Source organism: Desulfolutivibrio sp. (assembly GCF_036584575.1).
Taxonomy (GTDB): domain Bacteria; phylum Desulfobacterota; class Desulfovibrionia; order Desulfovibrionales; family Desulfovibrionaceae; genus Desulfolutivibrio.
Window position 1 is genome coordinate 1 of sequence record NZ_JAZHDB010000037.1, and the last position, 57,671, is coordinate 57,671.

Here is a 57,671-nt window from a genome sequence, read left to right on the forward strand (position 1 = left end):
GCCCCCGCTTCAGTCGCCCCGCCTCCCCATCGGCCCGCCCCTGCGGGCCGGGAACGCCCTGTCCGGGTCGCCCCGCGCGTTACGCCCGCCCGTCCCTGCGGGCCGAAAATTCCCGCAGGGCCTCATGTCGCGCCCCCCCGGGGCCCAGCACGCTTTGGTACAGCACGAACCGGTCCATGCGGCACGTTGGCCATACGGCCCCGGCCAGCTGCTCGGCCACGCCGCGCCAGTCGCCCCGGCCAGGGGCTTGCTTTCTCCGGGCCGGGGCGTCCTTTATCCGGGCCACGGTCAGATGCGGGGTAAAGGCCCGGGGCTGGCGGGGAAAGCCCAGGGCGGCCAGGGCGGCTTCCACGTCTCCGGCCAGTTCCCGGCAGGCCGGGCCCCCGGCGGCCAGCCCCACGGCGACCACCCGGGGCCGGGCCGGATTCGGGAAAAACACGCCGCCCCCGGGCGACAGGTCGAAGGGCGCAAAGGCCACGTCGGCCAGAGCCGCCGCCAGGGCCGGGATGCCCGTGGGGCCTTCCAGGGGAACGTCGCCCAAAAATTTGAGCGTCAGATGCCAGGTCTCGGGGCGAATGGCGGCAAGCCTGGCCGGGGCGGCCCGGTGCAGGGCGGGCAGAAGCCCGGCCAGGGCGGCCTTTATGTTCTCAGGCAGGGGCAGGGCCACGAAGGCCCGCAGGTGCGAGGCAGGGTCCATGTCCATCCCCCGATGCGGGCGCGGACGCGGCCGGTTCGTCAGCGCGAGGCTGCAAGGGGCACGGTGAAATACCGCTCCACGATCTCGTCCACCACCACGTCCGGCTTCTCGGCCAGGATCAGCTCCCGGTCAAAGCGGCGCGGCTCCTTCGCCGTGGAGGGGAACGGCCACTGGTAGACCGACCGGGAGAAGTGTTCGGACAAAAAGGGAATCAGATCCTGGCCGAAGGAATCCCGGAAGATCACGGCCCGGGGCAGGCCGGAGTCCGGCCGCTCGAAGGCGTCGGCGGGGCCTATGTCCCTGGGTCCGGCGAGCCCCGAGGCGTCCGCGGGCACGGCCCGAAAGCCGTCCTTGGGCGCCAGGGAGAACTTGTCCTCCACGAAGCAGTCGCCAAGGCCCAGCATGGCCGCCAGATCGCCGCCCACGCCGGGCGCGGGGATCACCTGGAGGTCCGTCTGGGACGCCGTGCCCAGGCCGGGAAAATATTTCGCCAGCGCCGCCAGGATGTCCCCGGCGGCCGCCCGGGCCCCCACCGGGGTCCAATGGCTGTCCGTGCGGTAATAGGCCTGGGCGGACTTTTTGAGGTCGAGAAGGACCGGCCGCAGATCCGCCACGGCCACCCCCGCCCCGGCCAAGGCGGCGATGAGCTGGTCCGTACGGGTCGCCGGGCTCACCCGGTTGTACCGGGCGGGCAGCTTTTCGGGATAGATGGTCTGCTTGTTGGGGGCCACGACCACCAGATAGGGGATGTCGCGCTGGGCCAGCCAGTCCCGCCGGGCCGTGAATTCCGCCGTCCAGGCCGCCAGCTCCTGCGGGGTGAAAAGCCGCGTGCCCCGGTAATCCTCCACCGTGTTCAGCGTGGGGTTTTCCTTGGCCAAAAAAAGCCAGCCCCCGGGACCGGCCACCACGGAGAGGTCCGCCGTGGAGGAGTCCAGCAGACAATAATTGAGGTAGTTTTCGTATTTGACCAAAAGCTTGCGAAACCCGAAGGCCTTCTCCAGATAGCCGCCGCGCAGGATGTTGAAGGCCCGCAGCACCCCGGCCGGGCCGTGGCCGTCAAAAGGCGAGGCCCCGGGACCGGCCTCCATGACGTTGACCTCGGGGGCCGCATGAAACACGGCGTCGAAGAGGGGCAGGCAGATCAGGCAGGCAAAGACGGCGGTCCCGAGCAGGTGGATGGCCCAGGCGGGCCGGGAGACGGGCAGTACGGTCATGGGCGCTGTTCGCGGATGGCGCGGGGGGCTGACTCACGGAGTTCGTGAGGCGTCCCGGGCCGCATCAAGCTTGTGTGTTTCGCCACGATTCCGGCCATGGCTAGAATTGAAAATAAATAAACGGGTTGTGGGTGCCGCTGGCCAGGGACATGACGCACAGGATGAAAATGGCCGGGGTCGCCGCCAGACTCACCACGGCCTCCAGGCCGTTGTCCAGACCCGCCGTGCGGCGGTTGGCCGCGAGCTTCTCCCGCCAGGCCTTGATCCGGGGAATGATGGGCATGGAGCCCACAACCCCGACGCACAGCGCCAAAATGACCTTGGGGTTCACAAAAAGCCCCACATGCCATTCCAGTCCCGATCCGGTTCCGAATCCGGCCATGGCCTGGATGTAGGCCAGGGCCGTGGACAGGTCGGCGGCCCGGAAAAAGACCCAGCCCACCATGAACACCAGGATGGTGTAGACATGGGCGAGCACCCCGGACCCCTCGTCCAGAAACTTCCCGAACCGCCCCCGCTCGGCCACCAGAAAGGCGCCATGGAAAAGGCCCCAGACGATGAAGCTCCAACTGGCCCCGTGCCACAGGCCGGTCAGAAAAAACACGAGCACCAGATTCAGGCGCACCCGGACGGGACTGCATCGGTTCCCCCCCAGGGGGATGTACAGATAGTCCCGAAACCAGGTGGACAGGGAGATGTGCCAGCGCCGCCAGAACTCGCGCACGGACCGGGAGATGTAAGGATAGTTGAAGTTCTCCATGAATTTGAACCCGAACATGTTGGCCAGCCCGATGGCCATGTCCGAATACCCCGAGAAATCGAAATAAATCTGAAGCGTATAGCACAGGATGCCCAGCCAGGCCACGGGGGCCGTGAGCTGGTCCGGGGGGATGCTGAAGATCTTGTCCGCAGGCATGGCCACCACGTTGGCCAACAGCACCTTCTTGCCGAGTCCGGCCACGAAGCGGTTGATGCCCCTGGAGAAGCGGGCCATGTCCACATGGCGGCTTAGGAGCTGTCCGGCGATGTCCTTGTAGCGGACGATGGGACCGGCCACGAGCTGGGGGAAAAGCGAGATGTACAGGGCCGTATTGGGCAGGGACATCTGGGGCGGGGTCTGCCTGCGGTAGATGTCCATGATGTAGGAGATGCAGTGGAAGGTGAAAAAGGAGATGCCGATGGGCAGGTGCACCTTGCCGATGACGATGGGGTCGATGCCCAGTCCGGCCGTGAAGCCGTTGACGTTGTCCACGATGAAGTTGGTATATTTGAAGATGATCAAAAGGACGATGTTGAAACCGATGGCGCAGGAGATCGGCAGTTTGGACTCGGAACGCTGGTGCTCCCTGTAGACCCAGATGCCGAAAAGGTAGTTGGCCGCAATGGACAAGAGCATGATGGCCACATACTCGCCCTCGCCCCAGGCATAGAAGAACAGGCTGGCCGCCAAAAGCAGCCAGTTGCGGGCCCGGCCGAAAGAAACCAGCAAAAAGTAGCTGGCCAGGACCAGGGGCAGGAAATAAAACAAAAACGCAGCGGAGCTAAATACCATAGGGATTGCGCGTGCAGCCGGTTTTTACGGTTGGAGGGGGCGTGCGGTTCGCCGCGCGCGTCATGCCGGGGTGACCGCTCTTACCCAAGCGGGCCGGTTTTGACAACTCCCGCCTCCCGGCCAGGGCGCGCCCACCTCCCGGCCCGGCAGGCCGTGCGGCCACGCCCCCCCCCGGCAAGGCGACGCCGTGACAACTCTTGCCTTTGGTTTTTTCGGCCAACGGGCTATGCTGTCCAATCGGACGGCGCGCCCGGCCCACGGCAGCCCTTTTTTCCGCCGAACACCGGGGCGGCGGCGCACCGACCCCACATCCGGCTCCACGAGGCGACCCCCATGGACGAGACCCAGCGGCTGCGCGACATCTTGCAACGCCTTCCCCAGGGCACGGTGTGGCGGCCCGTACGCGACGCCTCGGGCGTGCTTTTGGCCGAGGGCTCGGGACTGGGGGAGGACGGCCTTTCGGACTATCTCCCCGGGGTAAGCTTCGCGGGCAAGACCGTGTGCGACCTGGGCTGCAACCTTGGGTATTTTTCCTTCATGGCCGCCCGGGGCGGCGCGGTGAGCGTGACCGGGTTCGACGTGGACCCCCTGGTGGTGGAGGGGGCCGCGCTTCTGGCCGCCATGCAGGGGTATGACAACGTGCGCTTCCAGGTGGCCGACTTCACCGACTCCCGGCCGCAGGCGCGCTACGACCTGGTGCTGGTCATCGACTTCATCGGCCGGGGGACCATCGTCAAGGGCCGCCTGGACGCGGTGCTGGACGCGGCCGCAGACCACTGCCGGGAACGCATGGTCTTCACCCTGCGCCCCATCTATCCCCTGGCCGACCTGACCGGCGGCGATCCTCGCTCCCTGGCCGCCCGCTACGGCGACGAGTTCGTGCATGACGGCCGTTTCCACCTGCTGGACTACGCCGCACGTCGGCTGGCGGACTTCAGCCCGACCCTGCTGACCCCGCCCGGGGATCCGGCCAGGCGCTTCAAGCACGCGGTGCTGTTCACCAAAATATGACGGGCCGCCCGGCGCATGTCCGGTCGGCCCGCTTTTCTCCAGGCGATGGCCGCGCCCCTATTGGGCCGGGGCCGTGGGCGCGTCGATGGACATGTATTTGGTCTTCGAGCCCGAATCCCGGACCATGCCGCCGGGATTGTCCGACAGTTCGTCGGTCTGGGAGCCGCGACCGGTGACCTCAAGGATGTTGGGGCCCTTGTAGATGATGAGGTTGCCCAGCACGTCGCGCACCTTGCGGGCGTCCACCTCAAGCTTGACGAAGGCGTTGCCGGACTCGTCCCAGCCCCAGCCCCGGTTGGGGCTGCTCAGGCCCGGGTTTGGCACGTAGGCCCCGAAGATGGCGGCGCAGACCTTGGAGCGGTTGACGTCCTTGGTCAGGATGAAATTCTCCATGGTGCTTTGGCTTAAGATCTTCTCCCCCACCAAAAGCTTGGCCAGTTCGTCGTGGGCGTTGACCAGGGCCGCCCGCAGGGCCATCAGCGGCGGACGGGCGGCCTCGGTCATGGTCCCGAAGCCGAAGCCCTCCACCGTGACGCCCTTGAAACGCACCAGATCCCCCACCACGTTGACCACGTCGCCCAGCTCAATGTGACCGAAGCACAGGGCGATGTCCTTTTCCTTGTCGTAGATCATCTTGTCGACTTTGATGCCCTTGATGACCGCCGCGGCCTTGGTCTCGGCCTTGTAGCTGGGGTCTTCGGTCAGTCCCAGGCGGCTCTCGCTTTTCACCTTGTAGCCGATGACCGCCTCCACGATGTTGCGCTTGAGGTCCTGCTCGGCCATTTTTTCGCTCATGAGCTGCTTGTTCCCGGCCAGGGCCGCCTGGGCCGCGAACGCCAGGATCACCGCCATGGCCAGAATTCCCGCTTTTTTCATGATATCGCTCCTTGTGCTGCCCGGCCCTAGGGGCCGAAAAAGCCCACGATCCGTTTCCAAACCCGCTGCACCTCTCCCCACACGCCCCCGTCCGCCCCGGGGTTCCCTGCCGCGTCGCCGCCCTGAATCCCTGCCGGGGCAGGGGGCGGGGCAAAGGCCGGGGTCTCCTCCACGCGCCCGTCCCGGATGGTCACCGTTTCCTTGAAAGGGGCGGCCATGGGGATGTTCAAGGTGGCCAACTCCGCCCGGCCAGGGACGGCCACGGGGGCCAGGGCCAGATCGATGGCCTGGGTTCCGGCCGCCCCCTGCACATGCTCGGGCCTGCCCGGGGCCTTGGAGGGGGGTAGCGGCGTCACCCGCACGGCGTCCACAGCCACGAAAAGCTTGGACGGATCCTTGGGGTCCGGTTTGAACCGGGCCTCGAACTCGATGGCCCCGTCCCGGGGAACCTTGCCCTGCTCCTTCAGACGTTCCAGCACCTTGTCCCGCACCTGGCGGCGGCTGGCCGCCCATTCGTCCATCAGCGCCTTGTTGCCGCCCACCACCGCGCCCTGGCCCGGCTGGCCCGGCTGAACGGCAGGGGCCGGTTGCCCGGTCCCCGGGCCGGTCTGGGCTGAAGCCGGAACCGGCAGGCCCATCAGGGCCGACACGGCCAGGACCGAAAGGATTTTTTTCATGGCATGCATGTCGTGTTGCGCCTTTATTGAAGGCTACTGGGCCTGTCCGGCGCCCGTCTGGGTGTTGTCCGGCGTACCTGGGGCCGGGGCCGTGGGCACGTCGAGGTTCATGTACTTGGTCTTGGACCCGGAATCGCGGATCATGCTGGCCGCCCCGGACCCTTCCTGCAAGGGCGTCAGGTCGTCGGTCTGGGAGCCCCTCCCCGTGACCTCCAGGATCTCCGCCCCCTTGTAGATGATGAGGTTGCCCAGGATGTCCTGCACCTTTCGCGGGTCGAGTTCGAGCTTGACGAAGGCGTTGCCGGATTCGTCCCAGCCCCAGCCCCGGTTGGGACTGTTGACGCCGGGGTTGGGGATGTAGGCCCCGAAAATGGCGGCGCAGACCTTGGACCGGTTGATGTCATCGGTCAAAAGGAAGTTTTCCATCTTGCTCTTGCTTAAGATCTTCTCGCCCACCAAAAGGGCAGCCATCTGGTTGTAGGCGTCGAGCGTCGCGGCCCGCAGGGCCATCAGCGGCGGCCGGGCGGCCTCGGTCATGGTCCCGAACCCGAAGCCCTCCACCGTGACGCCCTTAAAGCGCACCAACTCGCCCACCACATTGACCACGTCGCCCAGGTCGATGTGCCCGAAGCACAGGGCGATGTCCTTTTCCTTGTCGTAGATCATCTTGTCGACCTTGATGCCCTTGATCACCGCCGCGGCCTTGGTCTCGACCTTGTAGCTGGGATCTTCGGTCAGCCCCAGGCGGCTTTCGCTTTTGACCTTGTAGCCGATGACCGACTCCATGATGGCCCGCTTCATGTCCTGCTCGGCCATTTTTTCGGTCATAAGCTGCCTGTTTCCGGCCAAAGCCAGGGCGGGCACGAGCCACGCGGCCAAAAAAACGGCCCAGAACAGGGAGAAAGAGGCGTTACGTTTCATGGGTGTCCTCACTTGCCTTGTTCGGCAGGGGGGTCGGCAAAAACCGGCCTGCCCTCTTTCATGGTCACGGTCTCCCGCACGGTCCCGCCCACGGGCACATCCAGCCCTTCCAGCGCAACATGCCGGGAAATGTCCAGCGGGGCGAAGGCCCGGGCCATGTCCCGGGCCGGGTCGTCCGCGTCGGGCGTCCCGGCGTCGGGCGTCCCGGATGACGGAAAAATCTCCAGGGACTCGACGGAAATCCGCAGATGGTCATGACGGTCGGGGTCCGGCGCGGCCTTCGCCGTGAAGGTCACCGTGCCGTCGGCAGGCAACCGGCCCTGGCTGCGCAGGTGGTCGAGCACCTCGTCGCGGATCAGGCGACGCTCTGCGCCCCAGCGCTCCATGAGCGCGGCGTTGCCGCCCGGGGCCTGTGCGCCGTCCTCGGCCCGCAGGGTTGCGTCCGGGAGCGGCCCAAGCAGACATCCCGCCGCCAGCGCCAGGGCGCATGCCCATGTTCTCGCATCCATAGCCGCCTCCGCCCGGGGGAATCCCCGCCGCTGACCGCATGTCGTCCGCCCGTCGTTCGGGGAAGCCGCCCCCCTGCTGCCGTCACGCCCAACCATCGCCGGGCCCGGGCCTCCCTCCCCCGGGGGACGCCGCTTGCAGGCGACGCCTCCCGGAGACGGGGATGCCGAAGCGCGGGTTAGAACTCGCTGGGATCGATGGCCTTGCCGCCGCCCTTGAAGGACTTTTCAATCCTGGGCTGGGGCGCGGGCTTGGCCGGTCCCTTGCCGCAGGAACGCTTGGCCTCGTCATATCCCTGCCTGGCCGGGAGGGAGGCGGGATCGAGCTCCAGGGCCCGGGTGAACATGGCCAGCGCCGCCGGGCAGTTGCCCTCGGCCAGATAGATGTTGCCCAGATAGTAGTAGACCTGGGGATTGGTGGAATACATGGCCCGGCACTGTTCCAGTTCGCGCCTGGCCTGGAAGTAGTCGCCTTTGGTGTAGAAAAGGATGCCCAGGGCCTCCCGGGCGAGCAAAAGACCCGGATTGTAACGCAGGGCGGCGACCAGGGAGTCCTCGGCCCGGCGCATCATGTTCTGCTTCATGTAGCACAGGCCAAGATAATAGTGGGCGTCGGCCATGGACGGCGACATGCTCACGGCGGCCTCGAAAAGCTGGGTGGCCTGCACGAAATCCTCGGCAGTAAAGGCCTGCATGCCCATGTCGTAGTACTGCTGGGCGGTGTAGGCGGGATAGGGTTCCTCCACCTGCTTTTTACATCCCACGGCGAGCATGGACAGGCACATGAGTGCGATGAAAACGTACGCCATGCGGGTTTTCATGGTGCTTTCTCCTTTGATTTTTTACGCGTTGCGCCGAAACTCCGTCCCTACTTCATCTTGTCCAGATCCTGGACGCACTTTTGCACCAAACGCTGGGTCATGGTGTCCAGGGTCACCTGCTTGGCCTCGGAGCGCGAAATGCCCAGAGCCCCGCCGCCGGAAGAGCCCATCTCCATCTTGTCCTCGAAATAGCCCGTGCCCTTTTGTTCGCCGGTGTTGGCGTCGAGAATCTTGTAGCGCATGCCGATGATCCAGATGCCCGTGGCGTCGTGGGCGTGGATGGAGCCCACGGCCGCGCCGGTGGCCACTCCGGCCGCCCAGCTATCGGTGGCCGAGCCCACGGCGGAGCCGGCGATGGCCCCCAGCCAGGCCCCGTCGAAGCTGGTCTTGACCTCGGCCACGGGTTCGGCCTTGAGGATGTCGAAGCGCACCAGCCAGTTGGTGGCCTGAAACTTGCCCTTCTTGAACTTTTTGAGCTGGGTGGCGTCGCCCAGGTTGGCCGCGATCTCCAACTCCTGGAGCATGGGGCCCAGGTCCGAGCGTTCGAGCACCTGAAATTTGGCCTGCCCCAGTTCCAGCTCGGCATAGTCGGCGATGTTGTTGGCCCCGATCTTCTGGGTATAGGTGGCGTTGGCGCTCTTGATTTCGCCGGGGATGACCACCACCACCGGCCCGGGTTTGTCCGAATAGGCGATGGGTTGGTACATGGTCTGGTCGGCGATCTCATTGGCCCGCCTGGACGACGACTTGCAGCCCGAGACCATGACCAACGCCAGCACGACCACCGCCAACACGGAAACTCTGCCCCTCATTTTCCCTACCTCCTCCGGTTTTCCTGGTTTCGAGAATGCTCCCGCCCCATCCGCCTCCCTCTCCCGCGCCGACGCCCGCTCCCGGCGACCCGACCTCCCTCGTCCACCGCACCTGGGTCGCCGCCAGGCGCATGCCCGCCTCACCCTGCCCGGCACGCCGCGCCATGCAGCGCCTTGGGGCTTAGAAATTCTTCACCGCGTCCAGCCCCGTCGTGCCGCCCGGCTGCGGCTCCTCGGAAAGCTTTTTGACGATCTCCGGCGACGCCTCGGCCAGCTTCTGCTTCGTCTCCTCGGACTGAATGATCTCCTTCAAGCGGGCCGGGGCGGCCGTGATCATGCCGGAGGGGGCCACGGTGTTGAGCTTCTCCGTCAGGGCCGCCGCGTCGAGCGACGCGGCATACTTCAGGCGCACCACGTTGCCCTTGGCCGACTCCAGGGAAAAGGCCCCCTGGCCCACCTTCTGATTCAAAGGCTCGATGATGGCGCTGACCAGAAGATCGTTGAAGTTGCCCCGGGAACCGGTGAATTCCACCTCGTAAAGCGACAGCCCGGTCTTGTCGAACTCCCGGAAATCGATGTTGAGCACCGGCCGAAGCCCGATGAACTCCTTGCGCAAAAGCTGCCCCAGGTCGTAGCTGGGCAGACCCGCCACCTCCAACTGGAACATCTTGGACGGGGCCTGCAAGTGCTCTTCGAAAAACTCCCGGGAGAACTCGCCGCCGATCAACCGCCCGATCTCCTCGATGGCCTGGTCCTCGTCGGCCCAACTCTGCTTCTTGGGCACCTGGTTGTTGAAATAGATCTCCTCACCCGTGTGGTTGTCCATGCATTTGACGCTCCAGGAGGTGAGCACGTACTTGGTCACGGTCAGCCCCGAGGCCGGAAGCCTGGCGCTGACGGTCTTGAACTTGGCCTCGCCCATGATGGAGAAGTCCGCCGCCTTGGGGGCCTGGGCCGTCAGCGTGGCCTCCACGGCGTCGCCGTCGGTCTTTTTCTCAAACCGGGCCTTGAGCTGGTCCACGTGTTCATCGGACCACACCCGGTAGCCGAAGCTTTTGATGTGTTCCTTGAGCACGTTTTCGGCGATCTCCGAACGCTCGGTCACCACCTCCGGGCCGCGCTCGGCGTCGCGGATGAAGATGGCCACGGACACCCGCGGGTTGCCGTATTCCTTGAGCAGCGCCACCCGCTCCCCCCGGGACATCTCGGCCAGGGCCTCGGTGATGGGAACCACCGACACCTCGGCCTTCATGAGCATGTGGGCGAACCCGTCCTCGCCGATCCAGGGCTCGGATTCCTTGATGACCCGCTTGATGAGCCCCTGGGAGCGCGACAGCACCCGGTCGCTGATAAGGGTGTAGTTCTCGACCAGGGTGGAGGTCTCCACGTAGGCCCCCACGGCCTTCTCCAGGATCTGGGACTTGGCGTCGCGCCGCAGATCCTCGATCATCAGCGCCTTGTCGCGCTTGTAGGCGTCGGCGTTGGGGTCGGCCAGCCCCTCGGCGGTGATCACGATGAAGGCGTCTTTTTCCTCGGCGGCCGGGGCGGCCTGGATCTCCAGGGGCTTTTTGGCGGCCTTGTTCGCCGCCGCAACCGGGGCGGGCAGGACGCCAAGCCAGGCGCATCCGGCAAAAACGGCCATGATAAGCGCCACCAGGGCCTTTGTTCCGCTCAATCGCTTCATGGGGTCATCCTCGTCGTTATCTGCCCGCACGGGAGCAGTAGTCGGCATACAACTGGGCCACGGCCGGACCCGCGCTGTCCCGGACCAGTTCCAGGGCCACGCCCAACACGTCCTGCCCGGCCCAGGACTCGGCGCTGATGGTCTGGCTCGAGATCACCCGGCCCCGACCGTCGGTAAGGGTGAGCAGGATGGTCACGGCCACTTCGTTGGCGTTGACCATCATGTTCTTGCCGCTTCGGCTGCTGATGATGCCGTTTAAGAAGAACGAGGCCCCCATGCGGCCCGAGGCGGCGATGGCGGCGTCGGGGTCGTTGTTCAAGATGGCCCGCATCTCCGCCGCCGCGATCTGGGAGTTGATCTGGGACTGGGACACGGTGTTGAGTCCCATGGCCGCCAACTGCCGGTTGAATTCCTGGTGCAGCAGGCCGTGGCCGCCGCCGGTTTGCAGCTTTCCGGAATGGCGCTCGGCAATGAGCACGGCGATCTTTTTCCCTCGCAGGCTCTCCCGGCAGGGGGTGGACATGTTGGCGTACATCTGGGCGGCCTTGGCCTGTCCCTCCCGGGCGTCCTTTTGCGCCTCTTCGGAAAAGGAGAAGGCGTGGGCGCTCCCGGCGACGACAACAAGACCCAGGACGAGAAAGAAAGAGATGCTGTTTTTCATGCCGTCTCCTCTGCGCCACGATGAGGCGAACACTCCTCCACGACGCCTGAAAAAGCCTTTTGCACCACTTCTGTACTAGGTGAAGGGGGGTGTGCTGTCAATGCGGACGCGCTCCTGCAAACCATACGCGCAGGCGGCCTCCGCACAACCCTGAGCATGCGCCAGGCGGCCGAAACGCCCGGCCAGCCCGCCCCCCTTTTTGAGAAGCCAGGAACGTGCCAACCGATTTCGCATTTTCCAGACCACACAACAACATGATTTCACACACTATTTATTGAGAACACCGGGTCGTCCCCGGCGCGGCCCTCCGTGCGCCACGGCATATCACGGCTTTGCCGACATTTCATGACGACAACCCGCAGCCCCAGGCCGCCATCTGGCCGGAGGAGGCGGCAAAATCCCCGTCCCTGATGACAACGCCCACGTTTCGGGCTAGTTGTCGCAATGGAGGCATCATGAAGAAAACCATTCCCCTGGCCCAGCGGATCATTGTGGCCCTGGACATGCCCGATGCCCAGGCGGCGATTTCCCTGGCCGAGCGTCTCGGCGAGAAGGTGGACTTCTACAAGGTGGGCCTGGAGCTGTTTCTGGCCGCCGGGTTTACGGCGCCGGACAGGCTGGCCGCCATGGGCCGCAAGGTCATGCTGGATCTCAAATTCCACGACATCCCGGAGACGGTGAAACGCGCCGTGGCCAGGCTCGGCGATCACGACATATCGCTTTTCACGGCCCATGCCGCCCCGGGGGTCATCGACGCGGCGGCGAAGAGCAAGGGTGCGGCCCGGCTTTTGGCCGTGACCGTGCTCACCAGCCACGATCCGGCCCTGGCCCGCAACATGATGTCCGGCGGCGAGGTGGTCGGCGTGGGCAGCCCGGAAGCGGGCGAGGACTGGGTGGGAAATCTGGTGCTGACCAGGGCCCGCGACGCCTTGGAAAACGGCGCGGACGGGGTGGTGTGCTCGGGTCGCGAGGCGGCGCTTCTGCGGCGGGAGTTGGGCGATGATTTTCTGATCGTCACCCCGGGCATCCGGCCGACAGGCGCCACGCAGGACGACCAGCGCCGGGCCGTGACCGCCGCCGAGGCCATCCGGGCCGGGGCGGACCATCTGGTTGTGGGGCGGCCCATCACCCGGGCGGCGGACCCCCTGGCTGCGGCCGAGGCCATTCTGGCCGAAATCGCCATCGCCGGGGGATGCGTCTTCGAGGAGGCCGGGGCGGGGGGGAAATAGGCACGCGCTCAGGGCGCGCGGTCCCAGGCAGCCCGGGACGCGGCCTCAGGCCTTGGCCGAAAACGCGGCCTTGATTTTGTCCACCAGATATTTTTCGAGCTCCCGCCCGTCCTTGCGCAGGCGCATGAGCTCGGATTCGAGCACGCCAAGCTTGGATTCAAGGGCCTGATTTTTTTCCCGCAGGGCCTCGATCTCACCCGCCACCTCCGGCCCGGGCCCGCCCGGAAGGGCCGCCTCCGGGTTCGGCCGCTCCCGCAAAAAGGCCGACAGCACCTTGGCCATCTCCCGCCCGAACACCGCCGCCACCTCCTCCAGGCCGATCCCCGAGGCGGCTGCGGCCACAGGCCCGGTCCTGGCCCCGGCCGGGGAACGGGCCGGGGAGACATTGACCGGGAACCGGTCGGCCAGATCCACCTTGACCTCGTCCACGGACAGGCCCCGCCCCAGCCCCTGGGCAATGGCCCGGAAGATCTCCAGGGCCTCGGGCCGGAAGCGGCGTCCCCGGCCCTCGCCAAGGCACGGCAGATGGTCGCGGAAGCGGTTTTTCCAATAATGCAGGGTGGATTCCGGGACATCCAGCTGGCGGGCCACGGCCGCGATGGAATAGAGGCGATTGTCCGGCACCGGTCGACTCCACGTTGAATTCGATGGGGCTTGGAGGGCGGACGCCACGCGCTGGCCTCGCCTTCAAAGCACTGGAAAACATGCCCTGGCCTTCCGGTCAAGTCGCCGCCCCCGATTCGCGGGCCGACCCGGCCCGTTACCCAAGGGACGCGGGCTGCGTCGCCGGGGGCGTCCCTGTTCGGCGACGGCGGGCTTTTCCGAAGGGATATGCCCGAGCGCACGCCGCGTTGAAGAAAAATTTCCCGGACCCGGCATTATCCGCTTGCCAAGCCTTTGGGGTTCGGCTAGATACCACTGCTCGGGCCGAAGTGGTGGAATTGGTAGACACGCTAGGTTCAGGGTCTAGTGGTCGCAAGGCCGTGGGAGTTCGAGTCTCCCCTTCGGCACCATCTTTTCAGGGGTTGCAGCGAAATGGCTGCAACCCCTTCTTTTTTGCTGCGTCTTCCTGAGGCTCTCAGGATCAGCCCCCCGCTCATTCCCCCGGAACCGCAAGCTCGATCAGGTTGCCGTCGGGATCGCGCACATAGAACGACCGCAGGGGACCGCAGGCCCCCGTGCGGGGCGCCGGCCCGGCCTCGATCGCCACGCCGCAGGCGCGCACATGGGCCATGGCCGCTTCCAGGGGGCCCCGAATCACGAAGCACAGGTCGGCGCTGCCGGGTTCGGGACGCCGGGCATGGGGTGAGAATTCCCCGCCGTGGGGATGCAGATTGATTTTCTGGCGGCCGAAGGCCAGGGCCACGCGACTCCCGTCCGGGCCGAAACCCAGGCGGCGCATGCCCATGACCCGGGTATAGAACGCGCAGGCGCGATCCACGTCGGCCACGGTCAGCACCAGATGATCCAGAGACAGGGCAGTGAATGGCATGGGACGGGACTGCCACGCACCGGAGCCACGGTCAAGACCACCGTTTCACACCCACCGCCATCCGCCCCGGGGCCGCCCGGAGCGGGCAGGCGCCGCCGCCAGAGACCCGGGGGCGCGGTTTGTCCTGGCGGGGTTTATGCCTCCGCCTCTGCGGAAGAGGAATATTTGGGCAACGTGAAGGTGAATATCGTCCCCTGGCCCGGGACCGAGACGACCTGCGCCGTGCCCCCGAGGCGCGTCAGCTGTTCCCTGACGGCGAACAGGCCGACCCCCCGGCCCGAGAGCGGGTCGGCGGTTGGTTGCGTGGTCATGCCGCGTTCAAACACCAGGTCCAAATCCGTCGCATCCCCCGCGGGTTTGACGCCCATCTCCCTGGCCTTGTCCTGCACGGCCCGGACGCCGATGCCCCGGCCGTCGTCCTCCACCACGATCCGCACCCTGTCGCCCAGATCCGTCACCCGGCAGGCCAGGCGTCCGGCCTCGGGCTTGCCGGCGTCCAGGCGGAAATCCGGCGCCTCGATACCGTGGACCACGGCATTGCGAAAGACATGCACCAAGGAAGAGACAAACGGGGCATACGTCTGCGGCGGCACCCGGACGGCATCGCCTTCCACCGTAAAGGGCTGCACGATCTTGCCCGTGCGTTCGGCCAGCTTGCGGGCCGATTCGGGATACGCCGCCAGCATGTGGCGCAGATCCCGCTCCCGCAGGCGGCGCACCTCCTGCAAAAGGACGACATCCTCGGCCGTTAGCCCGATCTCCCCGGCCCGGGCAGCCAGACGGACAGCCAGCCCTTCCAGGCGTTTTACCAGGTCCACGGGCGCCGGGACATGGCGGGCCCGTTCGAAAAACGCCTCGCCCAGAGCCGCCCGGATGATCCCCAGGTCGTCGTCCAGGGCCGATTCGCATCCGCATTCCTCCCAGGCGGCCTTCAGCCGGGCCTGGTCCCACCTCTGCCCCCCTGCGGCCAGCCGTGCGGCCAGGGCGGTCTCCAGCCGATGCAGGGCCTGCGGGGAATGGATGAACTCCAGTTGCAGGAAAAGCCCCTTGAAGGTGTGCACGTGGCGGTAGAGGCCCGGCAGGTCAAAGCCGCCGTCCCCATCGTCCGCATCGTCCGCGTCGTCCGGGCCACGGGGGGGCTCGCCGCGCACCCTGGTCCGGACGAAATGTTCGTAGTCGGCCAGGACGCTTATGAAGTCGTCCTTGTCGCGCACCGCCGCCACGATCATGGCCAGGCGCCTGCGCTCCCGCTCCACCTCGGCCTCCAGGGCGCACTTGTCGGTCACGTCCGTGAGCACGAGCATGATCCGCCCGCCTTCCAGGATCCTGTATTGCGCGTCCACCTGGGTGTCGCAAAGGACGAAATGACTGGGCATGAGCGTCAGGAGCAGGTCGCGCCTGAAATCGTCCTTTTGAGTCAGGATGCGCCTGACGTTTTGCCCGAAGACCTCCCCGGCCTTGGCGTCGCCAGGGTAGAGGAGGGTCGGGATGGGCGACCCGACGGCCGGTCTGCCGAAAAGCCGGTCGCATTCCCTGGACAGCTCCGGCTCGACCAGCCCGTCGGCGGCAAAGGAGAGAAACCCCTGGCCGGAGTTGTCGAGCAGGGTGGAGATCTTGGCATGGGCCCGGGCCAGATTGTCGTTGGCCAGGGTCACGGCCCGGTTCAGGCGCACGAGCTTGCGGTTCCAAAAGATGATGGCCGCCACGGCCACGGCCAGCCCGGCCAGGATCTTCCAGAACAGGTCGTAGTCGAACCCGTGCTCGAAGGTGATGGATATCCAGCGGGAAAAGATGTCGCGGCGTTCGTCCTCGGTCAGCGAGGCCACGGCCATGTCGAAGACCTGGGCCAGGTCGGGGTTTTGCTGGCTGACGCCGACAGCCAGGGACAGGTCGCCCTCCAGCTTGCCCGCGATCTTGATGTCGGCGAAACGGCCTTGGCCGATGGCGTAGCTGACGGCGGCCAGGGTATCCACAAAGGCGAAGATCTCCCCGCTTTGGAGCATCCGCAGCCCGTCCTCCACGCTTGGCGCCCTGACCACCTCCACCTCGGGATAGTCGCGCAGGGCGTCCTCGGTCCAGGCCTGCCCGGCCACCGCCCCGATGCGTTTTCCGGCCAGGGAGGCCATGTCGGGCACGAACATGGTGTCCGTCAGGGTGGCCGCCACCACGGGGAAGGTCAGGTAGGGACGGGTGAACGACATGGACTGCCTGCGTTCGTCCGTGGGGGGGATGGCCGGGATGATGTCGCAGCGGCCCTCGGCCAGGCCGTCCAGGCTCTGTTCCCAGGTCTTCGTGGGAACCAGCCTGAGGTCCACGCCGATGCGCTCGGCCATCAGGCGGACATAGTCGGCGGCCATGCCCTCGAAGTTCCCCCGGTCGTCGATGCGGCCAAAAGGCATCCAGTTGGGATGCACGCACATGCGCACCGCGCCCAACCGGGAGAGCATCTCCTGCTCCGACGGCGTCAGGGGGATGTATTCCTTGTCCATCCGGTCGGCGGCAAGCCATTTTTGCCGCAGTTCGGACATCTGCCGTTCGCCCACCGTGGCCATGGCCTTGGCCAGGATGCGGGCCAGGACGGGCTTGTTTTTGCTCACCCCGAACCGGATGTTGACGGTGGGGAAATGCCTGTTGTCCACCAGGGCCCGGGTCTGCAAATTGAGCAGGAAATGTTTGCGGATCAGGTAGTTTTGCACCGGAAGGCTGTCGATGGCCGCGTCGGCCTCGCCCGTGGCCACCGCCTGCAGACAGCTCAGGGCGTCCGGCAGGGCCTTGAGCTTGATGTCCGGGTAGTTGGCCGCAAGCACTTTCTCCGTGAAAAAACCCTTGGAGACGGCCACGGTGCGTCCCGCCAGACTCTCCAGGGTCGGAGGGGGGCCCTTGCCGTCCCGGGAGGCGATGCCGTGGACCAGGGTGGCGTAGGGGGGGGTGAAATCCGTATAGGCCTCGCGCTCCGGCGTCGAGGCCATGTTCATGAGGACGTCCAGGGTTCCGCCTTGCAGCCTGCGCTCGAACTCGTCCCATTCAGGCCCGATCACGTACCTGACCTTGAGCCCGGCCATCCTGGCCAGCATGTTCAAGTAGTCCACGGAATAGCCCTGGGGCAGGCCGTTGACGTTGAAGTTGAAGGGCGGCCAGTTGGATTCGTTGGAGGCGGTGAAAACGGGATTGTCCCTGACGTAGCGCCGCTCCTCGGCCGTGAGGTTCAGGCGCGCCGCGCCGGTTGCGGAAACGTCGGCCCGCAGCCAGTCATCTTCCATGGCGTGCATGGCCTCTGGCGGCATGGCGGCCTGGGCCTTGGCCAGGATGGAGGCCAAAAGGGGCCAATCCTCGCGGATCAGGGCATAGACCTCGAAGCTGTGTTCGGGAAGGCTCAAGACGCGGATGTCGTCGCGGCCCATCTCCCGGATGGTCCGGGTCAACCCGGCCATGTCGCCAAGCCAGGCCGCCGCCTTGCCGGCGACCACCATGTCCACGGCCTGGCGGGGGGTGTCCGCAACGATCAGGTCCAGGTCCGGATGGCCGTCGCGGGCAAACTCCGCAGCCAACGAGCCCCTGACCACCGCGACAGGGTGTCCCGAAAGCTCTTCCAGACGCTTCCCCTGGCTGGTCGCCAGACAGGCAAAGCCCATGGGGACATGAAACATGGGGCCGGAAAAAAGGGCGAAGGCGGCCTGGCTCGGGGTTATGCCCGAGCCGCCGACCATGTCGATGTCCTTTTTTTCCAGGGCGTCGAACACGGGCTGGATGTCCCGTCCGTCGCCTATGGGCGTGAAACGGAACTCCATGCCGGTGAGCCCGGCCATCTGCCGGTAATAGTCATGAAGGATGCCATCGGCGCGTCCCTTCTCCACGATGGAGAGCGGCGGCCTGTCGGCGTCCGACCACGTGACGACGGGGTGGGCCGCAAGAAACGCCTGCTCTTCAGGGGTAAGATCGAGTTTCTGGGCGCCGACCATCCCGGCCCACAGGGCGACAAACAGGACGCACAACAAGGCCACACGTGTTTTCATGAAAGCCACCGCCGGTTGTCATGTTCGGCACAGCCTGAAAAAGCCGTCCTCTCCTCCACGGGGCGAAACACGCGCCAAGGCCTACCGGGAGAAACACCCCCGGGCCGTTTAGCCACTTCCTTCCGCCAGGCACACCCGGTCCCGGCCCAGGGCCTTGGCCCGATACAGGGCCGCGTCGGCCCGGCTCACCAGGCGCGAGGGCGGCTCCCCGGGCTGCGATTCCGCCACCCCGAAGCTCATGGTCAGCTTCGAGCCTGCGGCGTACTCCCGCGCAACGACTGCCCGGCGCAGCTTTTCAGCCAGCCGTCCGGCCCCGGCCAGATTCGTTTCCGGGCACACCACCAAAAACTCCTCCCCGCCAAACCGCCCCACCACATCCGTGCCCCGCACCGATCCGGACAGCACCCCGGCCACGGCCTGAAGCGCTTCGTCGCCCACGCCGTGGCCGTGCTGATCATTAATGAGCTTGAAATGGTCGATGTCGCTGATGATGACCGAAAAGGCCCGGCCATGCCGATCCCGCCGGGCGGTTTCATCGATCAGGATCCTGTCCAGGGTCAGCCGGTTGGCCAGACCCGTCAGGGGATCGGTGGACGACAGGCGGGCCAGCTCCTTATTTTTGAGAGCCAGTTGGGCGTGGGCCTCGGCCAGCCGGTTCTGGGTCTCCTTGAGTTCGGAGATGTCCACGGCGATGGAATACTTGACCACCCTCCCGTCCGGCCAGCTCATGGCCCGCTCCTGAAGCTGGAACCAGCCGTCGGCGGCGTCGTTGAAATGCTCGAAGACCAGGGTTTTGCCGTTGGGCAGGCCGTCTTTGGTGATCAGCTCCCGGATGCGGCAATAGGAGCAGGGCTTGTCCAGGTCGTAGAGGGTCTTGTGGCAGGGCTTGCCCACATGGTCGCCGAAAAGTTCCCGAAAATGCTTGTTGCTGAAAATAATCTCGTAGGTGGTCACATCCACGGCATAGATGCCGAAGGGGATGAGATCGAAATGGGACTCGAACAGGCTGCTCTCGATCATTGCGGCGGTTCTCCCCCCTCGTCGGCGGCGGCCATGGAGGGCAAGGGAAAGCGCACCGTGACCGTGGTGAACCCGGGCCTCGAGGCGTCGAGGGCGGCACGGCCGCCGTGGGCCGTGACCGCAAGCATGGCCGAATAGGCCCCAAGCCCCGTGCCGTCGCGCTTGCCCGAGGTGACGTATTTCTGGAAAAAGCGCCCCCGGATATCCTCGGGCACCTCTCCGGCGTTGGCGACGGCCACCACGGCCTCATCCCCCTCCCGGCCCAGGGACACCGTGATCTCCCGGTCGGGGGGCGAGGCCTCCACGGCGTTTTTCACCAGGTTGGAGAGCATGCTGTAGCACAACAGCTCCTCGCCCTGGATCACCAGCACGTCGCCATCCGCCGCAGGCCTTCCCTGGAAAAACACCCGCACCGGCCGATCCGAAAAAAAGGCGTCGGCGGTCACATCCTGGGCAGCCTTGCGGGCCACGGCCACCAGGTTCACCTCCACCGGGCGCAGGTGGTAGGTTCCCGTCTCCAGGCGGTACAGGTCGAAGGTCCGGTTGATCATGTTGAGCATGGTGATCCCGGCCTCCTCCATCATACGCGCCAGCTTCACCCCTTCCGGGTTGAGGCCGTAGTCCGGCAAAAGGGGCGGAATGCCGATCAGGGCGTTGAGCGGGGTCTTCAAATCGTGGCGGGCGATGCGGTCCACATGCTCGCGCAGCCGCACGTTTTCCTGCAACAGCTCGTTTTGCCGGGACAGCTCGCGATTTTTCAAGGCCAGCTCGGCATGGGCCTCGGCCAGCCGGTTTTGCACCTCTTTGAGCTCCGTGATGTCCACGGCGATGGAATACTTGACCACCCTCCCGTCGGGCCAGCTCATGCTCTTTTCCTGAAGCTGGTACCAGCGGTCGTCCTTGTCGTTGAAATGCTCAAAAATGTAGGTCTTGCCGCTTGGCAGGCCGTTGCGGTCCACCAGATTGCGTATCTTGCAAAACAGACAGGGCTGGGGGGATTCGTAGATGGCCTCGTGGCACTTGCGCCCGGCCAGGTCTCCCAGCCGGTCCCGGAAGTGGCGGTTGACGAAAATCAGATTCAGGGTGGCCACGTCCACCACATAGATGCCGAAGGGGATGACGTCGAAATGCGTCTCCAGGAGGCTGCTTTCCAGCATGGTCCCGCTCATGCCAGATACTTTCCGGCCACGGCGTCGAGGTGTTCGGCCAGCTTTTCCGCCTTCACGGGTTTGAGGACATAGCCCTTGGCCCCGGCCTCGATGGCGTCCATGACCATCTGCTCCTGGCCGTGGGAGGTGACCATGACGATGACCGCCTTGTCGTCCACGGCCATGATGCGCTTCGTGGCCTCGATGCCGTCCATGTCCGGCATGGTGATGTCCATGGTCACCAGATCGGGCTTCACGCGCAGATAGTCCTCGGCGGCCTGGCGGCCGTTTGAGGCCACATGGACCACCTTGTGCCCCAGATCCTCAATCATCTTGACCATTTTTTTGATGGTCAGATTGGAATCGTCCACCACCATGATCGTCAGAGGTCTCATGGCTTATGCCTCCACATAGTCGAGGGTGTCGTCAAAAAGCTCTCCCGGGCCGATGAGATGGATGTTCAGGCCCCCGAAAGCCGTCGCCAAGCTGGCCGAGGCGAACTTGGCCCCCCGGTGTCGCATGACGCTTTTGGCCTCGGTGATCACGATGGGCGGCGACAGGCCGATGACCCGGCCCTGGGCCGACAGGTCGGCCAGGGCGTTGCCCACGATGATGTTGATGATGTCCCCGGCGGTTTCCTCGACATACGTCTCGCGCTCGTCCTCGGCAATATCCAACTCCTGGCAATAGACCTCGAAGGCCTTGATGATCAGTGATTCGTCGAAACTATAGGCCAGGTAGAGCTTCATGTTGTCCGTGGCGCTCATGATCGCGGTCAGATGCTTGAGGTCGAGTTTTTGCACGTCGTCGAGGTGCTGGGACTGGGCCGTGACCTCGATGCCCAGTTCCTCGCCCAAAAAACCCACCGTGCGCACGGTGAGGGCCTGCAAGAGCCGATGGATGTCCACGGAGGGGGCGCTCATGACTGCTCCTTTCCCTTCTCGGTTGCTGACAGCGGTACACGCACGGTAAACGTCACGCCCCGGCCGGGGCGGCTTTCGATGTCCATGTCTCCGCCAAGCCGCTTGGCCGCCTCCAGCACGGCGGCCAGCCCCACGCCGCGTCCGGCGGCGCCTGCGGCCTCGACGTCGCCGCTGGCGGTGCTTAAGCCCTGGGCCAGCACCAGACGCACCACCTGGCCGTCGTCCATGGCCGCGAGTTCGTCCTTTCCGGCAATCCCCAGGGCGGCGGCCTTGTCCCGCACGGCCATGGGATCGATCCCGGCCCCGTCGTCGGATACCTTTACGCACAGCAGGCCGTCTTTTTTCGCCACGGAGACGGCCACGGTTCCGGCCTCGGGCTTGCCTGCCCGGAGGCGCTCCTTTGGGGGCTCGATGCCGTGGGCCACGGCGTTGCGCACCAGATGCACCATGCGCCGGGCCAGCGGGCCGAACAGGTCCGGGTCCACGGGCACGGCCTCGCCGGACACCGGCGGCACGGTCACCGCCTTGCCCAGGCGTTCGGCCAGTTGGACGGCGGTTCCCAGGGGCACGGCCAGCAGAGTCCGCATATCCACGTAGCGCAGGGTCCGGGCCCGTTCAAGAAGCGCATGCAGACGCGGGTCCGGGGCCGGCAGGGCGGCGGCCAGGCCCTCGGCCAGGCCCTCCAGTTCCCGGGCCGCCTCCTCGCCGATGCACACCGCGTCGCGCCGCTTGAAAAAGTCGTCGCCCAAGGTCTGGCGCAAAAGGGCCAGATCGGCCTCCAGTTCCGCCAGCACCGGGTCCAGGCGCATCACGCCGCAAAGAGCGTCCGCCGTGATCCGCGCCGGGTTAAGGCCCGACAGCCGCGACTCCAGGTCGTGCAAGGCGGCGGACACCCGGCGGCAGCCGAACAGCAAAAACAGCCCCTTGAAAGTATGCACCCGGCGATACAGGCGGCGCAAGGCCTCCTGTGGGGTCTCGGCCGACGCGACCGGGGTCCGGCAGCCGGAGGCGAAGTCCCGGAAGGCGTCCGCCACCTGGAAAAAATCGCGCGGATCACGGGCCACGGCCACCACATTGGCCAGCCGCCCACGTTCCTTCTCCACCTCGCTCTCCAGGCGGCGGGCGTTCGTGACGTCGGTTAAGATCAGCATGAGCCGCCCGGGCCCGGACACCCGGTATTCCACCTCCAGATCGCGGTCCCCCAGATGCACGGCCGCCGGCATCAGCGACAGGTACAGCGACCGCCGGAAATCGTCGTCCTCGGCCAGGATGCGGCCCACGTTTCTGGCGAAATCCCCGGAGGCGCGGGCGTCGCCGGGGAACAAAAGGGACTGGATGGGCTCGCCGGAGGGATCGCGGCCGAACATGTCCAGGCATTCGTGGCTGAAGCGGGGCTGCACCCGGCAATCGATCCCAAACGACAAAAACCCCTGGCCGGAGTTGTCCAGAAGCGCGGACAGCTCCTCCTGGGCCTGACGGATGGTCCGGTTCAGGCGGGTCAGCTTGCGGTTCCACCACACGATGAGCACAATGACCAGGGCCGCGCCCGCCGCCACCCGCCACACCAGGGTGTAATCAAAGCCATGCTCGAAGCGCACGGCCACCCATTTCTTGAAAATGGCGTCCAACTCCCCGGCGGTCAGGCTGCTGACGCCCTTCTGGAAGATGGACAACACCTCCGTCTTTCCCCGGGGTACGGCCAGGGACAATTCCAGATGGTCCTCCAGGCGGCCCGCGATCTTCAGGCCCGTCAGCCGTTCCTTGTCCAGGCGGTAGGCCACGGCCGGAAGCACGTCCACAAAGGCCCCGAGCCCCCCGGAGGCCACCTGGGCCAGGCCTTCGGACTCGGTGGGCATGTCCACCACATCCAGGGACGGATACCTGGAGCGCAGGATGCCCGCCGTGGCATGGCCCCGGACCACGCCCACCCGGTCATGCATCAGGGCCTTCGGCCCGTCCACAAAGGGATGATCGGCGCGGGTGGCCACCACCAGGGGCAACTGAAGATAGGGGCTGGTGAAATCGAGAAAGCGACGGCGCTCCGGCGTTTCCACGGCGGCGGCGATAAAGTCGCAGCCGCCTTTTTCGGCCGTCTCCAAGGTCTGGGACCAGGAGGAGGTGGGAACCAGACGGGTCGTAACGCCAAGCCGCTCGGACAGAAGGGCCAGGACGTCGGCCGCCATGCCCTCGTACCGGCCGGTCTCGCTGATCCGCTCGATGGGCGGCCAGTCCGGGTCCACGCAATAGCGTAGCGACCCCTTGCCTTGGACGTATTCGCGCTCACGGCGGTTCAGGGTCACCCGGGCCGGGGCCGGGCCCGATGTCGTGTTCGCGAGGCCCTGGGCGCCGCCCGCCGCGTCGGCCCGGACCGCCGCCTGCCCCGAGGCGTACAGGGGTAGCCACTTGGCCATGATGGCCGCCTTGTCCCACACCGGAACGGCCTTTAGGGCCTTGTCCAGGATGGAGGCCAGCTCCGGCATGTCATCGCGCACCAGGGTGTAGATGTCGAAGGCGAAGTCCGTCAGGCCCGAGACCTTGAGGTTGCTCAACCCCGCCTTGCGGATGCCGAAGGTGACCACGGCCAGGTTGTCGAGCATGGCCTGGGCCTGTCCCGAGGAGACGGCCAGGAGGGCCTCGGCGGGATCCTCCACCACCAGGAGATCCAGGTCGGGATGGTTGTCCCGGGCGTATTCGTAGGCCGTGGAGCCGCTGGCCACGGCCACCCGCTTGCCGTGCAACTCGAGAAGGGAACCGGCCATGACATCGTCCCGGGAGACGATGGCCAGGGGAAAGCGCAAAAAGGGACCGGCGAACAGGGCGTATTTTTCGCGATCCGCGCTCTTGCCCGTGCCGTCGATCATGTCGATGCGCTTGTCCCGAAGGGCCGCCAAGACCTTCCCGAAGTCCCGGGAATCGCCCTGGGCCTCGAACTTGAAGGCCAACCCGGTCATGGCCGAGACGATTTCGTAAAAGTCGTGGAAGATGCCCTGGTACTTCCCGTTCTCCACCATGGCCAGCGGCTCCCAGATGGAGTCGCTGAAGGTGACGACCGGATGGGCTTCAATGAAAGCCTTTTCCTCGTCGGTCAGACCCAGATCGGGGAGAGCGTCGCGGGCGGCAGCCGGGGACGGGCCAAGAAAAAGGACCGCCAGGATTGCCAGAACCGCCAAAATGGGCCGACGTGGCGCGACGGCGACGAATGAAGCCATGGTGCTCACCAAAACATGGTTGTTGGGCTGGTTTTGCAAGGACATCGGATAGCACCCCTTGGCACGACAGGCAAGCCGGTCGCCCCGCGCCGGAATCGCAACCGGACGGCCTGCCGCCGCCCCACTTGCCAGGCGTTCGTCCAGGCCTTAGGCTCGCCGGATATGAAACGCTACGACGCCCTTTCCCTTTTCTCCGGCGGCCTGGACAGCGTCCTGGCCGCGCGGACCCTCATGGACCAGGGCCTTTCCGTCCTGTGCCTGCACTTCGTGAGCCCTTTTTTCGGCAAGCCCGGGCGTCTTGTCCATTGGCGCGAGGCCTTCGGCCTGGACATCCTGGCCCTGGACGTGGGGCCAGACTACGTGCGCATGCTTTCCGACGGCCCGGCCCACGGCCTGGGCAAGTTCCTCAATCCCTGCATCGACTGCAAGATCTTCATGCTCGACCGGGCCATGGCCCTTTTGCCGGAATACGGGGCCAGGCTTGTGGCCACGGGCGAGGTGGTGGGCCAGCGCCCCATGTCCCAGCGCCTGGACGCCCTGCACGTCATCCGCCGCGACTCCGGGGCCCGGGAGGTGCTGTTGCGGCCGCTGTGCGCCAAGCGCCTGCCCGAGACCCCCATGGAGCAAAGCGGCCTGGTGGACCGGGAACGCCTGCACGCCATGAGCGGCCGAAGCCGCAAGGATCAGCTCGACCTGGCCAGGCGCATGGGCCTGCCCGAGATCCCCACCCCGGCCGGGGGCTGCATGCTCACGGAGATGGAGTCGGTCAGGCGATATTTTCCGATCTTCGTCCACCATCCCGAACCCGGGGCCACGGATTTCGAACTGGCCAACATCGGTCGGCAATACTGGGCGGGCCCCCTGTGGCTGACCATCGGCCGCAACCAGTCCGACAACGCCAGACTGGAGGCGGCCCTGGCCGTAAACGACCTGGTGTTCAAGGTTCGCGACCATCCCGGCCCCCTGGCCCTGGCCCGGCGCCTGCCCGGCGCGGTCTGGGACGAGGCCGCCATCCGCGACGCGGCCGCCTTCGTGGCCTCGTTCTCGCCCAAGGCCCGACTTGCCGGGAAGGAAACGGCCGTCTCCGTCGGCGGCGCGGACATAAGCCCGGTGTGGGCCGTCCCCGCCCGGGAAACCCTGCTGGCCTGGCGCGAACCCGCCTGGGACGAGGCCGCCGGCGACAAGGCCGCGCTTTTCGCCGCCAGACGGCGCACCCGGGAGATGGGCCTCGCCTGACGCCTCCCGGCCCTGACGCCCGTCCCCGGAGAGAGGCCGGATGACCGCTCTCGACCCGCTCTTTCTTCCCACGGATATCCGAAGTCCCCGACCCGTACTGACAATCCGTTGCCAATTCGCCGCCCGTGCCCTACATCCGCGATATGAATACACATGACCTGAAAGGTGTATTCGGTCGAAGATTGCGCCATCTGCGGCAATCCCGCGATCTCACCCAGGCCGCCCTCTCCGAACGTATCGGCATCTCCTTGGACTACCTGTCCAAGATCGAACGTGGGTTGGCCTCCCCTTCTTTTTTCGTCATCGAAAAGCTCTCCCGGCATTTCCAGATCTCCCCGGCCGTCCTGTTCCTCTCCCCGCGCGACTTCGCCGCCGGGGCCGATCAGGAGGACGGCGAGGCCGCCGCCTACCGGGCCCTGGCCTTCATGCATTGCGTTGACCCGATATTCATCGCCAGCACCGAGGCCATCATCGTGGATGCCAACACCGTGGCCGAGCGGGAATTCGGCTGGCAGGCCAGGGAGCTTCTGGGACGCCCCCTGCTGTCGCTGGTGGCCGCCGACTGCCTGGCCTACGTGACCGAGATCGTGTCCCTGTGCGGCAAGGGCACGGACCTGCGCAACGCCAGGGCCTCCCTGCTGGCCCGGGATGGCAAGCACATCCCGGTCATGGTGTCCGTGACCCTTTTGCGTGACAAAAAGAACACCTCGTCCCGCATCGTCTTTGTAGCCAAAACCATGCCGGCGGGGGGTTAGACGCCCCGTTCCGCTCTATGACCTCCGAAAAAAAGCGACGTATCATGGCGTTTTTTTGCACATGCGGACACTGCGGCTGCACCCGGGCGGGGACGGCGATCTTCTGCTGTCCGGTCTGCCAGCTTCTTTTTTGCGAGCACTGCGGACTGGCCCTCTCCGTGAACACCTTCACCTATTGTCCTCGCTGCGCCAGCATGAAGCACCGGGACACCGTGTTGGCCGGACACATCGGTTCGCCCGACGACCCGGCCTGATCCCGCCCGGCTTGCCCCCCGCCCCCGGCAGAGATACACCACGTCCTGGAGGCCGCCATGAAGCTCACGGTCCTTGCCGACAACAATACCCTCATCGACCGCTATTTCCTGGGCGAACCGGGCCTGTCCCTGTTTCTGGAGGCGGACGGCTCACGCATCCTCTTCGACGCGGGTTATTCGGATGTCTTCCTGCGAAACGCCGAGAAGCTGCGCATCGACCTCTCGGACCTCGACCATGTGGCCCTGTCCCATGGGCATCTCGACCACCTGTGGGGCCTGGAGCACCTCCTGCGGCGTCTGACCGAGGACGCCTGCGAGGGCCGTCCCGGGCCGCGTCCCGTGCTCACGGCCCATCCCGACGCCCTGTCCCGGCGGCGCATGGGCCGGGTTCCGGCCATCGGCAACCACTTCTCCCCGGCCGTGCTGGCCGATTTTTTCACCCTGCGGCTGACCAAAGACCCCGTGGCCCTGACCGAGCGCCTGATCTTTCTGGGCGAGATCCCCCGCCACTTCGACTTCGAGTCCGGCCCGGCCCCGGGCGACCGCCTGCGCCACGCCGACCACGAGCTGCCCGCCCCTGGGCAGGCCCCGGCCCCGGGCCTTCCGGACACCCTGGCCGACGATACGGCCCTGGTCTATACCAGCCCCGCCGGACTGGTCATCCTGACCGGCTGCTCCCACGCGGGCGTCTGCAACATCGTGCGCCACGCCCGGCAGGTCTGCGGCGAGACGCGCATCCGGGACATCGTGGGCGGCCTGCACCTGCTTTGCGCTCCGGCCTCCAGGCTTGAGGCCACGGGCCGCTACCTGGCCGAGGCGGCCCCGGCGGCCACCCATCCCTGCCACTGCACGGACCTCGCGGCCAAGATCGCCCTGTCCCGGTTCGTGCCGGTGCTGGAGACCGGATCGGGGCTTGTCCTGGACTATCCGTAAGGCCGCCCGCCGTCCGCGTGTTTGCCTCCGGAGGGCACTTCGTCTAGGGTGTGCCCCGCGCGACGGCCAGTCCCGGCGCCGCGCGTCCATCCCGCACTTTCCCAAGGAGCCACATCATGCGGCGTCCCCATGAACCACGATACGACACAAGTCTTCTGACCGACCACGACATCTATCTCTTCAAGGAAGGCAACCACTTCGATCTGCACGACAAGCTCGGGTCGCACCCCATGACCGTGGACGGAGAACCGGGAACCCTTTTCGCCGTCTGGGCCCCCAACGCCGCCGCCGTGTCCGTGGTGGGCGACTTCAACGGGTGGGATGTCGAAAGCCACCCCCTGGCCGTGCGCCTCGACTCGTCGGGGATCTGGGAGGGTTTTTTGCCGGGCATCGGCCGGGGCGCCCTTTACAAGTACCACATCGTCTCCGCCACCGGCGAATACCGGGGCGACAAGGGCGACCCCTTCGCCCGGTTCTGGGAGACCTCCCCGAAAACCGCCTCCATCGTCTGGGATCTGGACTATGCCTGGGGCGACGGGGACTGGATGGCCGGGCGAGGCGCAAAAAACGCCCTGGACGCCCCCCTCTCCATCTACGAAGTGCATTTGGGCTCGTTTGCCCGGGAGATGGGCGACCGCTACCGCTCCCTGTCCTATCTGGAGCTGGCCGACCGCCTGACCGAGCACGTCCTGGCCTGCGGCTTCACCCACGTGGAGTTTTTGCCGGTCATGGAGCATCCCTTCTTCGGTTCCTGGGGCTACCAGACCCTGGGCTATTTCGCCCCCACCAGCCGTTTCGGCACGCCCCAGGAGTTCATGGCCCTCATCGACCGCCTGCACCAGGCGGGCATCGGGGTCATCCTGGACTGGGTGCCCTCCCATTTCCCCACGGACGGCCACGGCCTGTCCTATTTCGACGGCACCCACCTCTTCGAGCACGCCGATCCCAGGCGCGGCTACCACCCCGACTGGAACTGCTACATCTTCAACACCGGCCGCTACGAGGTGCGGGCCTTCCTCATCTCCAGCGCCATGTTCTGGCTGTCCAAATACCACATCGACGGCCTGCGCGTGGACGCCGTGGCCTCCATGCTCTACCTGGACTATTCGCGCAAAGACGGCGAATGGATCCCCAACATCCACGGCGGCCGGGAAAACCTGGACAACATCACCTTCTTCCAAAAGCTCAACGAGGCCGCCTACACCCGGTTCCCGGACATCCAGACCATGGCTGAGGAATCCACGGCCTGGCCCATGGTGTCGCGTCCGCCCTACATCGGGGGCCTGGGGTTCGGCATGAAGTGGAACATGGGCTGGATGCACGACACCCTGCGCTATTTTTCCCGCGACCCCATCCACCGCAAGTTCCACCACGGCGAACTGACCTTCGGCATCTGGTACGCCTTCACGGAAAATTACATCCTGCCCCTGTCCCACGACGAGGTGGTCTACGGAAAGGGCTCGCTTCTGGGCAAAATGCCCGGCGACGACTGGCAAAAGTTCGCCAACCTGCGGCTTCTGTACGCCCTGATGTACGCCCATCCCGGGAAAAAACTCCTGTTCATGGGCGCGGAAATCGCCCAGTGGAGCGAATGGAACCACGATGCCGAGATCGACTGGCGGCTTCTGGAATACCGCCACCACCGGGGGGTCATGACCTGGGTGCGGGACTTAAACGACCTGTATCGCCGCGAGCCCGCCCTGCATGAACGGGATTTCGAGCCGTCGGGCTTCGAATGGGTCGATTTCCGGGACGCTGAGGCCAGCGTGGTGGCCTTTCTGCGCAAGGGCGCGCGCCCCCAGAACATGGTGCTGGGGGTCTTCAACTTCACCCCCGTGGCCCGGCCCGCCTACCGGGTGGGCGTGCCCATGGGCGGGGTGTGGACCGAGCTGTTAAACAGCGACGCCGATGTCTACGGCGGCTCGGGCCTGGGCAACGCCGGGGCCGTGGCCGCCCAGGACGCGCCCGGGCACGGGCATCCCTACAGCCTGGAGATGGTCCTGCCGCCCCTGTCGGCCGTGCTGCTCACCCCCCAGAACTGGCTCTAGCCCCCTTCCCCGTCACCGCCAACCCCACTACGGAGCTTCCCATGTCCCAAGGCATTCCGGCAGAATTTCCCGGCGTCACCGCCGTGTGCAAGGCCAACATCTATTTCGGCGGCAAGGTCATAAGCCACACCCTGGTGGACGCCGACGGGAAAAAAATCACCCTGGGGCTCATCTTTCCCGGCAGCTATGCCTTCAATACCGGCGCCCCCGAGCGCATGGACATGGTGGCCGGGGCCTGCCGGGTAAAGCTGGCCGGGCGGGAGGGGTTTACCGCCTATCCGGCCGGGACCAGCTTTCTCGTGCCCGGCGATTCGTCGTTCGAGATCGCCGTCGATGACGGGATAGCTGAGTATATCTGCTCCTTCGGCTAAAGCGCGTCCCGTGAGCCAGGTTTTTTCAGCAAAAACACAGGGTGTTTTTTGCTGGTGGCGTGGTCGATGACGGGATCGCCGAGTATATCTGCTCCTTCGGCTAAAGCGCATCCCGTGAGCCAGGTTTTTTCAGCAAAAACACAGGGTGTTTTTGCTGGTGGCGCGGTCGATGACGGGATCGCCGAGTATATCTGCTCCTTCGGCTAGACGTCGCCGCGTTTTTTCCTTGGACTTTCCGGATATTACCCGTAGCCTGTCCCTGAACGGGAGCGACAACGCCTTTCGCCTCGTTCAGGGATGCGTATGCCGCACATGATCTTTCCGGAAACCCCGCCCGCCCGGCCGTATTCGATTCCTCAGGGAACCGCATCGATTTGCCGGACCTCCCGTATACGGACTGTCAGCGCCCCGCCCGGTGTTGCCGCGGGGCGTCATGGCCCCTGAACCCTGGCTCGACGCCCTGCCCCAGAAACGCGCCGAGGCCGCCGACGGCGACCTGTCGGCCCTGTGCGCCACGGCCCACCCCTTCCTGTCCGACGCCGCCGTCAGGCGCCAGATCACCAGGTTAAGCGGCTACCTGACGGGGCTTGCCGAGTCCATGCGCCGCCGGGTCATCGCCTATTCCCTCTACGTCCGCCAGCTCGACGTCATCCAGGCCGCCGCCACCCGGGATTTTTGCCGCGACGGCTGTACACGCCCCCCCGTGGGCTGCTGCAACGCCAACCATTTCGAGATCCTGTCCCTGGCCGACATGATGATCGCCCGCCCCTCCCCGGCGGCCCTGGAGCTCTCCTACGTCATCGGCTCCCTGCAACGCCTGGAGACCTCTTTCGAAGTGGAGCACGGCCGCCGCCTCACCCCCGGGCACTGCGACTGCCTAGCCGGGGATGGCTGCACCCTGCGCCTGTTCAAGTCCCCGCGCTGCGTCCATTACCTGTGCGCCGAACTGGGCCGCGACCTGGCGACCCGCTTCGGGCAGGCGGCGACCCCCTTTTGCGCCGCCATGGGCCAGGTGGCCGTCCAGACCATCACCACCACCGCCGATTTCACCGACCCGGCCATCCTGGACGCGGCCGGGGCGCTTCTCGCCGAAACGCCCCCTGCCCGGGCGTAGGCGCCACGCGTGTCGTTGCTGTCGCCGCACGGGTGTTTTTTTTCTCCCCCCCGCTCGTCTTCGTGCCCGCCGCCGACAACGCACTGATGAAATCCCACATTGGTTTCACCGTGTTGGCCCGCAACGGAAACCCGTCATCGCGTCGCCCGGAATCGATCCTGCGATCTTTTGTTTCTCGACAGCGATATCGGTTTGTGATGTATTCTGCACATTAGTGGAACTCCCCCTCCCCGGCAAAGACGGGAGCCCCGTTTGATCGGCACGGCATCCCGTTGACATGGAAAAGGGAAACATGGTCGAGCCCATGAAAACGAACCCCCGCGTCTCCCCTCCCCGCCTGCTGGCGGCCCTGGCCATCCCCTTCGCCGCCCTGGCCCTGCAATGGCTTTTCTGGGAAGGTATCCGCCCCTACATCTGGTTTCTGTTTTTTCCAGCGGTCTTTTTCAGCTCCTGGGTGGGCGGCCTGCCCGGCGGCCTGGCCTCAACGGTCCTGTCGGCGACCATGGCGGTCGTTTTTTTCATGGAGGCGGACCTCGGGCAGATGCTGAAAAACCCCATGAGCCTTCTGTCCATCGGGGTTTTTTTGTGCATGGGCGTGCTTTTCAGCCTGTCCCACGGCCGGTTGCGCACGGCCAACCGGCTGGCCGCCGAGGCCCTGGAATCCGCCCGCCAGGCCAACGAGAAGCTTCTGGCGGCCAACGCCGACATCACCCGGCTCTACGAAAAGACCCGGGAGATCGACGAACTCAAGACCCGCTTTTTCGCCAACGTCAGCCACGAACTGCGCACCCCCCTGACCCTGATCCTGGCCCCGGTGGACAGCCTCCTAAACGACCCCGGCCTGGCGCCCGCCGCCCGGGCCAGCCTTGAACTCGTCTCCCGCAACGCCCGCCTGCTCTATCATCACGTCAGCGACCTGCTCGATGTGGCCAAGCTCGATTCCGGACGCATGGCCATGCACTATTCCCGGGCCGATCTGGCCCATCTGGTCCGGTTCTCGGCCTCGCTGTTCGAGATGCTGGCCCGGGACCGGCGCGTCCGGTTCGACGTGACCGCCCCCGAGGCCCTGGACGCAACTCTCGACGCCGACAAGACCCAGCGCATCCTGCAAAATCTGCTCTCCAACGCCTTCAAGTTCACCCCGGACGGCGGGCGCATCGGGGTCGCCCTCGCGGCCGTGGACGGACAGGCCGTGATCCGGGTCACGGACAGCGGCCCCGGCGTGGCCCCGCAGATGCGGGAAACCGTGTTCGAGCGCTTCCGGCAGGCCGACGACAGCGCCCGCCGCCGCCACGGCGGCACGGGGCTTGGGCTGGCCATCGTGCGGGAGTTCGCCCTACTGCATAGCGGCTCCGTGGTGCTGGACGAGTCCCCGGAAGGCGGGGCCCGGTTCACCGTGACCCTGCCCCTGGCCGCGCCCGAGGGCACGGTTCTTGGGGACACGCCACACGCCATGGACGATGTTCTGGCCCGGCAGGCCGTGGAGGAACTGCACGCCCCGGCCGCCTGCCCGGTTTCCGTCTCCTCCGGAGCATCCCAGGGCCCGGACGACCCGCGCGGGCTGGTGCTCATCGTGGAGGACAATCCGGACATGAACGCCTTTCTGGCCGCTGCCCTGAAGGACGAATACCGCACGGCCCAGGCCCTCGACGGCCGGGAAGGCTTGGAGAAGGCCCTGGCCCTGCGGCCCGGGCTGATCGTAAGCGACGTCATGATGCCCGGCATGGACGGCGAGGAAATGGTCCGGCGACTGCGCGCCCATCCGGAGACTGCGGACGTGCCGGTGATCATGCTCACGGCCAAGGCCGACGAGGCCCTGCGGACACGGCTTTTGCGAAACATGGTCCAGGACTTCCTGACCAAGCCCTTTTCCACGGCGGAACTGTCGGCCCGGGTGCATGCGCTTCTCAAGGATCGTCAGCGCCAGGAGGAGATGAAAAGGAAAACCCAGGCCCGCTTCGAGGCCACCTTCGAGCAGGCCGCCGTGGGACTGGCCCATGTGGCCCCGGACGGCCGCTGGCTGCGGGTGAACCGCAAGCTGTGCGACATTCTGGGCTACGGGCTGGACGAACTGCGCCGCAAAACCTTCCAGGAGGTCACCCACCCCGACGATCTGGAGGCCGACGTGGCCCATGTGGCCCGGCTGCTGTCTGGAGAAATTCCGTCCTACGCCATGGAGAAGCGGTATGTCCGGGCCGACGGCGGCACGGTGTGGGTCCAGCTCACGGTCTCCCTGGTGCGCGATGACGCCGGTCGACCGGACTATTTCATCTCCGTGGTGGAGGACATCGACCGCCGCAAGGGCGTCGAGACGGCCCTGCGGGAAACCCGGGAACGCTTCACGGTGCTGGTGGAAAACGCCCCTGAGGCCATCTGCATCCTGGAGGACGGCCAGGTGATCTACGCCAACGCGGTCAGCCAGAGCCTCCTGGGCCTGCCCCAGGAACATACCCGCGCGGCCCCCTCCATCCTGGAGTCGGTCGCGCCCGAACACCGGGGCCGGTTCCGGGACTGGATCGCCCTACGGGAGGGCGATGCGGCGGATTCCGCCGCCAACACGGCGTCTCCCGGCGGAGAATTCCGTTTCCTCAAAAAAGGGGGGGGAAGCGTGGACATCGAGGCCTCGGCCGTTCCCCTGTTCCTGAACGGACGGCGGGACGTGCTGCTGTTCGCCCGGAACATCAGCGAACGCAAGCGGGCCTACGAGGAAATCCAAAGCCTGGCCCGGTTCCCCGGCGAAAACCCCAATCCGGTGCTGCGGGTGGCTCCGGACATGACCGTTTTGCACGCCAACAAGGCCAGCGCCGACTTCCTCGACCATTTCCAAAGCGGCCTGGGGCAGCCCTTTCCCACGCCGCACCAGGAGGCCGTGGGTGCGGCCTTCGCCACGGACAGGCCGGTCGTCTTCGAAACGGAGGTGGAAAAGCGGATATTCGCCATGACCGTCCACCCCATCCTGAAAAGCGGTTACGTCAACATCTATGGCATGGACGTCACCGCCCGGAAAAAGGCCGAGGCCCAACTGGTGGCCGCCAAGGAGGCGGCCGAGGCCGCCAACCGGGCCAAGAGCGAGTTTCTGGCCACCATGAGCCACGAGATACGCACGCCCTTAAACGGCGTCCTGGGCATGCTCCAACTGGCCCAGACCACCGCCCTGGACGAGGAGCAGGCCCAATACGTGGCCACGGCCCTGCGCGCCGGGCGGGGCCTGTTGCGCATCCTGGCCGACATCCTGGACATCTCCCAGGTCGAATCGGGACGAATGTCCCTGTCGGCCATGGGATTCGAGGTTCAGGAGGCGCTCCAGCCGGTCGTCAGCGCCTTTGCCCTGGAGGCGGAGAAAAAAGGGGTGGAGCTTTCCTGCGTCGTGGAGCCGTCCACGCCCGATTATTTCTGCGGCGATCCCGGCAGGATACGCCAGGTGCTCTACAATCTGGTGGGCAACGCCCTGAAATACGCCGACGCGGGGACCGTGCGCCTGCGGGTTTTCCCTCTCCCGGAAATCCCGGGCCGGGCGGGAAATCGCCTGTGCTTCGACATCTCCGACACGGGGGTGGGCATCCCTGGCGACAAACAGGCCCGGGTCTTTGAGGCCTTCACCCAGGTCGACGGCTCCTATACCCGCAAATACGGCGGGGCGGGCCTGGGGCTCTCCATCGTCCGCCGGCTGGTGGACCTCATGGGCGGCACGGTGTTTTTATGCAGCCAGGAGGGCGTCGGCACCCGGGTCCGGGTCACCATTCCCGACCAGGGGCAGGCCGAATGCCCCAGGCAGGAGCCCCTCTCCCTAGGGACCGTGGACCGGGGGGCGGGACGCGGATGGCGGATCCTGGTGGTGGAGGACGATCCCGTCAGCCAGTTCGCCGCACGCCGCTACCTGACCAAGCTCGGCTACCAGACGGAATGCGCCGACAACGGCCAACAGGCCCTGGAGGCCCTGCGCGCCGGACGCTTCGACCTGATCCTCATGGACATCCAGATGCCGGTCATGGGGGGCCTGCGCGCCGCGGCCATCATCCGCACCGACGCCACGTTTCGCGACCACGCGGGCATCCCCATCATCGCCATGACCGCCCATGCCATGCTCGGCGACCGGGAGCAGTTCCTGCAGGCGGGCTTAAGCGGCTATGTCTCCAAGCCCGTGGAGCTGTCCGAACTCAAGCAGGCCATCGAACGGGCCATGGACGCCTCCCCAACCACCACCATGCCGCAGTAGGCCGGACGCCCCCCAGACCTGCCCGGTCGAGGATTGATTCCCCCCGGGGCTTGGCGTATCCGTGTCCCCACCCCGGGGCCGGACGCCGCCCCCGGGGCAATCCAGAACAAAGGCTTGCATCCCGTGGGCAACACTCCCCCAAATCCCATCGGCATCTTCGACTCGGGCGTCGGCGGGCTGACCGTGACCCGGGCGGTCATGGAACGCCTGCCCGCAGAGCGCATCGTCTATTTCGGCGACACGGCCCGGGTGCCCTACGGCGTCAAATCGCCCGAGACCGTGAGCCGCTATGCCGCAGAGATCGTGCGGTTTCTGCTCGGAAAGGACGTCAAACTGCTGATCGTGGCCTGCAACACCATGGCCGCCGTGGCCCTGCCGACCATCACCGCCCTGTCCAGCGTGCCGGTCCTTGAGGTCATCGACGCCGGGGCCAGAAGCGCCCTGGCCGCCACCGTAACCGGACGCATCGGCATCATCGCCACCCCCTCCACCGTGCAAAGCGGGGCCTACAAGGCGGCCATCGCCCGGCGCGGCGGCGACGCCTCGCGCACGATATCCCGGGCCTGCCCGCTGTTCGTGCCCCTGGCTGAGGAGGGCTTTCTGGACCATCCGGCCACCCGGCTCATCGCCCGGGAATACCTGGCCCCGGTCCTGGCCGAAGGCCCGGACACGCTCATTTTGGGCTGCACCCACTATCCGCTGTTGCGGCCGCTTTTGCAGGACGAGGCCGGGCCGTCGGTGACGCTGGTGGATTCGGCCACGGCCGTGGCTGCGGACACCCACCGGATTTTGGCCGAGGCCGGGCTTTTGGCCGACGCCCATCACCCGCCGCACCACGACTTCTACGTGACCGACGCCCCCGACCGGCTACGCGGCATCGGCGAGTTGTTTTTGGGCCGCCCCCTGCCGGACGTGCATCTGGTCAGCCTGGGCTGCTGATCGACCCGCCGTCTTTTCGTCCCGGTCGCTTCGACCCTCCGGGCCGCCCGCATGGATCGGCAAGCCCCGCCTCCGGGCCAGGGCGCAGCCGCTCCGACCGTCCCGCCTGTCGTCCAAAAGACATCCTCCGTGCGCCAAGCGGTCACACGGGCGTGGTTCAGTGCCGCCAAACCACCCCGTTCCCGGAGGAAACACCCATGGAAAGACATTTCGACCGTCGCCAGTTTCTGGAGCTTGGCGCGGCGTTTGGCGCGGTGCTGGCCGCCCAGGCCGTGTTCCCCGCCCTGGCCAAGGCCTCGACATCGCAGAAAACCCTGGCCGACTGTCAGGCCATGACCCCGGTGCAGATGGCCGACGCCTCGCCCCATGTGACGGCCTCATGGAAGTATCTGCGCGACGTGGCCGGAACCATCCGCGATCCCCAGGTCCGGACTGCGGTCCTGGCCATCCTGGACAATCCCGCCCCCACCCTGGCCGCCCGCCTGGCCGACGCCAAGGATCGGGCCGCCGTGTGCGCGGAGCTTTCCGCCAAGGGCTACGTCAAGGACGCCACGCCCGACACCCTGCTGCCGCCGCTGGCCGCCGACCCCGCCGCCGCGCTCCAGCCCTTCCGCAGCGCCCCGGGCAGCGGCTACCAGAGCCACCACGCCTATCCCGGCGGGCTGGCCACCCACACGGCCTGCAACATGAAGCTTTCTCTGGCCATCTTCGACGCCTACCGCGACGTCTACGGCTTCGACCTGGACCGCGACGCGGTGGTGGCCTCCCAGATGCTCCACGACCTGCACAAGCCCTGGGTGTTCGCCTGGGGGGAATCGGGCGAGTCGCGGCCGGAAAAGCCCCTGGCCGGAACCGGCGAGCACCATGCCTTAAGCGTGGCCGAATCCATCGTGCGCGGCCTGCCCGCCCCCATGGTGGTGGCCCAGGCCTGCGCCCACAACCATCCCGGGTCGCCCAAGGATGAGGCCGAGGTGGTGGGCTGGATCAAGGCCGCCGCCATCCTGGCCGGGGTCGACCCCGTTCAGAAGGGGCTCTTGGCGACAGGCGGCGAGACCCTGCCCGAGCCCCGGCGCATGGAGGGGTTCGTGTGCCACCTGGGCGACCACGACTGGGTGCTGTCCGTGCCGTCGGCCAAGTGGAGCATCCCGGTGCTCTCAGAAATCGCCCGGGAGCGCTACGGCATGTCCGAGGCGGACCTTACGTCCAAGCCATTTAACAGCTTCCGTAACTACGTCTGCTCCCAGGCCACCTTCATGCGCCTGTATGCGGCCTATTCCACCACGGGAAAAGCCGGGGTGGCGGCCCTGGCCGAGGAACTGGTCAAGCCGGTCTAGGACTGCCCTCTCGCCATAAAAAAAGGTCGGGGTGACAATCTCCCGGCCTTTTTTTATATCTGCGCCCGGCCCATGGGCCGAAATCCCGCAAAACGGACACGTATGGACCTACGGGCCGGAGACCGCATTTCCTCGAAACGCCACAAGGGCGAACTGGTGGTGGCCGTGTCCGGACGCCGCATCCTGGTCTGTCGCAAGGTCAAAAAAGACGGCGCGCCGGGCAATCAGGAGGTCTTGGTGCACCGTGACGACGTGGCGGCGGTCAGGCTGCGGCTGCCCCTCCTCTAGCCGTCGCCGCAAAGGGCCATGTCCACGGCCATGGCCGCATGCAGCGCCGCCGTATCGAAAAGCGGCAACTCCGATTCGGCGGGCGGCAGCAGCATGGCGATCTCCGTGCAGCCCAAAATCACCCCCTGCGCCCCGCGCCCGGCCAACTCCCCCACAACCCGCTCGTATTCCCGGCGGGAAGCCGCAGTGATCCGCCCCTGGCACAGCTCCTCAAAAATCACCCGGTCGATCATGCCCCGATCCTCCGCCTCGGGAATCAGGACCGAGATGCCGTGCTTGCGGGCCAGCCAGCCGGAATAAAAATCCATCTCCATGGTGGCCCGGGTGCCCAAAAGCCCCACCCGGGACAGGCCCGCCGCCGCGACGCCCCGGGCCGCCGCATCGGCGATGTGCACCACCGGGATGGACACAGCCGCCGCCACCGCGTCGTAAACGTTATGCACGGTGTTGCTGCATACAAGCAGAAAATCCGCCCCGGCGCCCGCGATCCGGGCCGCCGCCGGGCACAGCAGGTCCGCCACCCCGTCCCAGTCGCCCGCCGCGAGGCAGGAATTCAGATCGGCGAAATCCACGCTCTCCATGAGGATGCGCGGGGAATGCTGGCCGCCCAGACGGGCCCGCACCCCGGCGTGGATGTCGCGCAGAGCGTTTAAGGTCGATTCGAAACTCATGCCGCCCAAGAGCCCGATGGTCTTCATGTCCTGCCCCCTGTATGGCGCGTCTGCCGCCGCCTGCGGCGGCCTCGCAAAAGAGCGTGGCCCGGCCGGGCCAAACGCCCGGCGCGCCCGGCTTGCCCGCCCCGATTAGCCCGACTGGCCCGTCTGGCGCTGCCCCTTGTGCAGCACAGGTCGCCGCCCGGGTCAAGGGGCGTCGTCCGCAGGGGCCCCGCTGCCCGGGTCTGTTCTCCGCGTCGATTTGGGGGTATGCAGACGGGCATCCGGAACAGCCCAGCACTTCACCCCGGATACGGGAGTCCGCCATGTCCCTATCGTCCGCGCCGCGCCCGGTCCTACGGCGTTTCCACACCATTTCGGCCGCCGTCCTCTGCCTTCTGGTTCTGGCCCTGGGCGCCGCCGCCCGGGCCGAACAGGCCGATTTCGCCCTGACCCTTTTGCACACCAACGACGTGCATGCCCACATCGACGACTTCGACGCCATGGGGCAGGAATGCACGGCCGACAAAGAAGCCCAGGGCAAATGCCTGGGCGGCGCGGCCCGGCTGGCCACGGCCATCGCCCAGGCCCGGGCCGAGGGCGGGAACTCCCTGCTCGTTGACGCGGGCGACTGGTTCCAGGGAACCCTGGCCTACACCCGCTTCAAGGACGAGGCCCTGCGCGAGGTGACCAGCCGCCTGGGCTATCAGGCCATGGCCCCGGGCAACCACGAGTTCGACGACGGCCCGGCCGTGCTGGCCAGCTTTTTGTCCGGCGTCCCCTTCCCCATGCTGGCCTGCAACATGGATGTCGCGGCCGAACCGCTTCTGGCCGGGAAGATCGCGCCGTATGCGGTTCTGGACGTGGGCGGCCGCGCCGTGGGCGTGGTGGGCGTGGCCAACGAGGACACGGCCAGCCTGTCGAGCCCGGGGAAAAATGTGCGTTTCCTGGCGGCCGAAGAGCCCCTGCGGGCGGCCGTGGCCGAACTGGCTGGCCAGGGGGTGAACATCATCATCGCCGTCAGCCATGCCGGGTTCGAGCGGGACAAGGAGCTGGCGGCCGCCGTGGCGGGCCTGGACGTCATCGTGGGCGGCCACAGCCATCTGCTTTTGGCCAACGGCGCGCCCGAGGCCGTGGGCCCATACCCCTTGCGCATCTCCGGCCCGGACGGGGAAACGGCCTGCGTGGTCACGGCGGACTCTTGGGGCAAATACCTGGGGCGGCTCAATCTGCGTTTCGACGCCGCCGGACGGGTGGTGGCGGCCGAGGGCGACCCCCGGCCCATGGACGCGGGCGTGGCCCAAGATCCGGGCATGGCGGCCCTGGTGGCGACCTATGAGGAGCGTCTGGCCCCGTTTCGGGCCACGGTGGTGGGCAGCCTGGAAACGGCCCTGCCCCTGTCCCGGGCCGACTGCCGGGGCGGCGAATGCCTCATCGGCGACATGGCGGCCGATGCCGTGCTGGCGGCGGCCGGACGCCATGAGGCCCGGGCCGCGCTGGTCAACGCCGGTTCCATCCGGGCCGGGCTGCCCGCCGGGGAGGTGACGCTCGGCGCCGTGCTCACGACCTTTCCCTTCGGCAACACCCTGGTGGTGTGCGACCTTCTGGGCGCGGACCTTATGGCCGCGCTGGAACACGGGGTGAGTCTGGCGCACGATCCCTTGGGCTCTGGGACTGGACGGTTTCCCATGGTGGCGGGGCTGCGCTATGCCTTCGATCCGGCCCGGGAGGCGGGGTCGCGCATCCTCTCGGCCCAGATTCAGGGCCCGGACGGAAAATTTTCGCCTGTGGACCCGGCCGCCGCCTATCGCGTGGCCATCAGCGACTACCTGTCGCGCGGCGGCGACGGCTACGGCATGCTGAAAGACCGGGCCAAAAACGTGCTGCTCGACGGCCGGACCATGGACGAGATGGTGGCCGGATACCTGGCGGCGCATTCGCCGCTGAAGGTGGAGCTTGATGGAAGGATCGAGAGGAAGGAGGCCGGAGAATAGGCGCTGGACGGACTGCCAGGCGAATTTTTCTTCGGCCTTCTATTGGGGGCCTCCTGAGCGTTTCGTACCCCAAAATCTGTCCGATGAGAATCCTAGTTATTCAAATGATTGCCGCTCGCTGTTTCATATCATCCCGGTTGGTGCTCGAGACGTCCTTTCTCATACATCCTGACGGGGCGAAGGCCCGGCAAGACCTCGGTCAGGCCTCGATCCCACAGGCATCCGCCCAGCCTCAGGCCTCTGTGCCTGTTCTGGGGACCACGTTCGCCCCCCGAAGGCGGCGCGGTCCTTCACCTGGGTACGGGGGAAAAAACCGCCGAGGAGAATCCTGGTTTGCTCTTTGAGCGTCTTTAGCGTCTTGAACACTTTCATTTTCAGTGTGGGTTTCAAAAGTCGCGCCCAGACAAGGGTGCTCATTCCGTTTGCAAGACTCTTCTTGTATCTGTCCTCTCCGGCCCCGAAGTCGTAAAGCTCATGGTTCTTATTGGCATTGTAGACAATGGCCAGGGTATGGGCGACGAGACCTGGCCGGATTTTGTTGTCTTCGGCATAGTGGAATCCGCACTGATAAAAATAGACGGTTCCATTGTACACATGATTGTAGAGGTATCCGATAAGCTTTTCGCCTGCGGTTATCTTCAGCACTTGAAGCTCATGAAAGGAGAATCTTGACTCCAATAGCTTGTCATTGAACTTGATGACATATGGATTTAGAGAGGAGACGATTCCCTGGGCATCTTTTCTCAATCTGCCCAGATAGTACATTTCCTCAAGCATCTCCCTGGCAGACTCTATCGAATCGGCTTCGTGTACGTGCAACTCTCCAAATTCATTGTAAGATCGCATGGACCTTTTGATCTGGCTTCGCGTATTTTGGGACAGCGTCGCCAGGAAGGAGTCCAGCGTCTTGCCGACTTTTGTCAAATCAACATAGTATGCAGGCTTGTTATAGTCATATATAATGTATTGTTCTCCGTAAACAGCAAAGTCTTTCCCTGGAAAGTCCTGAATTGAGGCTCCCGGAAAGTAAAACTCATCCCACTTGAACGGAAAACTGTTGACTATATCGCGAATCGAAATATCTGTGTCTTTCAGCTTCAGGAAATGATTGTATATTCCACAAATAGAATCCAGATAGAGATCACCGCAGGAATACACGCTCACCAATCGTGTCGGAACCACCCCTTGACGCATTTTTTTTGATGTTGTCACGATGCATGCATAAATGCAATCACCATCCTCAATAATGCGCATCAGATATAAATTCTGCATCGACTCTAGACTTGTGCACCATGTTGCAATCCACCCTGGCGATATATAATATGACGTATCTGACCTTTCACAAAGCTGCTTCCACTGAGATAGCGTACCTTCCAAATCGCTTTGCATATCTGTTAGTTCAACGCACACGTTTGTGCAGGAAAAGATGGACACGGTTACTTCCTCCCAGGCGGATGAAATATTGAACTCGCGTGCTGCTTCATCAACCAAAACCCTGTGCTGCCTGAAAAAGAAAGGTCGCTTGCCATGCTTCAGGAGAGAGTCTGTTATCGTTGCGAAACGGGCGGATTATGGCTGAGGTGGTTGTCTTTTCGACATCTTGTACTTATACGCAACGGACATGAGTTTCCCCTTTATGCTGTCGCTAAAGAGCACATGCGTATTGCATTCGCATCTATCGTGCGCATACTTCTGTTTGTATCCATAAGACAATGGATAGCAATTCATAAGTTTTACATCCGGAAAAGTGTCGATCAGAAGCCGGAGTGTTCTCGCTATGAGTATGATGGATGGACCAAACATGGAATATTCTCTGTCATATGCCGTTCTTAAGCCGTTGTAGACTCCATTTTCAATATATCCGAATTGCCCTGCAATTTTCACCCCGTCAAGTTCAAGAAACGTCATGAGGAACTTCCCGGCAAGACAGCAATTATGAATCAACGACTCGGTGTAGACGAGATTGTCGTTCATATTAATCAAAGCCGTCCCGGTGTCTTTTTTCCATCCCGTATTCTCCATCTCATAGAAGCGTCTCATATGGGGAAGGGCTTCGGAATTCTGGTAATAGACAAGCCTGTTGTCTTTCTTTGCAATTTTTTTTTCCAATCGGTCAAGGTTTTCGCGCGTTTTCTTTGACAGGTACGTCAGGCGATACTTCTCAAATGAATCCTCAATCTCAATAGCATATGTGCGATCATGAATGGTAAAGACCTTCATGTTGTTGCGTGCGAATGCGGATGTGAGCAATCGGGCTTCCGTATCGAAACAATAGATGCTGCTTAACTTGATGACATCCCATTTGCCGTGTTGCTCCGGTAAAAGCCGGACAAGCTCCATGAAAAAAAACTCTTCCTGTCCATCCTGCACAACAGGCTTGCTTATACTGAACGATTCATGGTATAGTGTATTAAATACCCTTGCGCCATACTTTTTTTCCAGCGTGAAGGGATATATCCCCAGACACGTATCCTCCTGCCACAGGGAAAGAAAGGCTGGTGTACGGTCGGCCAGGTAACATGCGTACCAGGCATTGAGCACCAGGTAGTTATTCTGTATACTGGGATTGGCGCAGCCTTGCTCCAGTCTGAGCCATTCCCCGGCAATCTCGGGAAGGCAGGAGTGGAATTCTATACGTGTCGACCCCATTCATCCTCCTGAAACCATGCCTCACGCAACCGTATACGCATAGCAAAAAATACTCACCGGTACACGTCTCTCTGCAAACATGAGACAAAATAACGTCACGCCCTCGCGGAATTTATCGCTCGTGTCGTATTCCAAAAATTAGTAAACTGAAATTTGACAAATATAAAGTCAAAATACTTATTTTTTTTTACACAATATGTCCGTATTTTGTAAAGGATGCAACACATGCAGGATCAAAGGTGAATGTATCGGCACGAACCGCCCATTACGTTTAAAAGGACGACGACGTTCGCCCCTCAGGGAAACCTTTCGTCTACGGCAGGCATTTTTTGCCCGTGCAATCCGTCGTGTTTGAAGCTGCACCGAAGTGTATAATAAAAGATCGATCTTGCACAGGCGTTTTGATCGCGGCGCCGAACTTTTGACGTCTCAGACGTAACCGACTTGCGAACCGTGGACGCAGGCGCATTGCTGCTGGAACGCCCGCCCCGGCCGCACGTGGCGGTCGCGGATTGCACAAGGGGCAACCCGTTTCCGATGACCTCTCGATTTATGCTGGTGAAATTGGAGGAGGCCCTCCCGGAACACCTATCTGCTCCGCGCATGACACCGCGTGGCAAGGCAGTCCGGGTCTCGGACGAACGTCCCCGGCGACCTTACAGGGTATCCACGCTCAGGCTCAGGGCGTCCCAGAATATGCGGAAGGTGCGCCCGTTGACCTCATCGATGTGGGCGCTTCGCAGGTCAAACCCCTGTGCGAACGCCTGTCCCCGGGTCGGACAGGCCACAAGGCCCTGATACATCTCCTGCCAGTCCGTGGCCGAACGCAATCCCCGCCCATACGTCTGCGAGTACTGGTACTCGGTCGCCCAGGCCGGACTGGCTGCCGCGATGTCCAGATAGTGCGTGGTCATGTCCAGCAGTTCGAGGGTTTCCCGGTCGTAGGAATAGACCTGGTAGCCGGGATTGTTGCCCGTAACCGGGGAGATGGACGGCCCCAGGCGCATGGCGGCGACCGGCAGGTCGCCGTTTCGAGGGCGCATCAGGCGAAACTCGTCGCGGTGGACATGCCCGGCAAAACTGGCCTTGATGGTTGCGGCGTACTTCACGATCAATCCGGCCTGGGCGTCGTTCCAGGCCTCGGTCAACATGGGGTCGAAGACGTCCTTGCCCTTTTTCACATACTTGGCCGCGCTGGCCTTGGAGTTGTCCCCGGGAGGGACATGGGCCATGAGCCAGACCTTTTCCCCACGGCGTTCGGCCTGGCGCAGCTCGTTATCCAAAAACTCCAACACCCGCCTCCCGGCGGCCTCACGCCCGGATCGTTTGGTCCAGAAGATGTTGTTAAGCACCATGAGCCTGCCGCCCCCCGGCCCGGGCAGGGGCACGGTGTAGCAGCCGTCGTGCGGATAGGAGTCCAGAAAAGGGACGCGCGCCGCCGGATCTTTGAGCGCCAGCCTCGCCACAAGGGGTGCTGTGGCCGAGAGATAGGGGCTTTTCGGGGCGATCCGGTAGTCCCCTTCGAAGCTGTCGTTGTTGCCCAGGGCGAGGTACAGGGGGGCATCCGGGAACCGCCTTGTCACCTCGGTGAGGACATATTCGGCGGTCTTGGCGATGAAGGCCAGAAGCCCCTCGGGCGTTACGTCGCCGGTCAACCGGGGATAGGTGGTCCAGAAGTCGTGGCACAGCAGGTCGCCCGGGAAGAGCAGAAAGTCCGGCCGGGGCGCCCGGCGGGCCATGTCGTCGAGAAAAGACTGGAAGAGGGCGTCGTTGCTGTCCTGGCCATAGGGACTGCAGACGGCGGCGTCGGACAGGATGCCGCGCCACGCGCTGGCCGGTGCGGCCGCCAGGACCGACACCTTGGCCGGGTCGGCGAAGGGGTCGAAATGGACGTCGGAAAAAAGCAGGAACATCCCGCCGCGCTGCGCCGTTACGGGCGTAAACGACGCCGGATCGCCGTCGGGGCAAACCGCGCCTGCGGGCGAGGCCGAGGCGTCTGACAGGGGGGCCTGCCGTCTCGCGCCCCAGGCCAGGCCGTTGCCGCAAAAAAGCGGCGCGGCCAGGACGGCGGCCCCGGAGACCGCAAAGTGCAGAAATGCCCTGCGCCCGATGACCTGGGCCTTCGCATCGCCATGGCGTAAGGCATGCTTTGGGTCGATCATGCTCCCTCCGTCCGGTTGCGTGTGTCCAACCTTTGGTCCGTAACGTCTGGGCCGTATACGCCAAAAGGCATGGCCCCTCTGGGCAGTGGAGGCCAAAACGCTTTAATGGAATACTTCCGTGGACCATGTCCCTTTGCCATGGCGCGTGCGACGGCCATCACAGACTGCACGGCGGGGATCAGAGTCCTTTTCTTCCCTAAAGCGCGCCTTCCCTGCTCTGACATGTCCTGCGCAAGAACCCTCCTCAAACTTCTTATTCCATAGAAGAAGCCACTTTTTCTGTCAAACCTGGGACGGATGGAGACAGGAGGGCATGGTGTCGCCGTCCCCTTTCCCCTGATTGCCTGCTGCCGGGGAAGATGCTGCCGCTGGCGGCGTGCTCAAAGAGGCTGGCCCCATCGATATGCGAGAAAATCCCGGCAAGGGCCGCCGCTGGCTGGACTGAGGCTCGCGGCGAGGGGTGGGAGGTAATCACCTCACGACCGCCACCCATGCACAAAGAAAGGCCCCATCCATGATGGACGGGGCCAGTAGGTTTAGACTCAATGTTCTTTTTGCGTTTTCGTGCAGTTGTTTCAGCCAATTCTGTAGAGCTGGTGGTTACTCCACCTTAAGTTTGCCAGTTTTTTCGATTTCACCGGCCTGGTTATGCTCTACTTCAGAAGGCCTTCTCCGCTTCTTTATTGCCCAATGGTCTCGCCTCCGTTGAGGTTGCAACCTAAAACCACCTGGGACGCAATTCATATATAGGCCCGGGCCGGAAGGTTGTCCAGGGGTTTCTCAAAATACTTGTCCAGGAGAAAACTCCTTTGCGGCCCAACATCGAAAAGATCTGGCCTGCCTGGCTTTCCCATGAGCACGTCCTCCAAAGCCTGGACCACGAACGTCGCCCGGGAGAAAACGCCCGCCGGTTGCCCGGAAGCCGCCCTCAAGACAGGGAGGCAATCAGGGATTGGGCGGTCGTAAAACGCACTCCGGCGTCGCGCATGGCCTCCAGGGCCCGTTCCGCGTCGCCCTCCCGTCGATCCACCCCGGCCACGGCGTCCGACACCATGGTCACCGTCAGGCCGCAGGCCAGGGCGTCCAGGGCGCAGCTTTTCATGCTGTATTCCGTGGCCACGCCGACCAGAAAGAGGTGGGACACATCGAGGCCGCGCAGGACGCGTTCCGCAACGCCGCCCTGGAAAAGGCTCAGGGCATCCTTGTAGATGACGATGTCGCCCGCCTCCGGGGACAACTCCGCAACGATTCGGGCCCCGGGCGAGCCTGTCAGACAGTGGGGCGCCCAGGCCGAAAACTCCTGCGAATCCTCCGAATGGGCATCGGCGCCATAGACGACCGGGGCCCCGCAGCCGCGAAAAGCGGCCTTGAGTCGGGCAATGGGGCCGATCACCGCCTGCCCCTTTGCGAAGAACAGTTTCCCGGAAGGCAGGAGGAAGTCATTCAACATGTCGATGATGACGAGTGCGCTTTTCATGCTTCACACCTCATATTTTCCCTGCGATTGATGCGCTTGTCCCCCTGTGGCGTCGCTGCCGCCGTTGGCCAGCCGTCGGCCCGCATGGCGCGGACATGGTCCGAACGCGTAGAAAGCCCCGGGCGCGGGCGGGGATGGCGCTCCATTGTCGGCGGTGGGAGTGTACCCGCCTTCCGTGCGTCAGAAAAGGGGATGGGGCAGACGGATGGCAAAGCCCCGGTTTTTCGAAACCGGTGCTTTGCGTCGTCAGCGGCGGCCAAGCCGACGGGCGGAAGGGCCTGGCCCTCCTTGGCGTGCGATGATTTGGCCGCGAACTACCCGTGATTTCTGACGAAACGTTCCGGCATGCCCCAAGGCCAGACCGCATTCGGATTCTGACCCCTGTTCACCGGTTCAACCGAAACCTCCTGTAAAACGTCCTCCTTCCTGGCGCCTACTCCATAAGCAGAAGCAGGAAGGGGGCCGGCGTGACCGTATCGGCCATGATTCTCGCCGCCTCGATGCGATTGTTGTTCATATCCGCCACATAGAGCATGCCCGCCTTGCTCACGGCCAAACCCTGGGGCGCGTTGAATTGTCCGTCATCCCTCCCCGCCTCGCTGCCGGTTGCGCCTCCGCCGTAGACTGTCCAATTCCCCGATGCGTCTCGGACCTGGATGCGGTTGTTTCCCATGTCCGCAATATAGAGGCGGCCCAAACTGTCCACGGCTGCGCCGCTTGGGTATTGAAACTGGCCTGCGGCGGCGCCTTCCGCGCCGGTTGCGGTCCAATTCCCGGCGGCGTCCCGGATCAGGATGCGATTGTTCCCCATGTCGGTGACGTAGAGCATTCCAGTGGCGGCCACTGCCACGCTGCTCGGCATGGAGAATCCCCCGAGGCTGGAGCCTGGGGCGTCGATGGCCGTCCAAACGCCTGAGGTATCGCGAACCTGGATGCGGTTGTTCCCCATGTCGGCGACATAAAGATTGCCGGACCCGTCCGTGGCTATGCCGAGTGGCTGGAGGAATTCTCCGACATTACTTCCCGCTTCGCCCAGGCTCGTCCAGACGCCGGACGTGTTGCGCATCTGGATGCGGGAATTGCCGGAATCGGCCACATAGATGTTGCCCGCAGTGTCCACGGCAACGCCTGCCGGGCCAAGGAATTGTCCGAGGTCGGAGCCTTCGGCGCCGATGGCCGTCCAGACGCTGCTTGGGCCGCGAATCTGGATGCGGCTATTTCCCTGGTCGGCGAGGTAGATGTTGCCCAATACGTCCGCAGCCAGGCCGCATGGATTGAGGAAATAGCCCACCGAGCTGCTTGCGGCGCCCCAGAATATCGGCCAAACGCCTACGGTGGCCATCGTGCCGACAAATACGCTATCGCTGGCGGCATATATCGTGCCGGAGTCGTCCAAGGCCAAGCTGTAGAGATTTATCAAGCTGTCGATGGCGGTGGCCGTCCAGACGCCGGACGTGTCGCGGACCTGGATGCGGCCGTTATAGCTATCCGCCACATAGATGTTTCCTGATCCGTCCACAGCGACGCTCGTCGGCCATCTGAACTCTCCGACCCCCGTACCATAAGAGCCGTACGGCGTCCATGTTCCGGAGACGTCTCTGACCTGGATACGGTTGTTGCTGGAGTCCGCTACGTAGATATTGCCGGATGCGTCCACGGCGACGCCCATTGGAGACGAAAACTGGCCTGCGCCCGTTCCGGAAGATCCATACGACGTCCACGCGCCGGATGTGTTGCGGACCTGGATGCGGTTGTTGCCGCTGTCGGCCACGTAGAGCTGTCCCGAACTGTCCACGGCGACCCCGCAGGGCTGCGAGAACTGGCCGTCGCCGGAGCCGCTGGACCCCAGGGTCGTCCAGCCCCCGGCCCCATCCCCGACCAATATGGAGCTGTTTGCGCTGTCTGCAGAATAAATTGATCCGGCATCATCCACAGCGATCACATTCGTCAGTTTTCCCACAGTTGCGTCCGGACCGGCGATGGTCGTCCAGTTCCCGGCGCTGTCGCGCTTTTCTATTTCGTTATATGTCACATTGAGAATATATATCGTGCCATCGCTCTTGACGACAGTACTTTTCGGCAGTCCCGCCCCGTAGGTGAATTGACTGGTGTCGACTGGCGCAAACCTTGAAAAGACCAGTTGGCTCGCCGCAAAGGCCGCCGTCGCCCACAGGCCGAAAACAAAGACGAAAAGGATGGAAATGGTTTTACGCCTCATAACGCCTCCCGATGTGCTTCTGCGCGACTGCCGCGTGAATACGGTTTCATGCGAATACGCCGGACTGCCGACAATGGTGGCGACTCCCTGGCGCTTTGGGCGAAGCGCCTTCCGAGATGCTCCCCAGCGCATACGGCGGCCGATTTCGTCCGCAATGCGTCCCGAACGCTTGGGGCGGGCGGCGCCAGGTCGACCGGGCCGGGGTTTGAGGAAGAGCGTCCGCCCATGGCCGCCCTCCACGCGTTGAAAAAGAGGCATACGGATCGTAACACTGCGTATTCCGAAATTTTTCCCAAAGTAACCAGAGGCTGTCATGCCGACAGATAACCCGAAACCGTCAGGGGGTCTGTCAAGGATTTCCATGATCTTTGCGTAGCGGAATTCGGGGACACGGGGCCGCGCCGGGCCAGGGGGGAGGGGAAACCGGGATGTCCCGGCAAGACGGCAGGCGGGTTCGCCCGGGCCTCGCGTCAGGCCCGAAACGTCCGGGCAGGCGTGGACGCAGAGCCCTCGCCCGAAACGCCCAGGCGTTTCTTACGCAATACGGGTCTCCCCGTCCGGGCGGCGACACGAAAAAGGCCCGGGGGGCCGTCGGCGCCGTCCGGTCAGCCGTGCCGCCGGATGGCGAACTTGCGCAGCTCGTTCATGCTGGAGAGCCTGAGTTTGCGGATCAGGCGGCCGTAATACGTCTCCACGGTGTTGGCGCTGATGTTGAGCGCCCGGCTTATCTCGGAGCTGGTCTCGCCGCGCCCGAGCCTGCACAGGATCTGCTCCTCCCGCTGGCTCAAGGGGGCGGCCTCTCCCTGCTCCGGGGCCAGCACCCGTCCGGCCAGACTGCGCAGAACCTCGGGGCTGGCGAAGCGGTTCCCGGCCGAGACCGCCGCAAGGGCCTGAAGCAAGACGTCTTCCACCTCGCGCTTGGTGACGTAGCCCATCGCCCCCCGATTAAAGGCCCGCTCGATGGACCTGCTGTCCTCGTGCATGGAATAGATGAGCGTCGGGACGTTGCGGGACGTCAGGTCGTCGATGAGGTCGAGCCCGGACTCCTCGGCCAGGGACAAATCCACCAAAGCCACGTCGGCCCGGGCCTCGTCCAGGCAGGCCAGAAGCTCCGCCCGGCTGCCGGCTACGCCGCACACGCCATGGCCGCTCTGCTCAAGCAGCAGGGAGAGGCCGTTGCGCATGACGGGATGGTCGTCGACCAGAAAGACGCGTATGCTGAATGTTGCGCCTTTATCCATCAAAAACCTCCTGGTTCATCCTGTCCGTCTCGCACAAAAGGGAACAGACCACCATGGTTCCGCCAGCGGCGACGTCCTCTATGGAAAGGGTCGCCCCGATCATCCTGGCCCGATAGGCCATGATGCGCATGCCCAGTCCCCCTGCGGTCAGGGCCGCCGCCTGGCGGCCGACGCCGTCGTCGCGCACGGCGAGGGTCAGCCGCCGATCCGGCCCGCAGCAAAGGGATATGTCGATACGGGCCGGGCGGGCATGCTTGACGGCGTTGGTCACCGCCTCCTGGGCGATGCGATAGAGCTGGACAAGATGTTCATTGCGGCAGTGTGCGCAGGACAACGTCCCGGCATACCGTATCTGCACCCCGCTGGCCTGCTCCATGCGCTGCGCCAGTTCGGCCAGGGAGGCTTCGACCTCACCCGGGGCGTGCTCCACCGGCCACAATCCCCGGGAAAGGGCGTAGGCCTGACTGACCGAGTCCTTAAGCAGCGTGAATATTTCCGCGACCTCCGACGCCACGCCCGGCTCCGCAATGGGACGCCGGGCAAGGACCGCGCAGCGCACCCGGGTTCCGGCCAGTTGCTGGCACAGGCCGTCATGCAGGTCGTGGCTCAAACGGCGGCGCTCCTCCTCGCTGACGTTGACGATCTCCCGCTCCAGCCGGGCGCGCTCGTCGATTTCCGCCCGCAAGTCGGCGGACAGGATCTCCACGGCCGTAAACGCATTGGCGAACCGCTGGGCCAGGGCCAGGGCCTGGAACAACACAAAGGCAAGAAAGCCGAACAGGAGGATGCTCCCCTCGTAAAAGCTGATGATATGTCCGTAAATTTCGCTCAAGGTGGCGGCCGAAAAGGAAAGATATCCCAGTAAAAGCAAACTGGCGCCATCACGACCCCGTCGCACGCAGATGATAAGCATGGTCAGGAAATAGCCATTGAGAATTACGGTGGACAGGGCGAACCAGTACAGCACGGAATAAATGACAAGATCCTGTTGCGTCAGCACAATTAAAACAAAAGTAATGTTACGCAAGTCACACAAATTCTGTACGAAACGCAAAAATTCAACTGGATATAAAGATCTATAGAATCTGTATGCCACAGAAGACATAACAGGATAGCTTATTACTGAAATTTTTTGGATAACTCCTGGATCAGCATTCATGACAAACAAATTTATCAACCAATCTGACGGATCAGATGTCACATAATAACAGATCAACAAGAGACAATTCAGGCTGAAATAGAGGGTGGATGATTCCTTTCTCTTCAGGAAATAGAGAACCAAATGATACGCGGTCATGATCAGCAGGCTGCCGACAAAAAACATTCCCCAGGACCAGATCCGGCTATGCATCCGTTCCAACTGGTCCGGCAGGCCAAGCAGGACCGGATAAAGCAGCCCTCCCCGGCGAAACGCATGGTTGGACACCTGCAGCACCAGATCGATGGGCTTCCCCTGGCTGTCTACCCGGGCCATCACCAGGGAGCGTTGCGGCGTTTCGGCGGCGGAGCTGCGTCCCAGTTCGCCGCTTTGGGCGACAAGCCTGCCGTCGGCCCACAGCCTGTAGGCGGCATGGATGCTGATAAGCCGCAGGGCCAGCCGACGAACCCCGGGCCCCGGCGACAGGCGTAGGCGGAAGGTGGCTTGGCCCTGGCCGGACAAGGGCTGGCCGTGGAGCATCTGGCCTTTCCACGTGCCGGGAAGATTCATGAAACCGGACGGCTGGGGCGGGGCGAGGCCGGGTCTGAAGTCCTCGGGAGAAAGCAGCCGGTCCCAGTAGAACTCCCATTGCCCGTTCAGGGCGACCGGGCCGTCCCGGGCCATGTCCCAGTCGGCAAGATCCAGCACGCCATCCCGGGCAAGGGGCGCGCCCTTGTCGCGTGGGGCGCATCCAAAGCCGAGCAGAAGGAGCAGAAGCGCCAGAGGGACGGCCAGCGACGCCAGCAACGGCCGGACATGTGAACTCATGGGCATGCCCTCAGGAGGCGTCTCCGAACGTGGCCCGAAGAAGAAGCGAAGGGGCGGCAGCCTCGCCAAGGCCCCGCCGTGACCGGCGGTGTCCGGCGGATACTCTCGCGGTACGTTCGCTTCCCGCCTTCTTCCGTCCGGAAGCATAAGGCGGCACGGCTAGACGCCAGCTATTTTTCCCACAACAACAGTTCAATGCGATAGTCGGTGGTTTCTACGTATTTCTCCGGATCAGTACGGAATTGCTCGATGTACTCCTTCAGATATTCCGGATCGGGTGTTACGCCGTAAGGCATCAGCATGGAGGTGCAGGAGCTGATCATGCCTTCCCGGGTCGCGGGCACAACCCATTGCCCCTCGATGAGGCGGCTGATGTGGCTGATGCCCTGATCCTCCAGCCAGTGGCGCATCTCCGGGCCGTTGTTGAAAACCTTTGGCGTGACCTGATAATGCGCAAACAACCCGTTGAGCACGTTGGAGGACATGCGTCCGGCAAAGCCCATAAAAACGGTCCAGCCACGGGCATGGCGGAGCAGCTTGCGTCTGGTCGCGTCGTCGTGGATGGCGGGGGTCATGGAACAGAAGACGACATCGTAGCAGCCATGGTTCTCGAACTCCTCCCAGCCGGAAAGAACGTAGCGGATGTTCGAAAGCCCGTGGCTTTCCGCATCATGCCGCAGGATGTGCAGCATCTGCTCGGAGATGTCCACGGCGGTGACGTGGCTCGCTTCCTTGGCGAGGCGGATGGTGTACATGCCGCAGCCGCAGCCCACATCCAGGACCGTGCGCCCCCGAAAATCCACGCCGTATTCCCGGATGATGCGTACTATCCCCGCCTCGTAATTGTCCTCGCCCGCCTCGTAGCGGGGAAAGGTCTTGGCCTTTTCGTTCCAGAAGTCCTTGCCGTCGTCCGGGGGCATGCCCGCCGCTTTTTCAGGGGTCGTCTCGTTCATTTCAGATCGCTTTCTCCTCGTCGACCGATGCTGCGCCGCCCACCCGCGCCAGCCCTTGTCCGCGAGGACAATGCCGCGAGTCCGGCCGCCCTTCAGCCTCTTGGGCATCTTATGGGAAAGCGTACACCGAACATGCCACAACTGTCACCGCAGAAGATACCGCCCGGCGTGACCTCCGGCAACCGGGCCAACGTTTGGTTCATCGCGGAATTCCGGAAAAGGCGACCCTTCTTTTGCGGACAGAGGCGACGTCATCCCGGCGGCCGTCGCCTCTGCGCGTGACCGCCCTGATCGTGCTGGCGGCCTCAGCAAGGCGGCTGGCGCGCAGCAGCAAAGCCCCAGGGAGTGGGCCGAAAAATGCGCCCACGGCCGCTTTGCCCCGAGCTCTCGCCCCCCTTCCGGCGAAGCCCCTTGCCCGGTGCGGCGCGGGTTGCCCTACCTGCGGGCTGCACTGTTGGAAAACCGGGGAAAGATGTTTACAGTGCCGTTGTCCGTCGCCGTGACGGACACGGTTCGCCTGGTGAACCGGCCCGGGGCGGCGGGGCATGATGTGCGCTCAAACAGCAGCCAGGGGATTATCATGGAATTCAGAGACATCTTCAATACGACGCGTGCGGCCATCGAATCCGGAAACTGGAATCCGTATCTCGGCATCAGCATCAACAACAAATACTTCACTCCGGAAAACATCGCCGTCTTTGCCTCCTGGGGGGCGCAACTCTGTCGTGACGGCTTCGCGCTGCTTGTTGTGGACATCCTGCAGCGGATCAACAACGAGGTGTTCGATAAGGCCAACGTCGAGAAGGCTATCAGCAAGGCCTTCCGGCAATCCGACGTCATCCTGGATTCCTGCCGCCAGGCCCTGGCCACGCTGCCCGCCGCCGACCGGAAAAAGGTCGTCATTCTGGAATGGCCGGACATCATGGACGCGGCCTATTTCCACAATACGCGGATCGTCTTCGACCATTTCCAGAAAAACGAGGCGTTCAGGAACTATATCGTGAATTCCGTATCAGGAAATCTCGGCAGCATCATCCACAGGCTCAATGAAGAAAAGCGCCTCACCCTGTGCAACTACGTCTTGTATGAGCTTTCCGAATTTCTGTGCGGATTCATGCACAAGGGCGTCCACTACGATCTGTGCGTGTATCCGGGCAGCATCGCCACCCTGACCCGGGAACTGCTGCAACAGGATTTTTTTCAGGACATCTATGGGCAGTTCCTTTTCCATGGCCCCCTGGCTCATGCCGAGATGTACGCCTGAGCCGACAAGCCTCATGGAGTAGCCCCCAATTCGACCTGGCACCCTCTTCAACTTAGAAGATAGGTCTAGAGGTATGTCCAGATAAAGTGTTAATGAGTTCCCCAAGGGGAAGCGGGCCCATCCAAGCGTCCGTACCAGAGTCGAAACCTGGACGGCCGGGCGCCATGCGGCGTCTTCCTTGAAGGCCTGTTCCCTTCCAAGGAATCCGAAGCGGAAGAAGATATGTTGCAGCGTGAGTATTGGCCCGCTGGGGGCGGCGGTGTCAGGTGAATACTCTCGCTGTACAAATGAGATTCTTTGGACTGGCTGCACCTCGTCGCGTCTGGTGTGGGTTCGGCCATGGCCTCGCCCAGGGTCATGCACCCGTAGCCCAGGCCGCCGGGCTCCTAGTCGGAGGCAGGTTTCCTGGACAGAGACCATGCGCGCAGGGCCTGATAAACCTCGGTCGGCGACAGGTTGTTCGCCGAGGCGATCTCCTTCATGGTCTGGTCCGTCGACGCCTGGATATGTGTCGCGGCCAGTCCTTTTACAGCCGCTTGGGCGTCCAGGCCGAACTGCTTGCACAGATCGCCAAGTCGCAGCTTGCCCGTACCCTCGGGCGCGCTGTCGGGCAGTACCGGCGGGGTCGCGTCGCTCATGGCGACGTACAGGGCCTTGGGCGTGACGCCGTTGGCATCGGCCATGTCGCGCAGCGTCATCTTCGCGGACTCAGCCTTGAAGCCTTTTTCCCGAAGCGCCGTAAGCGCCTTTTCCGGGTCCATCTTCATGAAGGCGGCGAAGCGCTCCAAGGTGGAAAGCTCGGCGTGGCCGTACGGAGGATTGCCGTAGGTCTCCACATGGGAGTCCTTGATAGCGGCGCCGAGTTCTATAACCTGTCGCATGGGCGGCAGGCCGAAAAGCGTACCGATGGCCACGTACAGGGTGACGGCCAAGGCGGTCAGGTTTGCCGCGTTGACCCCGGTCAGCTCACGGGCCTTGTTTTTCATGTAGGACAGAATCGGCTTCCAGTTGAGCCAGACATGCAGAATCAGGGCGACGAGAAACAAAAAGCCCGTCGTCACATGCAGATCACCCCACTGGGGCTTGTCAAGCCCGAGCAGTTTCCAGTCTGCCCAATAAGCCACCCGGCCCTCGGGTTCGATGTAAAGCACGACGCTCGTCAAAAGGACGAAGACGCCGGAGAAGGCCAAAATCAGGGATACGGTTTTTCGAAGCATGTGGCGTGTTCCTTTGTCGGCGTTGGTTGGCGATACCTCTGATAAATACGCAAATTTTGACAAGGATGTCCATGCCGAAACGTGACGCAACAGAATGTCTGTCCGGCAGTGCTGGGGCGGACAAAGGCACAGGCCTTGGCGCCTCGCTGTGGCTGGAAATGTGCCTACCTCAGCGCCAGTGCTTGTGCTGGAAGAAGATGGGGAGCGACCGCACCAGGGTCGAAACCTGAACGGCCGGACGCCACGGCGTCTTCCATGAAGGCCTGTTCTTTCCAATGAATCCGAGGCCGAGGACGATTTGTTGCAGCGTGATTATTGGCTCAATGGAGGCGGCGGTGTCAGGGTGAATACTATCACTGTACAACTATATGATTATTATGGAAATTATCCATCTAGGCCTCTAATTATTTGACAACGGCACGACAACTACTGTTTTCGACTGATTTGTATCATGACTGATTTTGAGAGGCCCCGAGATTTCCCAACGGAACGGTAATGATACTTTCACAGCTTTATATCCAGCTGTTATATCTTCATAATTTACACAAGACCATGGTCCTTTTGTTCTACTTCTCACATGAATTTCTTCAATAGGATCGTCTGTTCTCCTATAAAAAACACCAAAAAAATTTATCACCATAGGAACTGCAGTGATATCTTCGATATAGGCTTGCCCGGTACAACTCGTGTTTTCAAATAGCAACGTTCGAGACTCTTTTGTCTCAAACCTGTCAGAGTATTGTGTTGGAGCCAACACCGCAAACGATTTACTGTTTGGCTCAAAAATTGTCACCAAATACCCCTTGTCGATATCAACCAGATATCCTAAAAATGTATTACTCCTGTCGTATACACTGATTTCTGCAATGGCGTGGCCATTTGAAAAGATCGACGTCAAAATACAAATCCAAAAAAACATTGACGCGCGTATCATTTTTCCTCACCTGGTAAAAAGTATCCTTTACCCATTAACAGCATAAATTCCGCTTGCTGTCAAGCTGCAAGCGGGTCATCCTCCCCTGCACGAGGGGCCCTGGATTTCCATGCCGGAGGCCGCGACCTTGGACCGAATCCGGCACGGCGCCTACAAAGTAGTCCTTGAAGGAAAGAGTTAGAGGGAAGCCCATAATAATAATGGGTAAACCCCCGGTTCTGCCGGGGGACTCCTAAAGTTTGACAGTTCCGGTGGAGTTGCCCCCGCTAAACCGGACACCAGTTTAAGAACGTTGGCCACGCACCGCCGCCGTGACTCGTCAGCGACACATATCCGGATGAACTCACGAGGCGACATCATCCGTAAGCGCCTACACAGGCCCTTCTTGCGGCATGGGGAGTGATGAGGCTGGAGTAGCCCCCGTTTAGACCGGACACCCTGTCCAACCGAAGAGGTAGGGCTAGAGGTATGTCCAGACATAGTGCTAACGAGTTCCCCACGGGGAAGCGGGCCCACCCAAGCGCCCGCACCAGGGTCGAAACCTGGATGGCCGGACGCCACACGGCGTCTTCCTTGGCGGCCCGGCCCTTCCAAGGAATCCGAGGCGGATGTGGATATGTTGCAGCGTGAGTATTGGCCCGCTGGGGGCGGCGGTGTCAGGGGCATACGATCTCTGCTCAGCCCGTGTCTATTCTTCTGAAGATTTTCCGAACATCACACCAGCAATCCACGCGAAGAAACTTTGAACTTAATCTGTTGTATTAGGCATTTCCTGTCGTTCACTGCACAGTTGCGCCAGTATGTCCCATTCCCAGGAAAATACATGCCCGTTGAACGCGATATGAGGGGATGGATGGTGTCAAGCGGCTTCCCGCCACAAGGCCCTGCCGACTGCGCGGCAAAAGAACATTTCCAGTCCTCGTGGACACCATGACCGCCTTCTTCTCCGGCGCCAGCCCTGACATCGCTTGGATTCAAGGTTGACAAAG

Annotated in this window: 45 protein-coding genes and 1 tRNA gene; 16 read left to right on the forward strand and 30 right to left on the reverse strand. The window is 63.9% G+C overall.

The window, feature by feature from the left end; all coding sequences use genetic code 11:
• Nucleotides 1-79: 79 nt before the first annotated feature.
• The 3 genes from thpR to V3572_RS02690 all read right to left on the reverse strand — a co-directional run bounded on the left by thpR (nt 80) and on the right by V3572_RS02690 (nt 3,463).
• The gene (thpR, locus tag V3572_RS02680; protein WP_332109428.1) at nt 80-697 is read right to left on the reverse strand and encodes an RNA 2',3'-cyclic phosphodiesterase; all 618 of its coding nucleotides are present in this window, start codon (nt 695-697) and stop codon (nt 80-82) included.
• 38 nt (nt 698-735) lie between these two features.
• Complete coding sequence (locus V3572_RS02685) at nt 736-1,911, reverse strand: alginate O-acetyltransferase AlgX-related protein (protein ID WP_332109429.1); 1,176 nt, start codon at nt 1,909-1,911, stop codon at nt 736-738.
• A gap of 100 nt (nt 1,912-2,011) precedes the next feature.
• On the reverse strand, nt 2,012-3,463 hold the full coding sequence (locus V3572_RS02690) for an MBOAT family O-acyltransferase (protein WP_332109430.1): 1,452 nt from the start codon (nt 3,461-3,463) through the stop codon (nt 2,012-2,014).
• Nucleotides 3,464-3,796: 333 nt separating this feature from the next.
• Here V3572_RS02690 and V3572_RS02695 point away from each other — a divergent pair, with 333 nt between their 5' ends.
• A complete protein-coding gene (locus V3572_RS02695; protein ID WP_332109431.1) occupies nt 3,797-4,474 on the forward strand; it encodes a class I SAM-dependent methyltransferase in 678 nt (225 codons plus the stop codon).
• A 57-nt stretch (nt 4,475-4,531) separates the two neighbouring features.
• Here the strand turns inward: V3572_RS02695 and V3572_RS02700 are convergent, their stop codons facing one another.
• From V3572_RS02700 to V3572_RS02735, 8 genes are all read right to left on the reverse strand, one after another.
• Nucleotides 4,532-5,350 carry a hypothetical protein gene (locus V3572_RS02700; RefSeq protein WP_332109432.1) on the reverse strand — a complete coding sequence of 273 codons (819 nt, stop codon included), beginning with the start codon at nt 5,348-5,350 and terminating at the stop codon, nt 4,532-4,534.
• A gap of 26 nt (nt 5,351-5,376) precedes the next feature.
• A complete protein-coding gene (locus V3572_RS02705; RefSeq protein ID WP_332109433.1) occupies nt 5,377-6,036 on the reverse strand; it encodes a hypothetical protein in 660 nt (219 codons plus the stop codon).
• 24 nt (nt 6,037-6,060) lie between these two features.
• On the reverse strand, nt 6,061-6,948 hold the full coding sequence (locus V3572_RS02710) for a hypothetical protein (protein WP_332109434.1): 888 nt from the start codon (nt 6,946-6,948) through the stop codon (nt 6,061-6,063).
• An 8-nt stretch (nt 6,949-6,956) separates the two neighbouring features.
• On the reverse strand, nt 6,957-7,457 hold the full coding sequence (locus V3572_RS02715; protein ID WP_332109435.1) for a hypothetical protein: 501 nt from the start codon (nt 7,455-7,457) through the stop codon (nt 6,957-6,959).
• A 176-nt stretch (nt 7,458-7,633) separates the two neighbouring features.
• Nucleotides 7,634-8,275 (reverse strand): tetratricopeptide repeat protein, encoded by a 642-nt coding sequence (locus V3572_RS02720; RefSeq protein ID WP_332109436.1) that lies wholly within the window; start codon nt 8,273-8,275, stop codon nt 7,634-7,636.
• 47 nt (nt 8,276-8,322) lie between these two features.
• Nucleotides 8,323-9,087: a hypothetical protein gene (locus V3572_RS02725; RefSeq protein WP_332109437.1), complete on the reverse strand. Its 765-nt coding sequence runs from the start codon at nt 9,085-9,087 to the stop codon at nt 8,323-8,325.
• Between the two features lie 181 nt (nt 9,088-9,268).
• Entirely contained in the window at nt 9,269-10,771 is a 1,503-nt protein-coding gene (locus V3572_RS02730) for a hypothetical protein (RefSeq protein WP_332109439.1), read from the reverse strand.
• Nucleotides 10,772-10,787: 16 nt separating this feature from the next.
• Nucleotides 10,788-11,432, reverse strand: a complete 645-nt coding sequence (locus tag V3572_RS02735; RefSeq protein WP_332109440.1) for a hypothetical protein — start codon at nt 11,430-11,432, stop codon at nt 10,788-10,790.
• Nucleotides 11,433-11,887: 455 nt separating this feature from the next.
• Here V3572_RS02735 and pyrF point away from each other — a divergent pair, with 455 nt between their 5' ends.
• Nucleotides 11,888-12,661 (forward strand): orotidine-5'-phosphate decarboxylase, encoded by a 774-nt coding sequence (pyrF, locus tag V3572_RS02740; RefSeq protein WP_332109441.1) that lies wholly within the window; start codon nt 11,888-11,890, stop codon nt 12,659-12,661.
• A gap of 45 nt (nt 12,662-12,706) precedes the next feature.
• Here the strand turns inward: pyrF and V3572_RS02745 are convergent, their stop codons facing one another.
• Nucleotides 12,707-13,285, reverse strand: coding sequence for a helix-turn-helix domain-containing protein (locus V3572_RS02745; protein WP_332109442.1), 579 nt, complete (start codon nt 13,283-13,285; stop codon nt 12,707-12,709).
• A 302-nt stretch (nt 13,286-13,587) separates the two neighbouring features.
• On the opposite strand from V3572_RS02745, the gene V3572_RS02750 reads away from it, so the two are divergent.
• Nucleotides 13,588-13,674: transfer RNA gene (locus tag V3572_RS02750), tRNA-Leu, on the forward strand.
• A gap of 83 nt (nt 13,675-13,757) precedes the next feature.
• On the opposite strand, the gene V3572_RS02755 is transcribed toward V3572_RS02750, so the two are convergent.
• The 7 genes from V3572_RS02755 to V3572_RS02785 form a co-directional block, all read right to left on the reverse strand.
• On the reverse strand, nt 13,758-14,153 hold the full coding sequence (locus V3572_RS02755; RefSeq protein WP_332109443.1) for a VOC family protein: 396 nt from the start codon (nt 14,151-14,153) through the stop codon (nt 13,758-13,760).
• A gap of 134 nt (nt 14,154-14,287) precedes the next feature.
• The gene (locus V3572_RS02760; protein WP_332109444.1) at nt 14,288-18,166 is read right to left on the reverse strand and encodes a transporter substrate-binding domain-containing protein; all 3,879 of its coding nucleotides are present in this window, start codon (nt 18,164-18,166) and stop codon (nt 14,288-14,290) included.
• Between the two features lie 108 nt (nt 18,167-18,274).
• Nucleotides 18,275-19,186: a sensor domain-containing diguanylate cyclase gene (locus tag V3572_RS02765; RefSeq protein WP_332109445.1), complete on the reverse strand. Its 912-nt coding sequence runs from the start codon at nt 19,184-19,186 to the stop codon at nt 18,275-18,277.
• Entirely contained in the window at nt 19,183-20,355 is a 1,173-nt protein-coding gene (locus V3572_RS02770) for a PAS domain-containing sensor histidine kinase (protein WP_332109446.1), read from the reverse strand. Before V3572_RS02770 ends, V3572_RS02765 begins: the two co-directional genes overlap by 4 nt.
• Nucleotides 20,352-20,729, reverse strand: a complete 378-nt coding sequence (locus V3572_RS02775; RefSeq protein WP_332109447.1) for a response regulator — start codon at nt 20,727-20,729, stop codon at nt 20,352-20,354. Before V3572_RS02775 ends, V3572_RS02770 begins: the two co-directional genes overlap by 4 nt.
• A 3-nt stretch (nt 20,730-20,732) precedes the next feature.
• On the reverse strand, nt 20,733-21,257 hold the full coding sequence (locus V3572_RS02780; protein ID WP_332109449.1) for a chemotaxis protein CheX: 525 nt from the start codon (nt 21,255-21,257) through the stop codon (nt 20,733-20,735).
• On the reverse strand, nt 21,254-24,511 hold the full coding sequence (locus V3572_RS02785) for a transporter substrate-binding domain-containing protein (RefSeq protein ID WP_332109450.1): 3,258 nt from the start codon (nt 24,509-24,511) through the stop codon (nt 21,254-21,256). Before V3572_RS02785 ends, V3572_RS02780 begins: the two co-directional genes overlap by 4 nt.
• 117 nt (nt 24,512-24,628) lie before the next feature.
• Between V3572_RS02785 and V3572_RS02790 the strand changes: the two genes are divergently transcribed.
• The 11 genes from V3572_RS02790 (at nt 24,629) to V3572_RS02840 (ending at nt 37,954) form a co-directional block, all read left to right on the forward strand.
• The gene (locus V3572_RS02790) at nt 24,629-25,702 is read left to right on the forward strand and encodes a tRNA(5-methylaminomethyl-2-thiouridylate) methyltransferase (protein WP_332109451.1); all 1,074 of its coding nucleotides are present in this window, start codon (nt 24,629-24,631) and stop codon (nt 25,700-25,702) included.
• Between the two features lie 182 nt (nt 25,703-25,884).
• A complete protein-coding gene (locus V3572_RS02795) occupies nt 25,885-26,457 on the forward strand; it encodes a helix-turn-helix domain-containing protein (protein WP_332109452.1) in 573 nt (190 codons plus the stop codon).
• 44 nt (nt 26,458-26,501) lie between these two features.
• Nucleotides 26,502-26,711, forward strand: coding sequence for a hypothetical protein (locus V3572_RS02800; protein ID WP_332109453.1), 210 nt, complete (start codon nt 26,502-26,504; stop codon nt 26,709-26,711).
• A gap of 57 nt (nt 26,712-26,768) precedes the next feature.
• A complete protein-coding gene (locus V3572_RS02805; protein ID WP_332109454.1) occupies nt 26,769-27,644 on the forward strand; it encodes an MBL fold metallo-hydrolase in 876 nt (291 codons plus the stop codon).
• Nucleotides 27,645-27,760: 116 nt separating this feature from the next.
• Nucleotides 27,761-29,692 carry a 1,4-alpha-glucan branching protein GlgB gene (glgB, locus tag V3572_RS02810; protein WP_332109455.1) on the forward strand — a complete coding sequence of 644 codons (1,932 nt, stop codon included), beginning with the start codon at nt 27,761-27,763 and terminating at the stop codon, nt 29,690-29,692.
• 41 nt (nt 29,693-29,733) lie between these two features.
• Nucleotides 29,734-30,063, forward strand: a complete 330-nt coding sequence (gene ppnP, locus V3572_RS02815) for a pyrimidine/purine nucleoside phosphorylase (protein WP_332109456.1) — start codon at nt 29,734-29,736, stop codon at nt 30,061-30,063.
• A gap of 433 nt (nt 30,064-30,496) precedes the next feature.
• Nucleotides 30,497-31,177 (forward strand): hypothetical protein, encoded by a 681-nt coding sequence (locus tag V3572_RS02820; RefSeq protein WP_332109457.1) that lies wholly within the window; start codon nt 30,497-30,499, stop codon nt 31,175-31,177.
• 304 nt (nt 31,178-31,481) lie between these two features.
• Nucleotides 31,482-35,393, forward strand: coding sequence for an ATP-binding protein (locus V3572_RS02825; protein ID WP_332109458.1), 3,912 nt, complete (start codon nt 31,482-31,484; stop codon nt 35,391-35,393).
• A gap of 123 nt (nt 35,394-35,516) precedes the next feature.
• Nucleotides 35,517-36,332 (forward strand): glutamate racemase, encoded by an 816-nt coding sequence (gene murI, locus V3572_RS02830; RefSeq protein WP_332109459.1) that lies wholly within the window; start codon nt 35,517-35,519, stop codon nt 36,330-36,332.
• A gap of 197 nt (nt 36,333-36,529) precedes the next feature.
• Nucleotides 36,530-37,666, forward strand: coding sequence for a metal-dependent phosphohydrolase (locus V3572_RS02835; protein ID WP_332109460.1), 1,137 nt, complete (start codon nt 36,530-36,532; stop codon nt 37,664-37,666).
• Nucleotides 37,667-37,768: 102 nt separating this feature from the next.
• Nucleotides 37,769-37,954, forward strand: a complete 186-nt coding sequence (locus V3572_RS02840; RefSeq protein ID WP_332109461.1) for a hypothetical protein — start codon at nt 37,769-37,771, stop codon at nt 37,952-37,954.
• On the opposite strand, the gene V3572_RS02845 is transcribed toward V3572_RS02840, so the two are convergent.
• On the reverse strand, nt 37,951-38,652 hold the full coding sequence (locus V3572_RS02845; RefSeq protein ID WP_332109462.1) for an aspartate/glutamate racemase family protein: 702 nt from the start codon (nt 38,650-38,652) through the stop codon (nt 37,951-37,953). The two genes, V3572_RS02840 and V3572_RS02845, sit on opposite strands and share 4 nt — an antisense overlap.
• Nucleotides 38,653-38,933: 281 nt before the next feature.
• Here V3572_RS02845 and V3572_RS02850 point away from each other — a divergent pair, with 281 nt between their 5' ends.
• Nucleotides 38,934-40,601 carry a bifunctional metallophosphatase/5'-nucleotidase gene (locus V3572_RS02850; RefSeq protein ID WP_332109463.1) on the forward strand — a complete coding sequence of 556 codons (1,668 nt, stop codon included), beginning with the start codon at nt 38,934-38,936 and terminating at the stop codon, nt 40,599-40,601.
• Nucleotides 40,602-40,760: 159 nt separating this feature from the next.
• Here V3572_RS02850 and V3572_RS02855 read toward each other — a convergent pair whose 3' ends face one another.
• From V3572_RS02855 to V3572_RS02890, 8 genes are all read right to left on the reverse strand, one after another.
• Nucleotides 40,761-41,855 (reverse strand): GNAT family N-acetyltransferase, encoded by a 1,095-nt coding sequence (locus V3572_RS02855; RefSeq protein ID WP_332109464.1) that lies wholly within the window; start codon nt 41,853-41,855, stop codon nt 40,761-40,763.
• Between the two features lie 315 nt (nt 41,856-42,170).
• Nucleotides 42,171-43,250, reverse strand: coding sequence for a GNAT family N-acetyltransferase (locus tag V3572_RS02860; protein ID WP_332109465.1), 1,080 nt, complete (start codon nt 43,248-43,250; stop codon nt 42,171-42,173).
• 656 nt (nt 43,251-43,906) lie between these two features.
• Nucleotides 43,907-45,412 (reverse strand): metallophosphoesterase, encoded by a 1,506-nt coding sequence (locus V3572_RS02865; RefSeq protein ID WP_332109466.1) that lies wholly within the window; start codon nt 45,410-45,412, stop codon nt 43,907-43,909.
• Between the two features lie 928 nt (nt 45,413-46,340).
• Nucleotides 46,341-46,889, reverse strand: coding sequence for a cysteine hydrolase family protein (locus tag V3572_RS02870; RefSeq protein WP_332109467.1), 549 nt, complete (start codon nt 46,887-46,889; stop codon nt 46,341-46,343).
• Between the two features lie 433 nt (nt 46,890-47,322).
• Nucleotides 47,323-49,107, reverse strand: coding sequence for an NHL repeat-containing protein (locus V3572_RS02875; RefSeq protein WP_332109468.1), 1,785 nt, complete (start codon nt 49,105-49,107; stop codon nt 47,323-47,325).
• 605 nt (nt 49,108-49,712) lie between these two features.
• The gene (locus V3572_RS02880) at nt 49,713-50,348 is read right to left on the reverse strand and encodes a response regulator transcription factor (protein WP_332109469.1); all 636 of its coding nucleotides are present in this window, start codon (nt 50,346-50,348) and stop codon (nt 49,713-49,715) included.
• Nucleotides 50,341-52,314 carry a sensor histidine kinase gene (locus V3572_RS02885; RefSeq protein ID WP_332109470.1) on the reverse strand — a complete coding sequence of 658 codons (1,974 nt, stop codon included), beginning with the start codon at nt 52,312-52,314 and terminating at the stop codon, nt 50,341-50,343. Before V3572_RS02885 ends, V3572_RS02880 begins: the two co-directional genes overlap by 8 nt.
• Before the next feature lie 170 nt (nt 52,315-52,484).
• Nucleotides 52,485-53,267 (reverse strand): class I SAM-dependent methyltransferase, encoded by a 783-nt coding sequence (locus V3572_RS02890; RefSeq protein WP_332109471.1) that lies wholly within the window; start codon nt 53,265-53,267, stop codon nt 52,485-52,487.
• 580 nt (nt 53,268-53,847) lie between these two features.
• Here V3572_RS02890 and V3572_RS02895 point away from each other — a divergent pair.
• Complete coding sequence (locus V3572_RS02895) at nt 53,848-54,531, forward strand: tRNA-dependent cyclodipeptide synthase (protein ID WP_332109472.1); 684 nt, start codon at nt 53,848-53,850, stop codon at nt 54,529-54,531.
• Between the two features lie 386 nt (nt 54,532-54,917).
• On the opposite strand, the gene V3572_RS02900 is transcribed toward V3572_RS02895, so the two are convergent.
• Nucleotides 54,918-55,748, reverse strand: a complete 831-nt coding sequence (locus V3572_RS02900) for a DUF4405 domain-containing protein (RefSeq protein ID WP_332109473.1) — start codon at nt 55,746-55,748, stop codon at nt 54,918-54,920.
• A gap of 400 nt (nt 55,749-56,148) precedes the next feature.
• Nucleotides 56,149-56,682: a hypothetical protein gene (locus V3572_RS02905; RefSeq protein WP_332109474.1), complete on the reverse strand. Its 534-nt coding sequence runs from the start codon at nt 56,680-56,682 to the stop codon at nt 56,149-56,151.
• Nucleotides 56,683-57,671: the final 989 nt, after the last annotated feature.

What these genes read in the sequence shown, in the direction of transcription:
- V3572_RS02805 (WP_332109454.1), top strand. Translation starts at nt 26,769, where the DNA reads ATGAAGCTCACGGTCCTTGCCGACAACAATACCCTCATCGACCGCTAT.
- V3572_RS02720 (WP_332109436.1), bottom strand. Translation starts at nt 8,275, where the DNA reads ATGAAAACCCGCATGGCGTACGTTTTCATCGCACTCATGTGCCTGTCC.
- V3572_RS02845 (WP_332109462.1), bottom strand. Translation starts at nt 38,652, where the DNA reads ATGAAGACCATCGGGCTCTTGGGCGGCATGAGTTTCGAATCGACCTTA.
- V3572_RS02895 (WP_332109472.1), top strand. Translation starts at nt 53,848, where the DNA reads ATGGAATTCAGAGACATCTTCAATACGACGCGTGCGGCCATCGAATCC.
- V3572_RS02840 (WP_332109461.1), top strand. Translation starts at nt 37,769, where the DNA reads ATGGACCTACGGGCCGGAGACCGCATTTCCTCGAAACGCCACAAGGGC.
- V3572_RS02765 (WP_332109445.1), bottom strand. Translation starts at nt 19,186, where the DNA reads ATGATCGAGAGCAGCCTGTTCGAGTCCCATTTCGATCTCATCCCCTTC.
- V3572_RS02735 (WP_332109440.1), bottom strand. Translation starts at nt 11,432, where the DNA reads ATGAAAAACAGCATCTCTTTCTTTCTCGTCCTGGGTCTTGTTGTCGTC.
- V3572_RS02725 (WP_332109437.1), bottom strand. Translation starts at nt 9,087, where the DNA reads ATGAGGGGCAGAGTTTCCGTGTTGGCGGTGGTCGTGCTGGCGTTGGTC.
- V3572_RS02850 (WP_332109463.1), top strand. Translation starts at nt 38,934, where the DNA reads ATGTCCCTATCGTCCGCGCCGCGCCCGGTCCTACGGCGTTTCCACACC.
- glgB (WP_332109455.1), top strand. Translation starts at nt 27,761, where the DNA reads ATGCGGCGTCCCCATGAACCACGATACGACACAAGTCTTCTGACCGAC.
- V3572_RS02870 (WP_332109467.1), bottom strand. Translation starts at nt 46,889, where the DNA reads ATGAAAAGCGCACTCGTCATCATCGACATGTTGAATGACTTCCTCCTG.
- V3572_RS02825 (WP_332109458.1), top strand. Translation starts at nt 31,482, where the DNA reads ATGAAAACGAACCCCCGCGTCTCCCCTCCCCGCCTGCTGGCGGCCCTG.
- V3572_RS02775 (WP_332109447.1), bottom strand. Translation starts at nt 20,729, where the DNA reads ATGAGACCTCTGACGATCATGGTGGTGGACGATTCCAATCTGACCATC.
- V3572_RS02705 (WP_332109433.1), bottom strand. Translation starts at nt 6,036, where the DNA reads ATGCATGCCATGAAAAAAATCCTTTCGGTCCTGGCCGTGTCGGCCCTG.
- pyrF (WP_332109441.1), top strand. Translation starts at nt 11,888, where the DNA reads ATGAAGAAAACCATTCCCCTGGCCCAGCGGATCATTGTGGCCCTGGAC.
- V3572_RS02780 (WP_332109449.1), bottom strand. Translation starts at nt 21,257, where the DNA reads ATGAGCGCCCCCTCCGTGGACATCCATCGGCTCTTGCAGGCCCTCACC.
- V3572_RS02690 (WP_332109430.1), bottom strand. Translation starts at nt 3,463, where the DNA reads ATGGTATTTAGCTCCGCTGCGTTTTTGTTTTATTTCCTGCCCCTGGTC.
- V3572_RS02900 (WP_332109473.1), bottom strand. Translation starts at nt 55,748, where the DNA reads ATGCTTCGAAAAACCGTATCCCTGATTTTGGCCTTCTCCGGCGTCTTC.
- V3572_RS02785 (WP_332109450.1), bottom strand. Translation starts at nt 24,511, where the DNA reads ATGTCCTTGCAAAACCAGCCCAACAACCATGTTTTGGTGAGCACCATG.
- V3572_RS02865 (WP_332109466.1), bottom strand. Translation starts at nt 45,412, where the DNA reads ATGATCGACCCAAAGCATGCCTTACGCCATGGCGATGCGAAGGCCCAG.
- V3572_RS02885 (WP_332109470.1), bottom strand. Translation starts at nt 52,314, where the DNA reads ATGAGTTCACATGTCCGGCCGTTGCTGGCGTCGCTGGCCGTCCCTCTG.
- V3572_RS02890 (WP_332109471.1), bottom strand. Translation starts at nt 53,267, where the DNA reads ATGAACGAGACGACCCCTGAAAAAGCGGCGGGCATGCCCCCGGACGAC.
- V3572_RS02860 (WP_332109465.1), bottom strand. Translation starts at nt 43,250, where the DNA reads ATGGGGTCGACACGTATAGAATTCCACTCCTGCCTTCCCGAGATTGCC.
- V3572_RS02800 (WP_332109453.1), top strand. Translation starts at nt 26,502, where the DNA reads ATGGCGTTTTTTTGCACATGCGGACACTGCGGCTGCACCCGGGCGGGG.
- V3572_RS02755 (WP_332109443.1), bottom strand. Translation starts at nt 14,153, where the DNA reads ATGCCATTCACTGCCCTGTCTCTGGATCATCTGGTGCTGACCGTGGCC.
- V3572_RS02905 (WP_332109474.1), bottom strand. Translation starts at nt 56,682, where the DNA reads ATGATACGCGCGTCAATGTTTTTTTGGATTTGTATTTTGACGTCGATC.
- V3572_RS02835 (WP_332109460.1), top strand. Translation starts at nt 36,530, where the DNA reads ATGGAAAGACATTTCGACCGTCGCCAGTTTCTGGAGCTTGGCGCGGCG.
- V3572_RS02715 (WP_332109435.1), bottom strand. Translation starts at nt 7,457, where the DNA reads ATGGATGCGAGAACATGGGCATGCGCCCTGGCGCTGGCGGCGGGATGT.
- V3572_RS02770 (WP_332109446.1), bottom strand. Translation starts at nt 20,355, where the DNA reads ATGAGCGGGACCATGCTGGAAAGCAGCCTCCTGGAGACGCATTTCGAC.
- V3572_RS02695 (WP_332109431.1), top strand. Translation starts at nt 3,797, where the DNA reads ATGGACGAGACCCAGCGGCTGCGCGACATCTTGCAACGCCTTCCCCAG.
- V3572_RS02855 (WP_332109464.1), bottom strand. Translation starts at nt 41,855, where the DNA reads ATGCGCATTATTGAGGATGGTGATTGCATTTATGCATGCATCGTGACA.
- ppnP (WP_332109456.1), top strand. Translation starts at nt 29,734, where the DNA reads ATGTCCCAAGGCATTCCGGCAGAATTTCCCGGCGTCACCGCCGTGTGC.
- V3572_RS02880 (WP_332109469.1), bottom strand. Translation starts at nt 50,348, where the DNA reads ATGGATAAAGGCGCAACATTCAGCATACGCGTCTTTCTGGTCGACGAC.
- V3572_RS02700 (WP_332109432.1), bottom strand. Translation starts at nt 5,350, where the DNA reads ATGAAAAAAGCGGGAATTCTGGCCATGGCGGTGATCCTGGCGTTCGCG.
- V3572_RS02820 (WP_332109457.1), top strand. Translation starts at nt 30,497, where the DNA reads ATGGCCCCTGAACCCTGGCTCGACGCCCTGCCCCAGAAACGCGCCGAG.
- V3572_RS02710 (WP_332109434.1), bottom strand. Translation starts at nt 6,948, where the DNA reads ATGAAACGTAACGCCTCTTTCTCCCTGTTCTGGGCCGTTTTTTTGGCC.
- V3572_RS02875 (WP_332109468.1), bottom strand. Translation starts at nt 49,107, where the DNA reads ATGAGGCGTAAAACCATTTCCATCCTTTTCGTCTTTGTTTTCGGCCTG.
- V3572_RS02790 (WP_332109451.1), top strand. Translation starts at nt 24,629, where the DNA reads ATGAAACGCTACGACGCCCTTTCCCTTTTCTCCGGCGGCCTGGACAGC.
- V3572_RS02685 (WP_332109429.1), bottom strand. Translation starts at nt 1,911, where the DNA reads ATGACCGTACTGCCCGTCTCCCGGCCCGCCTGGGCCATCCACCTGCTC.
- V3572_RS02760 (WP_332109444.1), bottom strand. Translation starts at nt 18,166, where the DNA reads ATGAAAACACGTGTGGCCTTGTTGTGCGTCCTGTTTGTCGCCCTGTGG.
- V3572_RS02730 (WP_332109439.1), bottom strand. Translation starts at nt 10,771, where the DNA reads ATGAAGCGATTGAGCGGAACAAAGGCCCTGGTGGCGCTTATCATGGCC.
- thpR (WP_332109428.1), bottom strand. Translation starts at nt 697, where the DNA reads ATGGACCCTGCCTCGCACCTGCGGGCCTTCGTGGCCCTGCCCCTGCCT.